Origin of the sequence: Nocardia sp. NPDC051833, assembly GCF_040681225.1 — a bacterium.
GTDB lineage: Bacteria > Actinomycetota > Actinomycetes > Mycobacteriales > Mycobacteriaceae > Nocardia.
In genome coordinates this window covers 451274-494454 of the sequence record NZ_JBFAYK010000004.1, presented here as the reverse complement: position 1 = coordinate 494454, position 43181 = coordinate 451274, and the positions used below count along the sequence as shown (strand labels likewise).

Annotated in this window: 46 protein-coding genes and 1 tRNA gene (1 of these 47 cut by a window edge); 19 read left to right on the top strand and 28 right to left on the bottom strand. The window is 70.4% G+C overall.

Features of this window, described 5'->3' with window-relative positions; all coding sequences use genetic code 11:
- The first annotated feature begins 162 nt into the window (after nt 1–162).
- The gene (locus AB0L91_RS30745; RefSeq protein ID WP_365015951.1) at nt 163–1962 is read left to right on the top strand and encodes a TerD family protein; all 1800 of its coding nucleotides are present in this window, start codon (nt 163–165) and stop codon (nt 1960–1962) included.
- On the opposite strand, the gene AB0L91_RS30740 is transcribed toward AB0L91_RS30745, so the two are convergent.
- On the bottom strand, nt 1959–2249 hold the full coding sequence (locus tag AB0L91_RS30740; RefSeq protein WP_110040221.1) for a hypothetical protein: 291 nt from the start codon (nt 2247–2249) through the stop codon (nt 1959–1961). The two genes, AB0L91_RS30745 and AB0L91_RS30740, sit on opposite strands and share 4 nt — an antisense overlap.
- A gap of 204 nt (nt 2250–2453) precedes the next feature.
- Between AB0L91_RS30740 and AB0L91_RS30735 the strand changes: the two genes are divergently transcribed.
- Nucleotides 2454–2726 carry a hypothetical protein gene (locus AB0L91_RS30735; RefSeq protein ID WP_110040220.1) on the top strand — a complete coding sequence of 91 codons (273 nt, stop codon included), beginning with the start codon at nt 2454–2456 and terminating at the stop codon, nt 2724–2726.
- Nucleotides 2727–2892: 166 nt separating this feature from the next.
- On the opposite strand, the gene AB0L91_RS30730 is transcribed toward AB0L91_RS30735, so the two are convergent.
- Entirely contained in the window at nt 2893–3381 is a 489-nt protein-coding gene (locus AB0L91_RS30730; RefSeq protein ID WP_365015948.1) for an FBP domain-containing protein, read from the bottom strand.
- Between the two features lie 278 nt (nt 3382–3659).
- On the opposite strand from AB0L91_RS30730, the gene AB0L91_RS30725 reads away from it, so the two are divergent.
- Nucleotides 3660–4226: a nucleoside deaminase gene (locus AB0L91_RS30725; protein ID WP_355278973.1), complete on the top strand. Its 567-nt coding sequence runs from the start codon at nt 3660–3662 to the stop codon at nt 4224–4226.
- Between the two features lies 1 nt (nt 4227).
- On the top strand, nt 4228–5190 hold the full coding sequence (locus AB0L91_RS30720; protein WP_365015946.1) for an antibiotic biosynthesis monooxygenase: 963 nt from the start codon (nt 4228–4230) through the stop codon (nt 5188–5190).
- A gap of 9 nt (nt 5191–5199) precedes the next feature.
- Here the strand turns inward: AB0L91_RS30720 and hpnE are convergent, their stop codons facing one another.
- The gene (hpnE, locus tag AB0L91_RS30715) at nt 5200–6558 is read right to left on the bottom strand and encodes a hydroxysqualene dehydroxylase HpnE (protein ID WP_365015944.1); all 1359 of its coding nucleotides are present in this window, start codon (nt 6556–6558) and stop codon (nt 5200–5202) included.
- Between the two features lie 151 nt (nt 6559–6709).
- Here hpnE and AB0L91_RS30710 point away from each other — a divergent pair, with 151 nt between their 5' ends.
- Nucleotides 6710–7738, top strand: a complete 1029-nt coding sequence (locus tag AB0L91_RS30710; RefSeq protein WP_365015942.1) for a TIGR03617 family F420-dependent LLM class oxidoreductase — start codon at nt 6710–6712, stop codon at nt 7736–7738.
- 29 nt (nt 7739–7767) lie between these two features.
- On the opposite strand, the gene AB0L91_RS30705 is transcribed toward AB0L91_RS30710, so the two are convergent.
- The 8 genes from AB0L91_RS30705 to AB0L91_RS30670 form a co-directional block, all read right to left on the bottom strand.
- Nucleotides 7768–8295, bottom strand: coding sequence for a cupin domain-containing protein (locus tag AB0L91_RS30705; RefSeq protein ID WP_365015941.1), 528 nt, complete (start codon nt 8293–8295; stop codon nt 7768–7770).
- 149 nt (nt 8296–8444) lie between these two features.
- The gene (locus AB0L91_RS30700) at nt 8445–9683 is read right to left on the bottom strand and encodes a VWA domain-containing protein (RefSeq protein ID WP_365015940.1); all 1239 of its coding nucleotides are present in this window, start codon (nt 9681–9683) and stop codon (nt 8445–8447) included.
- An 85-nt stretch (nt 9684–9768) separates the two neighbouring features.
- The gene (locus AB0L91_RS30695; protein ID WP_365015939.1) at nt 9769–10761 is read right to left on the bottom strand and encodes a hypothetical protein; all 993 of its coding nucleotides are present in this window, start codon (nt 10759–10761) and stop codon (nt 9769–9771) included.
- A 64-nt stretch (nt 10762–10825) separates the two neighbouring features.
- Nucleotides 10826–11446 (bottom strand): response regulator transcription factor, encoded by a 621-nt coding sequence (locus tag AB0L91_RS30690; protein ID WP_365015938.1) that lies wholly within the window; start codon nt 11444–11446, stop codon nt 10826–10828.
- Nucleotides 11443–12585 (bottom strand): histidine kinase, encoded by a 1143-nt coding sequence (locus AB0L91_RS30685; RefSeq protein ID WP_365015937.1) that lies wholly within the window; start codon nt 12583–12585, stop codon nt 11443–11445. Before AB0L91_RS30685 ends, AB0L91_RS30690 begins: the two co-directional genes overlap by 4 nt.
- Nucleotides 12582–13385: an ABC transporter permease gene (locus AB0L91_RS30680; RefSeq protein ID WP_365015936.1), complete on the bottom strand. Its 804-nt coding sequence runs from the start codon at nt 13383–13385 to the stop codon at nt 12582–12584. The genes AB0L91_RS30685 and AB0L91_RS30680 overlap by 4 nt, the downstream gene beginning before the upstream one ends.
- Nucleotides 13382–14323: an ABC transporter ATP-binding protein gene (locus tag AB0L91_RS30675; RefSeq protein ID WP_365015934.1), complete on the bottom strand. Its 942-nt coding sequence runs from the start codon at nt 14321–14323 to the stop codon at nt 13382–13384. The genes AB0L91_RS30680 and AB0L91_RS30675 overlap by 4 nt, the downstream gene beginning before the upstream one ends.
- Before the next feature lie 109 nt (nt 14324–14432).
- Nucleotides 14433–15116 (bottom strand): hypothetical protein, encoded by a 684-nt coding sequence (locus AB0L91_RS30670; protein ID WP_365015932.1) that lies wholly within the window; start codon nt 15114–15116, stop codon nt 14433–14435.
- Nucleotides 15117–15154: 38 nt separating this feature from the next.
- Here AB0L91_RS30670 and AB0L91_RS30665 point away from each other — a divergent pair, with 38 nt between their 5' ends.
- Complete coding sequence (locus AB0L91_RS30665; RefSeq protein WP_365015930.1) at nt 15155–15775, top strand: helix-turn-helix domain-containing protein; 621 nt, start codon at nt 15155–15157, stop codon at nt 15773–15775.
- 2 nt (nt 15776–15777) lie between these two features.
- Here AB0L91_RS30665 and AB0L91_RS30660 read toward each other — a convergent pair whose 3' ends face one another.
- Nucleotides 15778–16797, bottom strand: coding sequence for an aldo/keto reductase (locus AB0L91_RS30660; protein ID WP_365015928.1), 1020 nt, complete (start codon nt 16795–16797; stop codon nt 15778–15780).
- Between the two features lie 133 nt (nt 16798–16930).
- Between AB0L91_RS30660 and AB0L91_RS30655 the strand changes: the two genes are divergently transcribed.
- The 3 genes from AB0L91_RS30655 to AB0L91_RS30645 all read left to right on the top strand — a co-directional run bounded on the left by AB0L91_RS30655 (nt 16931) and on the right by AB0L91_RS30645 (nt 19807).
- On the top strand, nt 16931–17509 hold the full coding sequence (locus tag AB0L91_RS30655) for a TetR/AcrR family transcriptional regulator (protein WP_365015926.1): 579 nt from the start codon (nt 16931–16933) through the stop codon (nt 17507–17509).
- Between the two features lie 51 nt (nt 17510–17560).
- On the top strand, nt 17561–18319 hold the full coding sequence (locus AB0L91_RS30650; protein WP_365015925.1) for an ATP-grasp domain-containing protein: 759 nt from the start codon (nt 17561–17563) through the stop codon (nt 18317–18319).
- Nucleotides 18320–18601: 282 nt separating this feature from the next.
- A complete protein-coding gene (locus AB0L91_RS30645; RefSeq protein WP_365015924.1) occupies nt 18602–19807 on the top strand; it encodes an FAD-dependent oxidoreductase in 1206 nt (401 codons plus the stop codon).
- 92 nt (nt 19808–19899) lie between these two features.
- Here the strand turns inward: AB0L91_RS30645 and AB0L91_RS30640 are convergent, their stop codons facing one another.
- Together AB0L91_RS30640 and AB0L91_RS30635 are read right to left on the bottom strand one after the other, a co-directional pair.
- The gene (locus AB0L91_RS30640; protein WP_365015922.1) at nt 19900–21609 is read right to left on the bottom strand and encodes an ABC transporter ATP-binding protein; all 1710 of its coding nucleotides are present in this window, start codon (nt 21607–21609) and stop codon (nt 19900–19902) included.
- Nucleotides 21606–23393 (bottom strand): ABC transporter ATP-binding protein, encoded by a 1788-nt coding sequence (locus tag AB0L91_RS30635; protein ID WP_365015920.1) that lies wholly within the window; start codon nt 23391–23393, stop codon nt 21606–21608. The genes AB0L91_RS30640 and AB0L91_RS30635 overlap by 4 nt, the downstream gene beginning before the upstream one ends.
- A 181-nt stretch (nt 23394–23574) precedes the next feature.
- Here AB0L91_RS30635 and AB0L91_RS30630 point away from each other — a divergent pair, with 181 nt between their 5' ends.
- Nucleotides 23575–24177 carry a helix-turn-helix domain-containing protein gene (locus tag AB0L91_RS30630; RefSeq protein ID WP_365015918.1) on the top strand — a complete coding sequence of 201 codons (603 nt, stop codon included), beginning with the start codon at nt 23575–23577 and terminating at the stop codon, nt 24175–24177.
- Here the strand turns inward: AB0L91_RS30630 and AB0L91_RS30625 are convergent.
- On the bottom strand, nt 24114–24983 hold the full coding sequence (locus AB0L91_RS30625) for an alpha/beta hydrolase (RefSeq protein ID WP_365015916.1): 870 nt from the start codon (nt 24981–24983) through the stop codon (nt 24114–24116). The genes AB0L91_RS30630 and AB0L91_RS30625 overlap by 64 nt on opposite strands.
- Nucleotides 24984–25069: 86 nt before the next feature.
- Here AB0L91_RS30625 and AB0L91_RS30620 point away from each other — a divergent pair, with 86 nt between their 5' ends.
- Entirely contained in the window at nt 25070–25663 is a 594-nt protein-coding gene (locus AB0L91_RS30620; protein WP_365015914.1) for a TetR-like C-terminal domain-containing protein, read from the top strand.
- Here the strand turns inward: AB0L91_RS30620 and AB0L91_RS30615 are convergent.
- Nucleotides 25660–26520 carry an alpha/beta hydrolase gene (locus tag AB0L91_RS30615; protein ID WP_365015913.1) on the bottom strand — a complete coding sequence of 287 codons (861 nt, stop codon included), beginning with the start codon at nt 26518–26520 and terminating at the stop codon, nt 25660–25662. The two genes, AB0L91_RS30620 and AB0L91_RS30615, sit on opposite strands and share 4 nt — an antisense overlap.
- 54 nt (nt 26521–26574) lie before the next feature.
- On the bottom strand, nt 26575–26967 hold the full coding sequence (locus AB0L91_RS30610; protein ID WP_365015911.1) for a PPOX class F420-dependent oxidoreductase: 393 nt from the start codon (nt 26965–26967) through the stop codon (nt 26575–26577).
- Nucleotides 26968–27049: 82 nt separating this feature from the next.
- Here AB0L91_RS30610 and AB0L91_RS30605 point away from each other — a divergent pair, with 82 nt between their 5' ends.
- Both AB0L91_RS30605 and AB0L91_RS30600 read left to right on the top strand, forming a co-directional pair.
- Nucleotides 27050–27556 carry a hypothetical protein gene (locus AB0L91_RS30605; protein ID WP_365015910.1) on the top strand — a complete coding sequence of 169 codons (507 nt, stop codon included), beginning with the start codon at nt 27050–27052 and terminating at the stop codon, nt 27554–27556.
- Nucleotides 27557–27611: 55 nt separating this feature from the next.
- Nucleotides 27612–28163, top strand: a complete 552-nt coding sequence (locus AB0L91_RS30600; RefSeq protein ID WP_365015908.1) for a TetR family transcriptional regulator — start codon at nt 27612–27614, stop codon at nt 28161–28163.
- A gap of 252 nt (nt 28164–28415) precedes the next feature.
- On the opposite strand, the gene AB0L91_RS30595 is transcribed toward AB0L91_RS30600, so the two are convergent.
- A tRNA-Ile gene (locus AB0L91_RS30595) sits at nt 28416–28489 on the bottom strand.
- A gap of 106 nt (nt 28490–28595) precedes the next feature.
- Here AB0L91_RS30595 and AB0L91_RS30590 point away from each other — a divergent pair.
- Nucleotides 28596–29036, top strand: a complete 441-nt coding sequence (locus AB0L91_RS30590; RefSeq protein WP_365015972.1) for a nitroreductase family deazaflavin-dependent oxidoreductase — start codon at nt 28596–28598, stop codon at nt 29034–29036.
- A gap of 190 nt (nt 29037–29226) precedes the next feature.
- Here AB0L91_RS30590 and AB0L91_RS30585 read toward each other — a convergent pair whose 3' ends face one another.
- Together AB0L91_RS30585 and AB0L91_RS30580 are read right to left on the bottom strand one after the other, a co-directional pair.
- The gene (locus tag AB0L91_RS30585) at nt 29227–30231 is read right to left on the bottom strand and encodes a zinc-binding dehydrogenase (RefSeq protein ID WP_365015907.1); all 1005 of its coding nucleotides are present in this window, start codon (nt 30229–30231) and stop codon (nt 29227–29229) included.
- An 89-nt stretch (nt 30232–30320) separates the two neighbouring features.
- Nucleotides 30321–30719, bottom strand: a complete 399-nt coding sequence (locus AB0L91_RS30580) for a hypothetical protein (protein ID WP_365015905.1) — start codon at nt 30717–30719, stop codon at nt 30321–30323.
- Nucleotides 30720–30793: 74 nt separating this feature from the next.
- On the opposite strand from AB0L91_RS30580, the gene AB0L91_RS30575 reads away from it, so the two are divergent.
- Nucleotides 30794–31297: a hypothetical protein gene (locus AB0L91_RS30575; RefSeq protein WP_365015903.1), complete on the top strand. Its 504-nt coding sequence runs from the start codon at nt 30794–30796 to the stop codon at nt 31295–31297.
- A gap of 7 nt (nt 31298–31304) precedes the next feature.
- Here AB0L91_RS30575 and AB0L91_RS30570 read toward each other — a convergent pair whose 3' ends face one another.
- The 4 genes from AB0L91_RS30570 to AB0L91_RS30555 all read right to left on the bottom strand — a co-directional run bounded on the left by AB0L91_RS30570 (nt 31305) and on the right by AB0L91_RS30555 (nt 35959).
- Nucleotides 31305–33077 carry an SDR family oxidoreductase gene (locus AB0L91_RS30570; protein ID WP_365015902.1) on the bottom strand — a complete coding sequence of 591 codons (1773 nt, stop codon included), beginning with the start codon at nt 33075–33077 and terminating at the stop codon, nt 31305–31307.
- A gap of 32 nt (nt 33078–33109) precedes the next feature.
- Nucleotides 33110–34216 carry a PDR/VanB family oxidoreductase gene (locus tag AB0L91_RS30565; RefSeq protein ID WP_365015900.1) on the bottom strand — a complete coding sequence of 369 codons (1107 nt, stop codon included), beginning with the start codon at nt 34214–34216 and terminating at the stop codon, nt 33110–33112.
- Entirely contained in the window at nt 34213–35115 is a 903-nt protein-coding gene (locus tag AB0L91_RS30560; RefSeq protein WP_365015899.1) for a metal-dependent hydrolase, read from the bottom strand. The genes AB0L91_RS30565 and AB0L91_RS30560 overlap by 4 nt, the downstream gene beginning before the upstream one ends.
- Before the next feature lie 157 nt (nt 35116–35272).
- Nucleotides 35273–35959: a rhomboid-like protein gene (locus tag AB0L91_RS30555; protein WP_365015898.1), complete on the bottom strand. Its 687-nt coding sequence runs from the start codon at nt 35957–35959 to the stop codon at nt 35273–35275.
- A 91-nt stretch (nt 35960–36050) separates the two neighbouring features.
- Between AB0L91_RS30555 and AB0L91_RS30550 the strand changes: the two genes are divergently transcribed.
- Nucleotides 36051–36803, top strand: coding sequence for a DUF72 domain-containing protein (locus AB0L91_RS30550; protein ID WP_365015970.1), 753 nt, complete (start codon nt 36051–36053; stop codon nt 36801–36803).
- 54 nt (nt 36804–36857) lie between these two features.
- On the opposite strand, the gene AB0L91_RS30545 is transcribed toward AB0L91_RS30550, so the two are convergent.
- Nucleotides 36858–38891, bottom strand: a complete 2034-nt coding sequence (locus tag AB0L91_RS30545) for a CocE/NonD family hydrolase (protein ID WP_365015897.1) — start codon at nt 38889–38891, stop codon at nt 36858–36860.
- Nucleotides 38892–39053: 162 nt separating this feature from the next.
- Between AB0L91_RS30545 and AB0L91_RS30540 the strand changes: the two genes are divergently transcribed.
- A complete protein-coding gene (locus AB0L91_RS30540) occupies nt 39054–39707 on the top strand; it encodes a TetR/AcrR family transcriptional regulator (protein ID WP_355278890.1) in 654 nt (217 codons plus the stop codon).
- A gap of 7 nt (nt 39708–39714) precedes the next feature.
- Here AB0L91_RS30540 and AB0L91_RS30535 read toward each other — a convergent pair whose 3' ends face one another.
- Complete coding sequence (locus AB0L91_RS30535; RefSeq protein ID WP_365015895.1) at nt 39715–40389, bottom strand: TetR/AcrR family transcriptional regulator C-terminal domain-containing protein; 675 nt, start codon at nt 40387–40389, stop codon at nt 39715–39717.
- Nucleotides 40390–40505: 116 nt separating this feature from the next.
- On the opposite strand from AB0L91_RS30535, the gene AB0L91_RS30530 reads away from it, so the two are divergent.
- Nucleotides 40506–41024, top strand: a complete 519-nt coding sequence (locus tag AB0L91_RS30530) for a hypothetical protein (protein WP_355278885.1) — start codon at nt 40506–40508, stop codon at nt 41022–41024.
- Nucleotides 41025–41124: 100 nt separating this feature from the next.
- Here the strand turns inward: AB0L91_RS30530 and AB0L91_RS30525 are convergent, their stop codons facing one another.
- Nucleotides 41125–42045 (bottom strand): alpha/beta hydrolase, encoded by a 921-nt coding sequence (locus tag AB0L91_RS30525; RefSeq protein WP_365015893.1) that lies wholly within the window; start codon nt 42043–42045, stop codon nt 41125–41127.
- A gap of 65 nt (nt 42046–42110) precedes the next feature.
- Nucleotides 42111–42878, bottom strand: a complete 768-nt coding sequence (locus tag AB0L91_RS30520; RefSeq protein ID WP_365015891.1) for an ankyrin repeat domain-containing protein — start codon at nt 42876–42878, stop codon at nt 42111–42113.
- A 247-nt stretch (nt 42879–43125) separates the two neighbouring features.
- Between AB0L91_RS30520 and AB0L91_RS30515 the strand changes: the two genes are divergently transcribed.
- Nucleotides 43126–43181: the beginning of a hypothetical protein gene (locus tag AB0L91_RS30515; RefSeq protein WP_365015889.1), read on the top strand. It continues 823 nt past the right edge of the window; the window shows 56 of its 879 coding nt (coding positions 1–56); its start codon is at nt 43126–43128; the stop codon falls past the right edge of the window.

Below are 43181 nucleotides of genomic sequence, written 5' to 3'. Positions count from 1 at the left end.
CGCGCCGGGGGCGGCGCCGCCCCCCCCGCGTCGGGGGGGGGGTGGCGTCGCCCCCCCCCCCCCCCCCCGGGCCCCCCCCCCCCCGGGACAGGAGGGGCCGCGACTCGAGCGCGCCAGCGCTCCATAAACACTGTCGGTAGGGCGTGGCATCATGCGAGGACCATGGAACTCCGTAAGGGCGCGCACGCGCCGGTCCCGACATCGCTTCTCGCCGTGGTTCTTTCATGGCGGTCGGCGCATGCCGTCGACGCGCACGCGCTGCTGGTCACCGAGTCGGGGCTGGTGCGTGGCGATCGGGATTTCGTGTTCTTCAACGCCCCTCGGCACGCCTCGCAGGCGGTGACCCTGGATCAGGAGCCCGCGCCCGGCACGGCGCGGTTGAGTGTGTCGCTGCCGCGGACCGAGGCGGAGGTGGCGCGCATCGTCGTCAGCGCCTCGCTCGACGAAGGCACCTTCGATCAGCTCACCGAGCTGACGCTCACCGTGCACGCCGCCGACGGGCCGGTGGCCACCTTCCCGCTGGACGCCATCGAGGACGTGCAGGCGATGATGTTCGGCGAGTTCTATCGGCGCGACGGGCAGTGGCGGTTCCGGGCGATCGGGCAGGGCTGGTCCGGTGGGCTGGCCGGGCTGGCCACCGAATTCGGCGTCACCGTGGACGACCCCGGCCGTGCCGCGGATCGATCCGGCGTGCCCGCGCGGCCCGCTCCGGCGATGTCCGCTCGCGTCGCCGATCGCGCGGAGGTCGCCCTCGGTTCGAACGGCGATGCCTCGGTCGCCGCCGGGTACGCGGACACCGCGACCGACGATCCGGTCGATCCCGCGCTCTCCGGACGCGCCCTGCCGCGTCCGCCCGCGCTCACCCGCCGCGTCATCGACGTCCCGCCACCGCCACCGCCGGATCCGGAACTCGCCGACTGGCATCCCGACCCACAGGTCCCCGATCAGTTGCGCTGGTGGGACGGCGACGAGTGGACGACCAGCACCCGCACCCACGTGCGGGACAATCGCGCCCGCTGTCCCCGCTGCGACAACCCGCTGCGCCGCAAACTCTTCGGTGGGCACGGCCCGTGCCGGGCGTGCGCGGGCGAGATCGAGGAGTTCCTCACCCACTGGCGCACCCGCGCCCGCCGGGTGCTGACCGGCCCCGGCACCCTGTCCGAGGACTGGATCGAGGTGTGGGCGGCCCTGCGCTACCAGCGCATCGACGAAGAACGCGGCCGCGCGGTGCTGCGCGAGGCCGGGCTGACCCAGGTGGAGCGGATGGTCGCGTTCGCCTTCGCCGACGGCGAGGTCTTCGCCGACGAGCTCGACGCGTTCGAGCACGTGGTCAGCGAGCTGGCCCTGTCGGGCCCGATGGTCGAGGACCTGCGGCGCCGGATGCACCGCGGTCGCACCCTGTCCCGGCTCCGCGCGGGCGAGCTACCCACCATCGATACCCCGGGCCTGCACCTGGATCCCGAGGAACGCGTGCACCTGGACCTGCCCGCCGTGCACATCAGGATGCTCGCGCGCGGCCCCCGCAATACCGAGGGCCGGTTGATCGGCAGCTCCAAGAAGCTGCGTTTCGTCGGCGACGGCACCGGCATCGAACTGCCGTGGAACCGCGTCGTCTCCGTGCATCCCGAGCACGGCACCGTGGTGCTCGCCGCCACCTCGGCGCGCGGTGGCGCCACCTTCGGCGTCACCGATCCCGACTATGTGGCGGCCGCGCTGGAAGGCGCGCTGCGCGTGGCGAAACGCCTGGTCCTGACGCCGGGCCAGCGGGACAGCCGCAGCATCCCGCAGGACGTGAAGGCCCAGGTGTGGCAACGCGACGGTGGTCGCTGCGTCGAGTGCGGTGACGGCCACTACCTGGAGTTCGATCACATCATCCCGCTGAGCCGCGGTGGTGCGACGAGCGCGGCGAACCTGCAGATCCTGTGCCGAGCCTGCAACCGCGCCAAGGGCGCTCGGATCTAGCCGAGAATCGCGTTCATGATGGTGCCACCGCTGGTGGCCACCACGCCGCCGATCATGGCGCCGGCGATCATCTTGGGCGACTCCATGGCGCTGCCGTTCCACTTCTCCCAGGCGAACTTTCCGCCCGCGACGGTGATCGCCAGCACACCCGACAAGATCATGAACCAGGTCAGGTACTGGACCATCTGCATGATCTTGTCCGACAGCGGCGGCGCCTCGGGCGTAGGGTTGCCGACCTGCGCGAACGTCGTGACAGTCTCGGCCATCGACGTCAGAATGATGCTCATAGCCTGCTCCCCTTTTCGCGTGATGCGAACTGCGTTCCAGCACTGCCGTATTCGAACGAGTCCAGGATACGGGCGCGCACCCCCGGCACACCAACAAAACCGATCGGTCCGCTCCGGGTGGGCGGCTGCGGCACCCGATTCGACCGGATAACATCAGCGACAGCAGTGCATCGCCGTTCCCCCGAGTACCGAGTGAGAGCAAACATGATTCTGGCCGCCGTCACCGATACCCTGGCGCAGATCGGCAATCCGACTCCCGAAGCACCCCCGATGTCGGACAAGATCTTGCAGCTGGTGCGTTACTTCACCTGGTTCATCCTGCTGTCGGGCGTCATCGCCATCACCTACGCGGGCGGCAAGTTCGCCTGGGAGAAGTGGACCGGCGGCGGACTCGAGTCGCCGAAGATGATCGCGGGCGCAATGATCGGCGGCGCGGTCGCCACCAGCGCGGGCACGATCATGAACGCCATGCTCTGATCCCCGTCCGCTCGACGCGGTCCGGACAACTCCGGGCCACCTCGACCGGCAAGGCATCGCGACCCGAGTTCTCTTGTTCGGCAAGAGAACTCGGGTCGTCTGGCGTGCGGGGTCTCGAGTGTCGGCACATGGCAGCTACCTCCTCAGGTGCGGTGGGTCAGGTCGGCTAGGTGTACAGGCGGTCCAGGAAGGCGAACAGGTTCTCGCGGACCCGCTGCGCCTTCTCCTCCGGCGTCAGGTCCTCGCGATACCGGCTGCCCAGCGCGGGCCGCTTCTTGTTGCGGGCGTACAGCGAGCAGGCCAGGTCGGTGCAGAGATAGCTGCCGACCGTGTTGCCGCGCCGACCCGACTCACCGGCCTTGTTCGCGGTCATCAGCGAGACGCCGCCGCCGGTGTGGGTGGTCAGGCAGAACGCGCACATCTGCGTCTTGCCCGAGCCGCCGGTCTCGTGCCGCAGGGCGACGCTCACCAGTTCGCCGTCGCGCGGGACCGCGAGATAGCAGCGGCCCGGGTACGACGGATCGGTCCAGCCGAGGAAGTCGAGATCGTCCCAGGGACGGGCGTCGAGGTCGCGCGGCACGGACAGCCGTTTGGCGTCGCCCTTCGAGCAGTTGACGAACGACGACCTGATGTCGCGTTCGGTGACGGGTTCCATCGGAATGTCCTTTCGGTGTGGGGTCACAAACGGTAGACAGGCTAACGATGCCGCTCGTGGTCGACAACCGATTTTCCGCCCCCGACCTGGGCACCGGAATCGCCGCTATTCCGCGCGAACCGGCCCGGAGGTAGATTCGAGAGGCGGCGGATTCGATCGGTCACCGCCGCCATTACGGCACACAGCTGCCGTCGACAGGACACCGGCGATCTTTCCGGATGTCCAGGAAATTACGCCCACACTCAGCCGTGGCACCGACACTGCGAGGGACGATTTCGATGACACCCGATGAACTCATGGAAGAGGCATGCAGGCTGGCCAAGGAGTCGGTCGACAACAATTGGGGTGGACCGTTCGGCGCCGTCATCGCGAAGGACGGCGAGATCATCGCACGAGGTCAGAACCGGGTTCTGCTCACCGGCGACGTCACCGCGCACGCCGAGATCGAGACCATCCGGAAGGCGGCCCAGGTCCTCAACGGGGAAGCGCCGTCCATTTCCCGGGAACACCAGAACGAATCGACCCTGACATTGGTCCCGCGCCCGGAGGGATCCGCCGACAAGCTGCCCGAACGCGCGAAAATGTTGATGGGAATGGAGATCTACATCAGCGGCGCACCCTGCCCCATGTGCATGAGCGCCATTTATTGGGCGCGCCTCGACGCCGTGCATTTCGCGAGCGACCTGGCCGACACCAGCGAGATCGGATTCGACGACGCGTTCCAATACGAGGACTTCACGCGGCCGCTGTCCGAGCGCCGGGTGCGCATCGAACAGTTCCGCCGCGATCTGGGCGCCGTCGCGTACAAGGCGTGGGCCGAGAAGCCCGACAAGCACCCGTACTGACATGCCGGCCGCGAAGGCCGTGCCGCCCGCCGCGGCGACGGTGATCATCACCCAGCGGTTGCGCGCGGGCCGCGAGGCCGAGTTCCGGCGGTGGCAGGCGGAGGTCAACGACGCCGCGGCCGGTTTCCCCGGTTTCCTCGGCGCCGAGGTCACCCCGCCGGGCGACAGCGGGGCCGAGTGGTCGGTGCTGTACCGGTTCGACGGCATCGATCATCTGAAACGCTGGCTGGACAGCGAGACGCGGCGGGACCTGCTCGCGCGCGGAACCGGGTTCTTCGAGCGGCCGTCGACCCAGCACGTTCTGGTCGACGAGCCGGACGGCGACGTGGCGACCGTCGTCGTCTCGCATCCCGTGCCCGCCGACCGCGAGGCGGAATTCGTCGCCTGGCAGGCCCGCGTGACCGAAGCCGAGCGAACCTTCCGCGGCTTCCGCGGGTCCGCGCTGCACCGGCCGATTCCTGGCGTGCAGGACGAGTGGACGATCGTCTATTCCTACGCCTCGGTCGAGGATCTCAACGGCTGGCTCGAGTCCCCCGAGCGCCAGGCGCTGCTGGCCGAGGCCCCCGACTTCCGGGACTTCGAGGTCCACCGCATCGCCAACCCCTACGGGTCGTGGTTTCCGCCGACCACCGGGGCCGACGACGGTCCCGCCTCGTGGAAGACGGCCCTGTCGGTGCTGGTCGGCCTGTATCCGACGGTGGTGATCCTCACCCTGGCGATCGACGAGCTCTGGCCGAGCGCCCAGCTGTGGCTGAGTCTGCTGATCGGCAACATCCTGTCGGTCAGCCTGCTGACCTGGGTGGTGATGCCGATCGTCACCCGCGCGCTGGGTTTCTGGATGCGCCCCGGCCCCGACCGCGACCCGCGCACCGACGTGCTCGGCCTGGTCTGTTCGATCGGGTTCCTGACCCTGGCCGCGCTGTTCTTCTATCTGGTGACGAGGGTGTTCTGGACCCTGCCGTGAGCGCGATCGCTACGGGTCGAGGAGCGCCGCGACGGCGCGTTCGGCGCTCTGGACGGCGCTTTCCATCGTCGCCGACCAGTCGGTGCGGGTCCAGTCGCCGGCCAGCATGAGGTTCGGGACCGAGGTGCGCTGGTCGGGGCGCAGGTTGTCGGTGCCAAGGACCTGGGAGAAGGTCGCTTTGGGCATCTTCACCACGTGGCCGGTCACGACCTTCGCGTCGGCGGCTTCCGGGTAGTAGCGGCGGATGAGGTCGATCTGCTCGGCGACGATCTGCTCGTTGCTCCTGTGGATCTGCTCGTAGGCGCCGCTGGTGGTCAGGCAGTACAGCCAGGTGCCGTCGGGGGTGCGGCCGTGCATGCGCTGCCGGTCGAAGACCTGATCGATCACCCCGGTGCCACCGATCAGCGCCTCCATGGCCGACGCGGTCTTCAGCGGCCGGTCGAGATACAGGTTCGTGCTCACGATCGGGGTGACGTTCAGTTTGTCGGCGGCGGCGTAGATTTCGGCATGCTCGGGCAGGTCGTCGAGGAGGCCGCCGATATTGGAGTTCGGGACCGCGCAGATCACCGCGTCGGCCTCGAGCACCGTGCCATCGGCCAGCTGCACACCGGTCGCCCTGCCCTCGGTGACGACGATCTTGCGGGCCACCGCCCGGTAGCGCACGTCGACGCCGTGGCGTTCGAAGACCCGCTCGGCTCCGGCGATGTAGAGGGTGTCCAGGTCAACGGTGGGGTATCCGATCGTGACGGCCGCCCGGTCCCGCAGGCCGATCCGGACCCCGGTGGCCAGCACGTCGGCGAACACCTTCGCCGACTCCCGGTCCACCGGTTCCGCCGCGATCCCGAGCGCGAGCCAGTCCCACAGGGCTTCCCTGGCTTTCGCCGGCATGCCGACACGCTGGAACCACTGCGCGGTGGTGAGGTCGGCGAGGTCGCGCGGCTGCCACAGCGCCTGCCGGACCAGCGTCAACGCGGAGCGCAGCGCACGCAACCGTTCCAGCGGGCCGGCGTCGGGGTGCGCGCCCATCAGCGTGCGCACCGCGCCGAAACCCTTGGTGTACAACATGACCGCGCGCCCGCCCGGCCAGCGCAGGCTCCCGGCGCCGGGGAACTCCACGTACTGCCGGGTGCCGACACTGTCCAGATACCGCCACAGGCTGTGGTATCCGCTGGCCACCACATGCTGACCGTTGTCCGCGAGGTCGTCCACCTCGGCGACGCGCATCGCCTGGGTGCGACCGCCCAGCCGAGCCCGCCGCTCCAGCAACGTCACTTGTTTCCCGGCCTCCGCCAGCCACACCGCGGCGGCCAACCCGGCCAGACCACCCCCGATGACGACGAACCGGCGCGAATCGCGTGCACCCACCATTGAGACAATGTAATTCAATCGCTCTCTTTATATCGCCAGAACGGCGTCAAGGAGACGACCGCACGGATCGCCGTCGTGGTCGTCGCCCGCTGACCGAGACATCCCGCCGGTAGCGCGGACACCCAGGTCCGCGCACCACGAGAATGCGGTGATGACGCGAGGACCTCTACAGGTGGATCTCCAGCTGGACGGCCGCCCGGACAACGCCGCGGCCCGCGCGGCGGAGCTGGTCGCCTGTGGCGCCGACGGCCTGTTCACCTTCGAAGGCCCGCACGATGTCTTCCTGCCGTTGACACTGGCCGCGGGCACCGCGCCGGTCGACCTGATGACCAATGTCGCCATCGCGCTGCCGCGTAGTCCCCTGCACCTGGCGCACGCCGCCTACGATCTGCAGTTGCTCAGCCACGGCCGGTTCCGGCTCGGGCTCGGTTCGCAGATCCGTCCGCATATCGAGAAGCGCTACGGCGCGACGTGGTCGCGACCCGCCGCCCGCATGCGCGAAACCGTGCTCGCGGTCAAGGCGATCCTCACGGCGTGGCAGCACCGGACTCCGCTGCGCTTCGACGGGGAGTTCACCCGGCACACCCTGATGGCGCCCACGTTCGATCCCGGTCCCAATCCCTATGGGATGCCCGAGGTCTGCCTCGGCGCCCTCGGCCCGATCATGACCAGGGTGGCCGCCGAAGTCGCCGACGGTCTCCTGATCATGCCCTTCAACAGCGCCCGCCATCTGGCCGAACGAACCTGGCCCGCGATCGAGGACGGGCTCGACCGCGCCGGGCGGCAGCGTGCCGACCTGGCGGTGTATCCGCAGGTCATCGTCGCGATGGGCCGGACCGCCGCCGAGCTGGACGCGGCCTCGGTGGGCGCGCGGCGCCTGCTCGCCTTCTACGGATCGACGCCCGCCTATCGCCCGGTGCTCGAGGTGGAGGGCTGGTCCGACCTCCAGCCCGAGCTCAACGCGCTGTCCAAGCGCGGCGCGATCGCGGCCATGACCGATCTGGTCGACGACAAGATGCTCGGCACGCTCGCCGTCCACGGCACACCGGAGCAGTGCGCCGCCGCCATCCGGGCGCGCTTCGGCGGCTTCGCCGACCGGATCTGCTGCTATTTCCCGGGTTACGCCGTCGCCGACGCCCATATCCGCGACCTGATCGCCGCGGTGCGGAACGGCTCGTAGGCTCCGCGGCGACCAGGGCGACTATCCGCTCAGCGCTTGGCGGGCAGCATCACCGCTACCATCGTCACCGGCTTGTCGGTCCGGTTGCTCCAGGCGTGCTTGATCCCGCGATTGATCACGGTGTCGCCTGCGCGCAGCAGGGTCTCGCCGGTCTCGTAGATCGCGTAGATCTCGCCGTCGATGATGGTGGCGATGTCGACGGTCTCGGTGGCGTGCAGGCCGACGATCGCGTCGTCCTCGGCCTTGGCGTCCTCGCCGTGCAGGTTGCCGATCGACTCCGCGTACACCGCCGGATCGATCTCGGCATCCGGCGGGAAGGTCGCCAGCCGAACCACCACGCCCGCCGCGGGCGGATCCAGCTCGACGTCGGCGGCCAGGGTGTCACCATCGGCCGTGGCCGCGGGCAGCGCGTCGACCCGCCAGACGTCGTTCACCGTGAACGCGGGCAGCGCGACCCGCGTCGCGGTGTTCTCGTCGACCGCGATGGTCGACTTGCCGTCCGCGTCGAGCCCCGCGATCACGCGCCGCGCGACCTTGGCCAGATGCTCACCACTCATGACATCACCCTTCGATCCGGAGCCGAAACACTCAACCCTCATCTCATAGATAATATATTCAATATCACACTAGAGGATCGCGCAAGCACTTGCGCAGAACCGGGTCGTGGTGGTCGCGGCCGCGCCGTGCGACGTCGTGTCGTCCGGTGCTACCGGAGGATGCCCGCGGTGCGGGCGGCGCGGAGCCAGTCGGGGAATTCGCCGAGCAGGCGGCGGTAGAGTTCGGCGTCGTCGACGCGGTCGATGTCGTCGATGGCGAAGAAGCCCGCGTTGTCGACGACGCGGCCGTCGAGTTCGTCGAGGGTGCGCAGGACACCGAAGTTGGCCTTGCCGAGGCCGATGAACTGCCAGAAAGCGGGCAGGGCCGCGGCTTCGCGCATGAGAGCGGCGATTTCGCGCTTCTTGGCGAAGCCGCCGTCGGTGAAGAACAGGACCAGAGTGGGGGCGGCGCCCGCGGTGAGGGTGTCGATGACGGCGCGCATCACCGGGAGTTCGTCGTTGCGGCCGCCGATGCTGTCGTAGTCGATGCCGTCGTGGGTGCCGGTCAGGTGCAGATAGGTCTGGGCCCACTGCTCGCCGCCCGCGACGGTGATGTCGGGCAGTTTGGCGAAGGTCAGCGCGTAGAGGTAGGCCTCGAGGGTGCCGTCGTCGTCGAGCTGGGTGGCGACGGGGATCATCCGTTCCACCACGCGGTGCACGGTGCCGCCGCGATACAGCTTCTGCATGCTGCCGGTCTTGTCGATCACCAGCACGACCCGCGCCCTGGTGCCGAACGCGCTCTTGTCGAGGAGGACCTTCGCGACCTCGCGCTTGCGCAGGTCCAGCTTCTCGCGCTTCTCGAACGACAGGGCCGCTTCGCCCGGGACGGTCCGCACCTCGGGCTGGGTCGCCACCGCGGGCTCGTCGTCGACGCTCACCCCATGATCGGTGACCAGATCGGCGAACCCGCCGGCATACCCCTGGCCGACGGCCCGCACCTTCCACTGCTCACCCCGCCGGTACAGTTCGAGCGCGATCACCACCGACTCCCGGTCGAGCCCGTCGATCACGTACTCGTACAGCGGGTTCCCCGCCGCGTCGGCCACCGCGGCCACCGGTGCGACGGCACCGCCGAACGTCGTCCCTTCGGCCGCGACGGTGATCACCGCGCGAATCTGCTCGATGTCGGCGGGCACGGCCGCGAACGTCACCGCGAGCGCCGTCCCGTCGAGTCGAACACCTGGCGCCTCGGGCTGGTTGAAGAACACGAAATCGGCGTCGGAGCGCACTTTCCCGGCCCCGGTCACCAGCAGCGCCGATAGATCGGCCGGGACACCGCCCCGCACGGTCAGCACCACCCCCGGCTGTGCCAACCCCGCGTTCTGCCCCTTCACCAGCTCAGCAGCCACTGTCACTCCTCCATCGGCCGTCCTGCCCACACCCTAAGCGCCGCGACGCAGGCGGGCAGCGCGATCCCGCGACCAGATGCCGCTGTCAGCAGCGTTCGTACCGGCGCGCGAAATCCGTCGACTCGGGCGAGACCTCCCGCTCGGATCCGGGACAGCCGCCCACCAGAACACTGAGACCGAGACCGGGACCATCGCGTCGGACGATCTGGTAGTCGACCACGGCACCGAGGCGGGCGAGGTGCGGAAGATGCCGTTCGGCGAGCTGCCGCGCCTGCTCGGCGCTGAATTTCTCCGAATCGGGCGGGAACACCATGACTTTCATGGCGCGTCCCGCGGTATCGGGCGGGTCGATGACCGATATCTCGACGATCGCTCGGGTGGGTGGATCGGTCAGCAGCCGCTCCCACAGATCGAGTTCAACGTCGGAGGGGAAGCGGCGGGGGCGGCTCCCGTAGCCCAGACTGGGCTCCAGTGACGAATGCCCGCTGGTCGACCACTTCGCATGATCCGAGGACACCGCCCAAAAGTTGGCTGCCAGTTCGGGAAACCCGTCGATGATCCGGCGCATCGCCGCCGTCGCGCGGTGGGGTTCGGCCGCCGAGCCGGCGCTGACTTCGATGGTGCTGGACCAGCGGATCTTCGCACCGGTCCGGGCCGCCGACAGCCGGGACCAATCGGATACCGCGTTCGCTTCCACGTCCACATTCCGCCCGAACAGCCACCCGCCGTAGTAGGAGTCCGACCCACGGTCGATATCGAGCAGGGTCGATTCGCCGTGATACTGCGGCGGGAGCTGCTGGGCGGCCATGGTCCGGACGACGGCCGCCGCCTCGGCCGGGGCGGCCTCGTCGTCGAGCCGCACATCGAGCTTGGAGGTGTAGTACGAGTTGGGGCCGTACGGGTGATAGTCGAACGAGTGCGTCGCCTCGGCCACTCCGGGAAGGTCCTCGACCGCCGACTCGATCACCCGCGACCAGCGGTCGCGCTCGGCTTGATCGGGACCCTGCGGAAACAGGGAGCATCCGGTCAGCAGGATCGCCGCCAGCGACGACACGAGGGCGAGCACAGTGAAACGCACGACATTCATCCTGCCAGCGGCAGGCACGGGTGTCGGGTCGAGCGCCAATGGCCGTGGGCGCGTATCAGATCCAGCCCTTCTCCCTCGCTTTCAGGGCGGCCTCGTAGCGGTTGGAGACGCCGAGTTTGCTCATCGCCGAGGACAGGTAGTTGCGGGTGGTGCCCGGGGACAGGTGGGCGCGGCGGGCGATGTCGTCGACGGAGGCGCCGTCGGCGGCGAATTCGAGGACATCGGCCTCGCGCGCGGTGAGGACGGTGTCGCCCGCGCTGATCGCCTCGGCCGCCAGCTCCGGGTCGACATAGCGGCCACCCCGGTGGACGGTGCGGATCACCTCGGCCAGGGTCGCCGCCGAGGTCGTCTTGGGCAGGAAGCCGCGCACCCCGGCGGCGAGGGCGCGTTTGAGATAGCCGGGCCTGCCGTGACTGGTGACGATCAGCGTGCCCGCGCCCGGGGTGATCCGCTGCAACTCGACGGCGGTATCGATACCGTCGATCCCCGGCATCTGCAGGTCGATGACGGCCACCGCCATCGGCTCGCCCGCGTCGGCGCGACGCCGCCACAGGTCGACGAGTTCGGTGCCCGATCCCACGTGCGCGACGACCGTCAGATCGGCCTCGAGCCCGAGCATCGTCGCGAGCGCGGCTCGGATGAGCGTCTCGTCGTCGGCGAGGTAGATCGGAATCACATCGTCTCCCAGTGGATTTCGAGGGTGAATTCCTCGGCGATCGCAGTGACGTCGAGGGTCGCGCCGACGGCGGTGAGCCGCTCGGCCAGGCCGCGCAGCCCTGAGCGCGCGCCGATCGCGGCATGCGGGCGGTCGTTGCGCAGCGACATCCCGGCGCCGCCGAGTGCCAGCGTCGCGGTGGTCGCGGCGGAGTGCTCGACGATATTGGTCGTCCCCTCGCGCACCACCCAGGCCGCCACCTCGTGGAATCGCGGCGGCACGGCGGCCGCGTCGCCTTCGACGACGAGCTCGCAGCCGACCGCCGAGAGCAACGACCTGGCCCCGGCGACCTCGCCCCGCAGGTCGATATCGCGGTACCCACGGACCAGCGCGCGCATGGCACCCATCGACTCGACGGCGAGCATCCGCACCGCCTCCATCTCCGACTCCGCGTCCGCGTGCTGACCCGATCGGGAAAGCGCGACGGCCAGTTCACTTTTCACCGCGATCGCGGAGAATCCCCGCCCGACGACATCGTGCAGATCGCGCGCGAAGCGCAAGCGTTCCTCGGCGACCTGCAACTCGGCTTCGACGAGTTTCGCGCGGTCGAGTTCGTCGATGATGCCCAAGCCCCACACGGTGAGCAGCGTGACCCCGACGGCGAAGAAGCCGGTGCCGAGGAACACCGCCGCGGCCTGCGGCGCGGCTCCCTGTGGGAGCCCGAAGACCAGCGCCGTGGCCAGGGCGAGTCCGATCAGCAGCCACCACCTGTGCCGGACGAACGGCACGATGGCGAACATCGCGAACATCGTCGCGAATCCGCCGGCCGCCCGCGCGGTGTCGACGATCCGCTCGTCGGTGGCCAGCAGGGACACCACCGCGCCGATCCCCCACAGCCCGGCCAGCGTGGCCGCGGCCACCGGCAGCAACCACGGCCGCGCCACCATTCCGCGCCTGGTGGCGAGATCGGGCTGCGCTTCCATCGCCGCGACGGCCGCGATCCCGCCGATGACGATCATCGGGATCGACGGACCGGAGGAGGCGGACAGGGCCATCGCGGCCACCACCGTGACGATGGCCGCCTGGAGGGTGAGCCGCGAGTACAACCGGAACTTGGCCGCGCTCGACAGCTCGTGCCACCCGGCGGTCCAGCGCCTCATCCCCGATCGTCCCAGCGGAAGCTCCTGCGGGTCAGCGCGAGTGCCAGGACCGTCCATATCGCCAGTGTCGCAAACGCGGGGCCCGCTGCGGTGACGGTCCCGGCCGCGCTCAGCACCGGATCGGTTGCCGTTGCCGTCGCGGTCTTGCCGGCCGCGCCGAGGAACACCAGGTCGGAGACGGCGGCGAACGGCGTCCAGTCGGCGAGCACGGCCAGCCGGTCGGGCAGGACGGTGCGGATCGAGGCGAGCCCGAGCATGGCCAGCAGCATCACCGGCAGCGAAGTGATCTGGGCGGCCTCGGCGTTCTTGGTGACCGCGCTGGTCGCCAGCGCGAGCAGCGCGAACACCCCGATCCCGCCGACCAGTGCCGCGATCATCAATACCGGATTGATCGGTGCGGGCGCTCCGCTGCCGTAGACGACGGCGGTGACGACGACCGTGCACGCCAAGGTCACCAGGACACCCGGAACCGCGGGCGCGGCCTGGATCTGCCAGTCGGCGGCCTCGCCGGTGCGCAACCGTTTGAGCACACCCTCGCTGCGGCGAGTCGTCACCATCGACAGCACCGAGTAGTACTGCACGAACACCAATGCCATGAGCGCGAGCATCTCCACGGCCGCCGCGGCCATGGCGGCCGTCGGCGCGGTGTCCTTGCGGGCGATGAAATAGGTGGCCAGCGGAATCCCGACCGGGAACAGCGTCGCCAGGTAGACGAGGGTCTTGTTGCGCCGGAACTGCAGCCACTCGGCCGCGGCGAGGGCGGCGAGCGGACGGCGGCGGGGCGCGGTGGCGGTGGTCATCGTCGGGCTCCGATCAGTTCGGTGGCGGGCGCGGGGGCGTCGTGGTCGCCCGCGATGTCGAGGAAGACCGATTCGAGGGAGGCGGCGCGGGCATCGAGCCCGGCCAGCCGGACGCCGGCCTCGCGCGCCCAGTCGAGCAGGGCGAACAGGTGTCCCTGCAGGTCGTCGGTGCTGATGGTGACGCGCTCCCGCGCCTCGATCCGCGCGCCACGCAGCGGCGGCACCGGCAGTCCGGGATGGTCGAACACGATCCGCGACGGATGACCGTCGACGATCTCGCGCAGGGTCCCGCGCCGCGCCACCGCGCCCTTGTCCATGATCACGATGCGGTCGGCCAGCGACTCGGCCTCGTCGAGGTAGTGCGTGGTGAGCACCATCGTCACCCCGGCCGCCTTCAGGTCGGCGAGCAATCGCCAAGTCGCGCGGCGGCTCTCGGGGTCCAGGCCGGTGGTCGGCTCGTCCAGGAACAGCAGGCGCGGCTGCCCGAGCAGCGCGCAGGCCAGGTCGACACGGCGTCGCTCACCGCCCGAGAGCGAGCCGACCCGCACCGTCGCGCGGTCGGCCAGGCCGACCTGGGCGAGCACGGTGTCGACGGTGGTCGGCGTGCTGCACGTCCCGCGCCACATCGCCAGCGTCTCGGCGACGGTGAGCTCGGCGGGCAGTCCCCCGGACTGCAGCATGATCCCGACCCGCGGACGCACCTGATCGCGATGCCGGATCGGGTCGAGGCCGAAAACCTCGACCCGGCCCGCCGACGGCGCGGCCAGCCCCTCCAGCATGTCCAGCGTCGAGGTCTTGCCCGCGCCGTTGGTCCCCAGCAGCGCGAACACCTCCCCCTCGACGATGTCCAGATCCACCCCTGCGACGGCTTCGAAGGCCCCCGCACCGCGACCATAGGTGCGGCGCAGCCCACGCGCGGCGATGACGATGTCGTTCATCGTGTGCCCCTTTCTCACACTCTCCACGGTCGTCGACGCGGGCTCTCCCCAGTAGTAAGCGCGATCACCGATCAGCGATGAATCCCGCACGGGCAGCCGATGACAAAAGTCATGCGCGCTCGGCGCCCGACGAATTCCGCAGCAGCGCAATCCCGTACACCGCGAACCAGATCGTCCACAGCAGCCAGCCGGACAGGCCGACCAGTCCGAGCGGCCCCTTCTCGTCGATGACCACCGGCGCGAGGGCCGCCGCGGTGAATTGCATTGCGGCAGCGAAGAATCCGATCACCGCGTGCCAGCGCGGAACGAGCCCGGCGAGGCGTCCGGCCAGCGTCAGGCCGACGAGCGCCAGCGCCAGGAAGGTGCCGTTGAGCGCGAGCAGCGCATCGTGGAGCACCCACAGCGCCCCCGTCTCGGGTGCGAGACCGAGGGCGTAGCGGATCGCGACAATCACCGTGAAAGCGGCGTTCTGCAACAGCAATCCGGCGAAGCCCACAAGCGACCACCCGGTGCCCGCCGCACGTTCGGCCCGCCGCACCGCCGTCAGCACACCGGCGCCGAACACCACCGCGCAGAACCACGCCAGCGGTGTCGGCGCCATGGCCGCGGCGACCAGACCGCGATGGTCGGCGAAGAACGCGCCCGCCGCGCCGGAATCGGTGCCGGGCGTCGGCAGTCCCGCGGGCACGAGAACCAGGTTCGCACCCAGGATGACCAGGACGAACACGATTCCCGCCACCCCGGCGATCCGCTGGAACCGCACCTCGGCCGAGATATTGGCTTTATCACTCATGTTTTGAATATAGTGACCGTAAAACGAAAGGGGAACCGTTGCCGAGCGACCCACCGCGCCGCCGCTACGACTCACTGCGCCGCACCCTGCAGGCCCAGGCCACCAGCGCCGAGATCGCCCACGCCGCGCGCCGTCTGTTCGTCGCCCAGGGCTGGGCCGCGACCACCGTCCGCGAGGTCGCCCGCGAGGCGGGCGTCTCGGCGCCCACCGTGTACTCCGCGTACGGCAGCAAAACCGGCCTGGTCCAGGCGATCGTCGATGCCGCCGACCTGTCCGCGGACGGGCCGCGCATGCTCGCCGAACTCGACGCCGCCGCAGGCGATCCACCGCGCCAGCTGGCCGCCATGGCCGGCTACGACCGCCGCCTCTTCGAACGCGCCGCCGACGTGATCGCCCTGGTCCGGGAAGCCGGTCGCACCGAACCCGAGCTGGCGACCACCTACCGCGACGCCCGCCGCCGCGCCGACGACGTCCGCGTCCAGGTCTTCACCTCCTGGCCCGACGGCACCCTCCGCGACGACCTGGACACCGCCGTCGACGTCTACGCCGCCCTGTGCACCATCGACGTCTTCACCACCTTCACCACCGAACGCGGCTGGTCCCCGGACCGCGTCGAGAAATGGTGGGCCACCACCCTGTCCCGCGAACTCCTGGCCTGAGGTCAGCGGCGGCGCAGGGCGGGATCAAGGAGGGACGGTGGGGCGTCGTTCTTCTCACCGGGGGCGAGGTCGGTGCCGGGAGCGACGATGGCATCGATGGCGTCGAGGACGTCAGCGGACAGGCGGGTGTCGGCGGCCGCGAGTTGCGCGTGCAGGTGTGCCGGGGTGCGCGGGCCGATGATGGCGCTGGTGACGCCGGGGTGGGCGGTGACGAACCCGAGGGCGAGCTGGATCATGGTCAGCCCGGCCTGGTCGGCGACCTCGGCCAGCTGTTCGACGGCGGCCAGCTTGGCTCGATTGGCCGGGACCGCGGTGTCGAAGCGGTGGGGCATGAGCGCCGAACGGCTGGTGGCGATCTCGCGATCGGCGCGAATGGCGCCCGAGAGCCAGCCCGAGGCGAGCGGGCTCCAGGCCAGTACGCCGAGCCCGTACTCCTGGGTGACCGGCAGGACGTGGGTTTCGATGCCGCGCTGCAGGATCGAATAGCTCGGCTGCTCGGTGACGTAGCGGCCCAGGTGGTGTTCCCGCGCCGCCCACTGCGCCTGCACCACGCGGTAGGCGGGATACGTCGACGAGCCGAAGTAGCGGATCTTGCCCGCCTGCCGCAGGTCGGTCAGCGCCGACAGCGTCTCCTCGTCGCTCACGCTCGGGTCCCACCGGTGGACCTGATAGAGGTCGACGTGATCGACCCCGAGGCGGCGCAGACTGTCGTCGAGCGCGGTGACCAACCAGCGACGCGAACCGCCGCGACGGTTGCGCTCCTCCCCCATCGGCAGGCTCGCCTTGGTGGCCAGCAGGAGATCGTCGCGACGCCCCGCGACGGCCTTGCCGACCAGTTCCTCCGACTCGCCACGGCCGTAGACATCGGCGGTGTCGACGAGGTTGACACCACCCTCGACGGCGACGTCGATCATGGCGGTGACCTCGTCCTGGGTGGACCTGCCCAGCGCGCCGAAGTTCATCGCGCCGAGCACGAGACTGCTGACCTGAACACCGGTACGGCCGAGACTGCGGTACTGCATGGGTTGCTCCTCCGTGAGCTGTGCGACTTGGTCCAGGCCGCCGGATCTGACATCCTGAACAAACGGAACAACGTTCCGCTAATCAACATACGGAACATGGTTCCGTTTGCCAACCCTCGGAGGTGACAGCACGGTGGCCGACCACGACAGTGCACCCGCGGCGCCGCGTCAGCGCGCCGATGCCCGGCGCAATCAGCAGACCCTGCTCGACGCGGCGGCGGCGGCTTTCGTCGCCGCGGGCGTCGACGTCCCGGTCCGCGAGATCGCCGCCGCGGCGGGCGTCGGCGTCGGCACGATCTATCGCCACTTCCCCACCCGCGCCGACCTGATCGTCGCCGTCTACCGGCACCAGGTCGACGCCTGCGCCGCGGCGGGCCCCGCCCTGCTCGCGACCGACGACTCACCGCACGCCGCGCTCGCCGCGTGGATCGAGCTGTTCGTCGACTTCCTCGCCACCAAACACGGTCTCGCCGAAGCACTCCAGTCCGACGACGCCGCCTTCGACACCCTGCACACCTACTTCCTCGACCGGCTGCTCCCCGTCTGCGCCGAGCTGCTCGACGCCGCCGCGGCGGCGGGCGAGATCGGTCCCGGCACCGACCCCTACGAATTCCTGCGCGCCGTCGGCAATCTCTGTATCGGCGCGGGGAACAACCCCCGCTACCAGCCGCGCCGCGTGGTCGCCCTGCTCGTCCGAGGGTTGCGAACCTAGGAATCCGTGATCACCGAGCGAATCATCCTGCGGTGGAGGATGATCGGAAGGATGAGGTTCGATGTCGCGTTTCTGCAATACGCCGGCTCGGGTCCGATGCGGCACGAGGAGCGGCTACTCTCCGAAGGCCTGGCACGGCGCGGCATCCCCGTCCGCTACTACAGCTGGAAGCGGATCCACCACCGGCAGCTGCCACTGGGGCCGACCACCTTCATCGCCGGCGACACCGACGCCATGCACGGCGCCATGCGCCAGCTGCGCATTCCGGTGCCCGAACCCGACGACTACCCCGAGGCGCTGCGCGACTATCTCGGGCGCAGGGTGTGGACATCGACCCTGGGTGAGGTCGAGAGCGCGCTCGACACCGGCTCGGCGACACCGGTCTTCGTGAAACCGGCCGACCGCCGCAAGCGCTTCACCGGCACCGTCTGCTACTCCGAACGCGACGCCACCGCCTGGCACAGCACCAGCAGGCGCCGCCGGGTGCGATGTTCGGAGGTGGTGGACTGGCGCACCGAATACCGCGTCTACGTGATCGACGGCCGCATCGTGACCGTCGACCACTACGACGGCGACCGCGCCGTCACCCTGGACATGTCCATGGTCGAGTCCGCCGTCGCCGCCTACCACCGGACCGACACCGCGCCGATCGCCTACGGCATCGACTTCGGCGTCCTGGCCGACGGCCGCACCGCCCTGGTCGAAGCGAACGACGGCTACGCCCTCGGCGCCTACGACATCACCGCCGACGACTACACCGAACTCGTCCTCCGCCGCTGGACCGAACTCCTCACCACCTCCGGCGCCTGAGTCCGCCTTCCGCGCGCCGGAGCTCCTGACCGGAATCGTCTACCTCTCGGCCTGGTGCCGTGTCGAGTTGCCCAGCGTCGCCGACTATCTGCGACGCGCCTACATTCGCCTGTCCCAGGATCGACAGTCGCGGCCAGTCATCTGGGCGCATGCCTGCACGCGGCGCGGATCGCTGCGATCCTCGACGCTCACACCTCGGCTCGGTGACCTGTGTCACGTCCTGTCACAGCGCATGGCCCGGCGGCGTCTCATGCCCGAAGCCCTCGAGTGAAGGAGAGACCGATGAGCGAGAAGATCCAGGTGGTCGTGGTCGGTGGCGGGTACGCGGGTGTGATGGCGGCCAATCGGCTGACCCAGCGCGGCGATGTGGCGGTGACGGTGGTCAATCCGCGGGCGCGATTCGTCGAGCGGATTCGGCTGCATCAGCTGGTGGGCGGGACCGACGACGCGGTGGCCGAGTACGGCGATGTGCTGGCGACCGGGGTGCGGCTGGTGGTCGACACGGTGACCGGGATCGACGCGGCCGGGCGCACCGTCGCGCTGGGCAGCGGCGACACGATCGGCTACGACTATCTGGTCTACGCGGTGGGCAGCGGCAGTGCGGCGCCGCAGGTGCCGGGTGCGGCCGAATTCGCCTATCCCATCGCGAGTCTGGAGGAGGCGCAGCGGCTGGGCCCGGTGCTCGACGCTGCGGCGGCGACGGCCGCGGTGACGGTGGTCGGCGCGGGGCCGACCGGGATCGAGACCGCCGCCGAACTGGCGGAACAGGGTCGCGCCGTGACGCTCGTCTGCGGCGACGTGCTCGGCCCGTACCTGCACGCCCGCGGCAGGCGCGCGGTCACCAAACGGCTGACCGCCCTCGGCGTGACGATCCTGGACGGCCCCGACGCGAAGGTCGTCGAGGTGACCGCGGAGTCCGTGCGGCTCAGCGGCGGTCATGTCCTGCGCAGCGCCGTCACCATCTGGACCGCCGGTTTCGGCGTCCCCGACCTGGCCACCCGCAGCGGCCTGCGCACCGACGCCGTCGGCCGCCTGCTCACCGACGAGACCCTGACCAGCATCGACGACGACCGGATCGTCGCTGCGGGCGATTCGGCGGCACCGTCGAACCTGCCGTTCCGGATGAGCTGCCAGGCCGCGGGCCCACTGGGCGCGCACGCCGCCGACACGATCCTGCGCCGGATCGCCGACGAGCGCCCCGACCCGATCGATCTGGGCTTCGCCGGTCAGTGCATCAGCCTCGGCCGCCACGCGGGCGTCTTCCAGTTCGCCGACAAGGACGACGCCGCCAAGTGGTTCCACCTCGGCGGCCGCCCCGGCGCGAAGGTGAAGGAGTTCGTGTGCGGCCACACCATCAAGCAGCTGGCGACCGAGGCGCGCAAGCCGGGCACGCACACCTGGGCCAAGGGCGACCAGCGCGCGCAACTGTTGCGGGACCGGGCCGACACCGACCCGGCGGGCGCGGCCGCGACCGCCGGGCACCGGTGACCGATCGGCCCCGACGACCGCGGCAGGTCATCGGGGCCACCGGCTCAGGTGCACGCGGCTGCCGGGAACAGCGGTGAAAAGGGCAGCGCTACTCAGGCATTCGGCGTCGCGGTGATGCTCCAGAAGTCGGCGTAGCGACCACCCAGCTCCAAGAGCTCACGATGGGTGCCCTCCTCGACGATGCGCCCCCGGTCGACGAAGACGACGCGGTCGGCCGTCGCCACGGTCCGCATCCGGTGCGCCACCAGCACGACGGTGCGCCCCGCCATCAACCGCTCGATGCCCTGATGCACGGCGGCCTCGTTCACGGGGTCGAGGGCGGAGGTGACTTCGTCCAGCAGGACGATGGGCGCGTCCTTCAGCAGCGCGCGGGCGATCGAAACCCGTTGGCGCTCACCGCCGGAGAGCAGCGCGCCGCCCTCGCCCACGTCGGCGGACCAGCCGCCGGGCAGTCGCTCGATCACCTCGTCCAGGCCGGCGGCCGTCGCCGCGGCGCGGACCTCGGCGTCGGTGGCGTCGGGGCGGCCGAGCCGGATGTTGTCCTCGATGGTGCCGTCGAAGAGATAGACGTGCTGGAAGACGATGGCGATGCGCGACATCAGGGTCGTGGTGTCGATCTCGCGCACGTCGACACCGCCGATCCGGACGGCGCCCGCGCCCACGTCGTGGAAACGCGCGAGCAGCTGGAGCAGGGTGCTCTTGCCCGCGCCCGAGGGACCGACGATCGCGAACCGCTGTCCCGAGGGCACGGTCAGTGACAGGTCGTCGACGACGGTTCGGTCGCCGTGCGCGAAGCCGACGGCGTCGAATTCGAGGTCGTGCCGGTCCGGTGCGATCGGGTGGTCGGGTTCGGGCAGCGGTGCCAGCTGGAGCAGGTCGTCCAGGCGGGTCAGTTGTGCTCGCGCACTGCGCAATCGGCCGCCGATCTCGGCCAGCGACAGCAGCGGTTCGGCGCAGCGGGCCGCCAGGACGAGGATCGCCAGCAGTTCGGCCGCGCCGACCCGCCCACCCAGCGCGAGGTAGGCGCCGAGGGCGAGCAGCACGGTGAACCCGACCTGCACGGCCAGCGTCAGGCCGACGATGCCGGGCAGGGCCGACAGCGCCGATCGGCGGGCGGCGCGCTGGAGTCCGCGCAGGGCGTCGTCGAGCAGGCCGAAACGCTCGGTGGTGCGGCCACCGGCGCGCAGCACCGGCTGGGCCTGCAGATACTCGATGACCCGGCCGGCGGCCTGGTGATCGCGGTCGTGGCGTTCGGCGTCGGCGGCGGCCATCGCCCGGCCCGTCCAGCCCTGGATCGCGGCCACCAGCGGAACGGCGACCAGCGCCGCCAGCCCCAGCTGCCAGTTGAAGGCGAGCAGCACGACCACGATCGTCAGCGGCGTCACCACCGCGCCGACGAACGGCGCGAGCAGGTGCGCGATCACGCTCATCGCCTCCAGCACACCGCGACTCGCGAGCACCGACACCTCGCCGACCCGGTCGGGTCCGTACCAGCCGAGCGGCAGCCTGGCGAGGTGATCACCGAGCCGGTGATAGGTCCCGCGCAGCAAGGTGGTGCCCGCGCGGAAACCGGCCAGGTCGCTGAGATAGCGCAGGGCACCGTAGAGGGCGACCGCGATCCCGAACGCGAGCAGCCACGGCTCGGCGCCGTTCGGGTCGGCCCCGAACAATTCTCGGAGCACCGGCACGAGCAGGGCGTAGGACAGGCCTTCGAGGACCGCCGTGGCCGTCATCAGCGCGACGGTCCGGCGCACCGGTCCGGCGTACTGATGTCCGAGCACGCGCAACAGGGTCCGGATCATGATTCGTCTCCTCCGTGGGATCGCCGGAACGCGGCGACGGTGCTGTGGCCCGCCAGGAGCCGCGCGGGCGCGCCGCGCTCGACGATCACGCCGTCTTCCAGCACGACGACGGTGTCGGCGTCGGCGATGGTCTCCGGCCGGTGCGCGATGACCAGGATCGTGCGGTTCTTCCGCAGGCTCGACAGCGCTTGCCGCACAGCCTGTTCGGTCCGCGGGTCCGCGAAGGCGGTGGCTTCGTCGAGCACCAGGATCGGGGTGTCGGCCAGCAGGGCGCGGGCCAGGGCGAGGCGTTGCGCCTCACCACCGGACAGCCCGGCCTCCACGCCGAGCACGGTGTCGTATCCGCGCGGGAGTTCGGTGATGCGGTCGTGGATACCGGCCAGCCGGGCCGCGCGGACCACCCGCGCGTGGTCGGCCTCCGGCACGGCCAGCGCGATATTGTCGGCCACCGACGCGCGCAGCAGGCGCACGTCCTGGAAGACGAACGACACCTCGCGATAGAGCCGGTCGCTGCCGATCTCGCGCAGGTCGACGCCGCCGAGCGTGATCGCGCCGTGGGTGGGGTCGAAGAACCTCGGAAGCAACTGCACGAGAGTGGATTTGCCGCTGCCCGACGGGCCGACGAGGGCGGTGACCGTCCCCGGTTCGAGGACCAGATCGATCCCGCGCAGCACCTCGCGCCCGGCGTCGTAGCCGAACCGGACGCCGCGCAGTTCCACGCGATGCCCGCGCGGCGCGATCGGTTCGACCGGCTCGGGCAGCGGTGCGACGTCGAGGACGTCTCTGATCCGGCCCACCGCGCGGCCCGCCGCTTGCAGATCGTCGAAGCCGTGGCCCAGGGCCGCGACCGGGGCGGTCAGCCCGAGGCCGAGCAGCAGGAACGGCAGGAGATCGACGGGAGCCAGCCCGCCCCTCGTGATCAGCCAGGCGCCGCCCACCAGGACGACCAGCAGTACAAACGGCGGCGACAGCGCCAGTTGCATCCCGGCGGCGATCGGCGAGAGCCCGCGCGCCCAGCGCAGGAAGGTGTCGGCGAAATCGTCCACCGCCGAACGGAATCGGCGGTGCGCGCGGTCGCCGCCACCGAACGCCTTGACCTCGGCGATGCCCTGCACGAACTCCACGACCGCATCTGCGATCCGGCTCATCGCCGCGTCGAACTCGGTCTGCTCGCGCTGTCTGGCCGGGGTCATCATGAGCGGGACCAGCGCGATCGCCAGCAGCACCGGGATCAGCGTGATCAGGGTCAGCCGCCAGTCGACGGTCACCAGATAGACCAGCGACACCAGCGGCACCACGAACGCCGACACCAATTCGCCGGGCGCGTGGGCGAGGAACGGATGCACCGCGCTCACATCCTCGCCGACCACCTTGGCCAGTTCGCCGGTGCCGCGCCGGGAGAACCACCCGATCGGCACCCGTCCCAGATGGGCGGCCAGCTGCCGCCGCAACGACAGCTGCACCGCGCCGTCGACGAGGTGCCCGAGCCCGGCGGACGCGGCGGTGAACACCAGCCGGACGAACAGTCCCGCCGCCCCGAGGACGACCACGAGCCACACGTGACCGCGATCGATCGGCCCCGACGACAGCAGGGTGCGCCCCAGCTCGACCACGGCCAGCAGCGGGGCCAGGCCCGCGACGGCGCCGATGATCTGCAGGACGATCACGGCCGCGAATCCCCCGAGATGCGGGCGCAGCAGCGCGGTGAGGCTCGGCCCCGCGGGTCCGGCGTCCGGTAGCGCGGCGGAAGTCTCCGCTACCTCGACGAGGTCGGTGGTGGTCATCGGTTTCCCCTTCTCCTCGCGTGACCGCGGCATCGGCACTGGTCGGCGACCTGACGCCGAGCCTCGCGTCGTTCGAGAAAGTCACTGTCTCTAGCAAGTGACTGTAGGTAAGCCAATTCAGACAGTCAATGTCTGTAGCGAGTTACTTTCTGTAACGAGTGGCTCTTGCTAATCTGCTCGCATGACCGGACTTCGCGAGCGGTGGCGGCTCAAGGCCATGCACACCATCCAGGAACGCGCCCTGGATCTCTTCGACGAGAAGGGGTTCGGCGCGGTCACGATCGAGGAGATCGCGGCCGCCGCCGAGGTGTCACCGTCGACGGTCTATCGCCTGTTCGGCACGAAGGAAGGCATCATCGTCGCCGACGAGTTCGACACCATGAGCGAGGCGGAGATCGCCGCCATGGTCGACCCCCACGATCCCGTCGAGAGCCTGCTGCGCTCGGTCCGCGCCGACGAATCCGCCCCCGCCGGTGCCGAATCCGCCCCGGCCGACCAGGGCCCGTGGCGCCGGGTCCGCTACCACTTCACCGAGCCCTCGGTCCGGATGGCCGCCTGCGCGTCGGCCGACCGCACCAGCCGGCGACTGCTGCCCCTGATCGCGTCGACCGGCAAGTTCACCGAAACCCAGGCCCGAGTCGCCACCAATGCCCTGACCTTCGGCTATTTCGCCGCCCTCGAACAGTGGTACCTCGACGGCGGCGAACGACCCATCGCCGACTACGTCGAGGAGGGCCTGCGCCCCTTGCGCGCGCTCTGGCCGTCCGACGACCGACTCGCCTGAATCCAGAACTCCCCCACCGCTCGGACGAACTCGTCCGGGCGCTCGAGCGGGAGGAGGTAGGCGGCGCCGTCGATGACGGCCGCCGACCCCGACGCCAGGGTCGCCGCGGCGGCCCGCGCCTGCTCGCCCGTCCAGTCGGAATGCTCGCTGCCGGTGAGGAACAGCGTCGGCGTGTGAATCGCGGGCAGGTCCGGGGTGAGGTCGCGGCGCCGCAGCGAGATCGAGACGATCGCGTTCGCCATCGCCCGCCGGTCCGCCGCCCGGAATTCCTCGCCCACCATCGCGACGGCAGCCGGATCGCTCACCGCCGTGCGCGGCGAGAGCAGGACCTGGCTCAGGATGTCGACCAGGAACCGGGCCGGGCCGAGGACGCGGTAGAGCGCGAGCAGCAGTCGCGTCCGCTGCCGCCCCTTCCACGTGTACGCGCGGACCGGCGTGCCCGCGGTAACGAGCGTGCGCACGAGGTCGGGGTGCTGGGCGGCCAGCAGGATGCCCACGTGACCACCCCAGGCGTTCCCGATCCAGTCGACGGGCTCCTCGATGCCGAGCCGCCCGAGCACCTGGCTCGCGGCCTCGGCGCACTCCGCCATCGTGTAGCGGCGGCCGGGATCGCCGCTGGCCCCGTGCCCGGGACCGGTCACGAGAACGAGCCGCCGCTCGCGCGCCAGCGCGGGTTCGACCCGCGCCCAGCTGCGGCTGTCGACGAAGAGGCTGTGCCAGAGGACGGCGGTCGGGAGCGTGCCGTCCCGGCCCGTGTCGCGTACGACCAGCGGGCCGACGATTGTCTCGATGATCTGCTCGGACATCGCTGCCATCCCTTCGATTGACAGTGTCAACCTGGGATCAGTATCGTCCCCTGGATTGACACTGTCAACCATGGCGGGAGGTGCTCGTGCCTGCGAAGACGACGCTGCGCGACCGGCTCATCGCGGCCGCGCTCGAGCTGCTCCGTGACGAACCCGCGGAGACCTTGAGCATCCGCAAGGTGGCACACGCGCTGGGCACCAGTCACCAGGCCCCGTACGTGCATTTCGGCGATCGTCGCCGTTTTCTCGCGGCCGTCGCGGGTGCGGGACTCGCGGACGCCGCGGCCGACGCGGAAGTCGCCGTGACCGCCGCGGGCGCCGATCCCGAGGACCGGTTACGCGCGCTGATGCGCTCCTACGTCCACTTCGTCGATACGCGACCCCACGTGCACGCGCTCGCGTTCGGCCCCCTCGTCGCCATGAACGACGACCCCGTCCTGCAAGCCGCCGCGACCCGCTACTGGACCGTGCTGTCCTCCACCGTCGCCGCCAACCAGCCGGCCGGAGTGGACGACGCCGACGTCGCTCGGCGCACCGCGATGATCTGGGGAACCGTGCACGGCATCGCCGGGCTGGCCGCGGCGGGCAAGATCCCGAGCGGTGTGCCTGCCGATCGAATCACCCTGTTGGACAATGCTGTTCACGCGATGCTGGCGGGCTGGCGCGCCGAAGCACGCTAGTCGAGAACACCCCGGAGGACGAGGGCGAAAGCCTCCGGCTGTCCCGGGTAGCCGGACTCTTCCCCGGCGAAGCCGCCGTGATGACTGGGGAACACGACCGGCTTGTCACCGAGCTGCTCCGCGATCGCCGACGAGGTGCGCTCGGTGACCGTGCCCGTCGACTCCTCGCCGTAGCCGAGGACGATCCGGGTGGGTGCCGCGGTGAGAGCGGCGATGTCGGCGCGGTAGTCGAGGACCGGCTTGGACCGCTCCGCCAGCAGCGGGTGGTCACGCGCGCCGTCGTCCTCGACCGGCAGGCCGAACATCGCGGGATCCACGGCGGGCGCGGCGAAATAGCCGTCGGTGAATTCGCCCTGCCAGGACGTCATCGCAATGAACGTGGCCATGCCCGCGCCGAAGCCCTTCGCCGCGTAGGCGTCGCGATACCCGGCCGCCGCGAGCTGGGCTGCCGCCGCGTCGGGGAGCGCGGACAGCAGCGGCGGTTCGTGCGCGACCAGGGTGGTCACGTCCTCGGGATGGGCGGCCACGAGCGCGAACGCGACGATGGCTCCACCACTGCTGGCGAACAGCTCGACCGGGCCCGCACCGAGGGCCTCGATGACGGCGTGCACGTCCGCGGCATGCACCGCGGGGACGTTGTCGACCTCACCGTCGGTGCGGACGCTACGACCGAGTCCGCGCGGGTCGTAGGTGACGACCGTGCGATCAGGGAAATGCGCGGCGAGCGCGGTGAACCCGCCCGCGTCCATCGGGAGACCGATCATGACCAGCGGCGGCCGCCCGTCGGCGGCCGGGAGCGGCCCGTGGACGTCGTAGGTGAGAGTCGCGCCGGAGGTTTCGAGCTCGTGTGTCGTCATGCTGGTACTGACGTGTCGGTAGGCGAGAACTCATCGGCGGGTGCCGAACCGTTCCTACTCGTCCAGCCGGATCCGAATGCCCGCCATGCGCTCGGGCCCTCCGCGCAGCGCACTGCCCAGCAGGCCGACCCGCGCGACAAGGCCGTACTTGCGCTTCATCAGGCCGGGGAAGTGCGCGCTCGTGTCCGGCGCCAGTACCTCGGCGAATCCGGGCACCGAGGGGCCGAGCGGCCTGCCGCGCCAGTCGCAGGCGGCGACCGTCACCCGGCCTCCGTTGCGGATCCGCTTCACCTTTCCGGTGTCCGCCGCGCTCCACACCGCCAGCGACCGCCCGTCGCGCATCACCCAGACCGGGGTGGGGACCGCCCGCCCGTCCCGGCGGAAGGTGGTGAGGAGCAGATACTTGCCGGCCGCCAACTCGCTCAGCACCGTGTCGATGGGTTCCATGGAGAAATACTAACCAGTTAGTTATATTCGTGGTCGTTGGAGCCGCTCGACGGTGCGCACGAGGCAGTCGGAAGGAACCCGGATGGGGCGATTCGTTTGGACCCTGCTCGCGGGCTTCGCGCTCGGCACCCCCGCGGTCCCGCTCGGCCTCTCGCTCTCCCTGCCCGGCCCGATCACGCTGGTCGCGGTGTTGCTGGGGGCGGCGTGCGGTGTCGTCTTCGCGGTGTTCGTCATGGAACGCGTTCGGCTGCGCTGGCAGTCCTGGCGGGTGCGGCGGAATCCGGCTGCGGTATCAGCAGGTTCGGCGAACGGCGAAAGCGGTGTCGGCGGCGCGGCACCCGCCGACACCGCTCGCCTCTCCGGCAGCGCGGGGCGACGAGCACGGCGCGTCCTCGACCGATACGGCGTCGCGGGCTTCGGTATCGCGGGACCCGCCCTCTTCGGTACCTGGGGCTCAGCCCTGCTCGGTGCCGCGCTGGGCATCCCCCGCTGGCGGCTGATCCGGTGGCTGACGACCGGGATCGCCCTGTGGTGCACCGTGCTGCTGTTCGCCTCGGACGCGGCGTTCGCCGTCTTCGGGATCGGCTGACGCAACGGGGTGCACAGAGGCAACTAACCAGTTAGTCCGAATTACGATGGCCGATATGTCCCGCGCCGACGCCACCAAGGCCCGCATCCTCCAGGCCGCCACCGACGAGTTCGCCACCTATGGCATCGCCGGAGCCCGGGTGGACCGGATCGCCAAGGCGGCGGCAGCCAACAAGAACCTCATCTACGTCTACTTCTGCAACAAGGAGCAACTCTTCGACGCGGTCCTCGACGCCAACGTCACCCACGGCCTCGACTCGGTCCCCTTCACCCCCGACGACCTCCCCGAATACGCGGGACAGATCTTCGACTACTGCCAGCAGCATCCCGAGGTCATCCGCCTGGCCACCTGGCACCGCATGGAGCGCGGCGACCAGGACCCGGCAGGCATGTCACCGGCGCGCGAGGCCAAGCTGGCGGCACTCGCCGCAGCACAAAAGAACAGCGGCGCAGGCTCCGACTTCTCCCCCACCGCGCTACTGACCTTCGTCCTGAGCCTCGCGCTGACATGGACCCCGAGCAACGTCGCGAACATGCCCGCCTCCCCGACCGAGAGCGCCGCCGACCGCCGCCGCGCGATCGTCGACGCCGTGCGCCACCTCCTGTAAGCACGCGCAGGGCAACCGAGGCAGCGTGCCGGGCCGAGGTCGAGAGCAAGGCCCAGAAATCGACCACGTCGTCGAGCTTCGGGCGTCGCAGCGGAAGATATTGGCCGATAAGGAAATTCAGCGGTGCCGACGGAGTGCTCGATGTCGCCCCGCGGCACCACGGGCAGGTCGACAATCCCTTGGTCCAGATGCGCTGCACCGGTCGACCCGGCGGCAGTTCTGCTGAGATATCCGCTGGTCAGAGGGAAAAAGTGGGGCGGGTGGGGCTCGAACCCACGACCAGCGGATTATGAGTCCGCGGCTCTAACCGACTGAGCTACCGCCCCTGGCCGCGGGTGTCCGCGGGCGAGTCGCATGGTACCCGGTGGGTGCGACGTTGACCACTCGGCGAGCCGGGTGGCGGGGGTCGGCGGGGCGGGCGAGGATGGGGGTATGGCCGATCTTTTCGTGCGGGTACTGCGGGGGCATCAGTGGGTGTACGAGCACAGCGGTGGGCTGGTGGGGCACCGGTTGCTGTTCGGGAATCCGACGCTGTTGCTGCGGACGGTCGGGCGCAAGAGCGGGCAGGCGCGCACGTCGGCGTTGACCTACGCGAAGGACGGGGCGGATTTTCTGGTGACCGCGTCGAACGGTGGGTCGCCGCGGCCGCCTGGTTGGCTGGCGAATGTGAAAGCGCGACCGGACTGCGAGATCCAGGTGGGGACGCGCAGGATCGCGGTGACCGCGCGGGCGACCTACCCGGACGATCCCGACTACGCCCGGCGCTGGGAACTGGTGAACGCAGTCAACGGCGACCGGTACCGCGGCTATCAGACGAAGACGCGGCGACCGATCGCCGTGGTGGTATTGAACCCGAGAACCGAACCCAGCTAAGCCCTTTCGGCCTTCTGCCGCTGCACGCGTGCCCGCTCCTCGCGGTCGCGACGTTCGATCTTGCCCCCGGGGTTGCTCGCTAGCTTGATCACGCCGACAACCAACAGAAGCACCGCAACTATCACTGCTATAACAATTATTCCCTGCACAGTATGAACTTATAGCGTATTCCGTTGCGGCGCAGACTAAGTTACAATGACGCGCCGATCGTCAAGAGGGTCCGGCCGAGCGCCGATCGGCTCTCGATGACCGCGTGCGCGCGCTCGACTTCCTCGATCGGAAACGTCTGACCGATCACCACCTCCAGCCTGCCTGCGGCGACCTCGGCTTGTGCGCGCCGGGCGATCGAATTCCAGTCGATCTCGCCGGCGACGACATCGAACAAACCGACGACGGTGACTCCGCGGGCGGCGGCCGCATCGGCGTCGACGTGAGCGAAATCACCTGCGGCAGATCCGTATCCGAGGAACGATCCGCTGTCCGCCGCGGCGGTCAGTGCCTGGCCGCCGATCGCGCCACCCGCGCCGTCGAAGACGACATCGGCGCCCCCGCCGGTGATCTCCCGCACCCGCGCCTCCCAGCCGTCGACCGTGTAGTCGACGACCGCGTGCGCGCCGAGCCGCTGGGCGAGGGCGAGTTTGTCGGCACCGCGCGCGGCGGCCACCACCTTGGCGCCCGCCGCCACCGACAGCTGGATGAGCAGGGTGCCGAGTCCGCCGGCGGCCGCGGTGATCAGCACCCACGAATCCGGTGCGACGGCGGCGCTGTCGAAGACGGCGAGCGCGGTGCGGCCGTCGTGGGCGAGGGCGACGGCCTGCTGGGTGCTCAGCCCGTCGGCGATCTCCACCAGTGTCTCGGCCTTGGCCAGGGCGTGTTCGGCGTAGCCGCCGGTGGGGACGCCCCCGCCGACCCCGCTCGCGGCGGTCTGGGTGACGACGCGCTTGCCCAGCCAGCCGGGGTCGACCTCGGCGCCCACCGCGGAGACGACGCCGCCGACCGCGCCGCCGGGCACGTACGGCAGGCTCAGAGCGAAGAAGTCGCCGCCCCAGCCGCTGCGCAGCCTGGTGTCGAGGAACATCACGTCGGCGACCTCGACGTCGACGACCACCTCGGCCGGACCGGGCTGCGGCACAGGGACTTCCCGTACCTCGAGCACTTCCGGACCGCCGAATTCCTTGACCTGCACCGCACGCATCGCGCCTCCTTCGTGGTATTCACGGACGCGTCCAGCTTGGAACCTGAAGTCGAGTTCAGGTCAAGCGGTGTGCGAGGTGGATCACACGATCACGAACCGCCGCCGCAACTCGAACCACCACCGCAGCTGCTGCTCGACCCGCCGCCACAGCTGCTGCTCGACCCGCCGCCACAGCTGCTGCTCGAGCCGCCGCCACAGCTACTGCTGCTCGAGCCGCCACCGCACCCACTGTTGCTGCCGCCGGAGCACCCGGTCCCAGCACAGCCGCCGCTGGAACCACCGCCACAGCTCGATCCCGAACCGTGCGGCCCCGGCGACCCGTCGAAGAATCCGTAGCTCCCCGCCGACCCGGCCAGCCAGCTCTGGTCGACGAACCCCTGGGGCCCGCGCGGCGGGCTCAGCTTGCGCACCAGCACCACGACCGCCGTGACCAGCACCGCGATACCGACCACCACGAACGCGAGCACGATCAACAGCATGACAACCATGTCTGCAGGCTAACCCCCGGATCCGTCGCGGGCAGCGCCAACGGACGACCACCCAGGGGGCTTACAGTGAATTCGTGGCGCTCTCGTTCCTTCGACGCGGACCGCGACCGATCGACCTCACCGCGGTCGATCGCACGGTCGCCGACCTGCGGTTCCCCGACGCGATCTTCAAGACCTGCCCCTGGCAGCCGCGAGAACTGGTGGAAACCGGTCTGCGCCAATGGTTGCGCTGTTGCGGCGCGGCGATGCGCGACGACCAGGTGATCGGCATGCCCTCGCACGCGGTCGACGAGGCCTGGCACGGCTTCATCCTGTGCACCCAGCAGTACGCGCGATTCTGCGCCGAGGCCTACGGCCGCTTCCTGCACCACTTCCCCGACGGCGCGGGCGACAGCGCGCCCGACCACGGGTCGATGCTCGACCAGCTCGGCCGCACCGTGGTGGCCTGGTCGCTGGTGGCCGGCCCGGACGAGCGGTGTGTGCTGTGGGATCTCGACCGGCAGGTCGGCGTGGCGCAGCCGTGGGGCGTGGACGCCCGGCACGTCGCCGCCGTACAGGAGCGACTGCGCCGGGCGTGACCGCGCGTCAGACCAGCTTCATCCGGCGGGCCGCGAAACGCACCGCGCCGGGCGCGAGGCGGTTGATCCGGTACTGCACCCACGATTCCGGCGTCACCGGCACGATGTCGCGACCGCCGCGCACCGCCTTCACGATCTGCGCCGCGACCTTGTCGGGGGTGTAGCCGCGCCGCTCGTAGAGCTTGTCGAACTTGCGCTGGGTGGCCGCCTCGTCCTCGGCGGAGACACCCGAAATGCGGGTGGTGGCCACGATATTGGTGTGCACGATGCCAGGGCACACGGTCGAGACCGAGATCCCGCGTTCGGCCAGCTCGGCGCGCAGGCAGTCGGAGAACATGAACACCGCCGACTTGCTGGTGGCGTAGGCGGCCATGTCACGCTGCGGACTGTAGGCGGCCATGCTGGACAGGTTCACGATGTGCCCGCCCAGGCCGCGCTCGGCCATCGCCGCGCCGAAGGCCCGGCAGCCGTTGACCACGCCGCCCAGATTGATCCGCAGGACCCGGTCGAATTCCTCGGACGGGGTGTCGAGGAAGCCGCCCGCCTGGCCGACGCCGGCGTTGTTGATCAGGATGTCGGGCACGCCGTGCGCGGCGATCACGTCGGCGGCGTGTTCGCGCACCGCGGCCTCGTCGGAGACGTCCAGCGGATAGGCGTGCGCGACACCGCCTTCGGTGCCGACGAGCTCGGCGGTCTCCTTGGCGGCGTTCTCGTTCACGTCCGAGACCACCACCTCGGCGCCGAGCCGGGCGAAGGCCAGCGCGGTCTCACGGCCGATACCACTGCCGCCACCGGTGATCACCACCAGCTTGTGGTCGAATTCCTTCCGGGTGCGGCCCACTTCGGCGCGCGCGAGGCCGCGCGGCACGTCGCCGCCGGCGAGCGCGTCGATCAGTTCCGTGGTGGCCGTGGCCAGCAGTTCGGGGTGCGAGAACGGCATCCAGTGCCCGGCGGGCACGTCGCGGCGCCACAGGCGCGCGGTCCACTTGCGGGAATCGTCGTAGCCCGCGGGGCGCACGGCCACATCGCGACCGGCCACGATGAGCTGCACGGGCACCTCGGTGCGGCGCTCGCGCGGGGACAGCATGCGCTGCACGATGTTCGCGCGGTAGATGAGCAGGCCGTCGACCATGTCGCGGCGGAACGTCGGGCCGAGCACGACATTGCCGGGGGCGGTGTCGTTCATCAGCGCGACGGCGCGCTGCCACACCTTCTCGGTGCCGATCGCGGTGAAGGTGGCGCGCGGCAGCACGGGGGTCATGAAGAACGCGGTGTAGGCCGAGGACAGCGCCTGGGTCACCGGCTGCCAGATGTTGCGCGGGGTCGGCCGGGAGAGGCGGTCGCGCACCCAGGCGGCCAGGTGGTCGAGGTTCGGGCCCGACACCGAGGTGAACGAGGCGATCCGCTCGGTCGCCTGCGGCTCGCACACGGCCTCCCAGACCTGCACCGAACCCCAGTCGTGGGCGAGCACGTGCACCGGACGGTCGGGGCTGACCGCGTCGATGACGGCGAAGAAGTCGCGGGAGAGTTCGTCGAGGCGGAAGTCGGCGGTGCGCTGGGTGCGGGTGGACTCGCCGTGGCCGCGGGTGTCGTAGGCGACGACGTGGAAGCGCTGCGCCAGCCGCGGAATCACCTTGTCCCACAGGTGGTGGGTGTCGGGCCAGCCGTGCACGAGCACGACGGTGTCGGCCGCGGGGTCGCCGTATTCGAACACGGCCAGGTCGAACTCGCCGTTGCGGACGGTGCGCCGGTTGGCGGCCTGCGTGGTGTCGACAGACATATCTCTTCGGACTCCTTGTCCTGGAATCGAACTCACAGGTCGAGCACCAATCGCTCACCGTGCGAACGGGATACGCAGGCGAGCATGTCGCCTGCGGCGTGGTCGGCATCGGAGAGGGTGTTCTCCCGATGATCGGGCTCGCCTGAGAGCACCTTGACCACGCAGGTGCGGCAGAAGCCCTGCCTGCACGAGTAGGGCTGGTCGGGGCGCGTCGCGAGAATGGCGTCGAGGGCGCTGCGGTCGGCGGGGACCTCGATCACCGCGCCGGTGGAGGCGAGTTCGATCTCGAAGGCGGTGCCGTCGACGATCGGCGGCGGCGAGAACCGCTCGAAGTGCAGTTCCACCTCGGGCATGGTGCGCACGGCGGCGACGATCGCCGAGGTCATCGGGGTCGGGCCGCAGGCGTAGACCGCCGTGCCCGCACCGACCTCGGGCAGCAGGGCGGCCGCGTCGGGCAGGCCGTGCTCGTCGTCGGTGCGCACGATCACGTGCTCGCCGAAACTCTCCAGTTCGGCCAGGAACGGGATGGTGTCGCGGGAACGCCCGGTGTAGACCATCGTCCACGGCACGCCGAGCCGGTGCGCGAGCCGCGCCATCGGCAGGATCGGGGTGATGCCGATGCCGCCGGCGACGAAGTGCAGGCGCTGGGCGGGCGAGCCGTGGCCGGGGACCGCGAACGGGAAGGCGTTGCGCGGGCCGCGCACCACGAAGCGGCTGCCCACCGGCAGCTCGTCGTGCACCTCGCGCGAACCACCGCCGCCGTCGGGGATGCGGCGCACCGCGATCCGGTAGGCGCGTTCGTCGGCGGGGTCACCGCACAGCGAGTACTGGCGCAGCAGGCCGGAGGGCAGTTCGAGATCCAGGTGCGCGCCCGGGCGCCACGCGGGCAGCACCCGGCCGTCGGGCGCTTCCAGCCGCAGGCTCACCACGTCCTGGTCGTGCGCGACGATCCGGCGCTCGGTGACCACCACCGGGAACCGGCGATCGTCGACGCGCGGACGCGGATCACGGCGATTGACCAGGGCGCTCCAGCGCAGCCGGGCGGTCGCGATCGCGTCGAGCACCCGGGTGCCGGGATCGTGGCGATGCTTGCCGTAGAGGTCGCCGGGCAGCGCCTGCGGCACGTCGCGCACGGTCACGAGGCCGCCGCCCGCGCCGCGGGCGACTGCGCCAGGTAGGCGACGGCCTGCGCGGTCGAGCCGACGGTCTCCGGGCTGTAGCCGGGCTGGAAGGTCGACAGCGCGCTGATCAGCAGCGACGGGATGCCCGGCAACGCGCCGCGCCACATCGCGCCCAGGATCGAGGTGATCACCCGCGGATACCCGTGGTCGGGCAGCTGGGGATCCTGCTGCACCAGGAATTTCGCGCCACGCACCACCAGCGCGATGAAGATCGGGAACACCAGCATCATCGAGGCGCAGCGACGCACGTAGCCGACGCCGAAGTACTCGGCGACGTCGTGGGCGACGTTGCGGTGCTCGACCTCCTCGGCGCCGTGCCAGCGGAACAGGTCGGCCATGCGCGGGTCGGCGCCGAACTTCTCCAGGTCGGCGTTGATCACCCAGTCGCCGAGCCAGGCGAAGAAGTGCTCGAGGCAGGCGATGAACGCGAGGCGTTCGATCAGCATCTGCCGTCCGGCGCGGTCGTCACCGCCGCGCGGGCCCAGCGTCTTGCGGAACAGGTATTCCATCTGCCGCACGTAGGGGCCCGCGTCGATGCCGTTGGCGGTGAGCACATCGTGCAGGACCTTCTCGTGGGTCTCCGCATGCATCGATTCCTGTCCGATGAAGCCGAGCATGTCCTCGCGCAGCTTCTCGTCCTTCACCAGGGCCAGTGCCTCGCGGTAGGTCACGATGAACATGCGCTCACCCTCGGGCAGCAGCATGTTCAGCGCGCTGATCAGGTGTGATGCGTACGGCTCTGCCGACATCCACTGCAGGTCGACATCCGACCAGTCGAAGGTCACGTTGCGAGCGTGCAGGGCGACCTTGCCGGGATCTACCTCCGGTCGCCGTGCGGCCCGGCGAAGTAGCTTCATCGGTACTCCTCGTCCTACCGCGCGTTGCTCGGTCGAGCGCCGGGCGCCACGGTGCGCCGGTCGTGCGGTAAGGAAATGATACATGTACGTAGTATTTGAGGTAACACCTATTTTGCAGCGATTTCCCCGAAATCCGGCCGCGAGCGGGTGACGGCGGTCACCCGGCCGAGGTGCGACGCCGGAACCGGCGCACGAGGACGCCCGGGTTCCAGGTGCCGCCGCGTCCCCGCGTGAGCGGGTAGCAGGCGAAGCCGATGGCAGCCGCGCTCGCGTGCCCGACATCGGTGAACGTGCGATTCACGAAGACCGGCGGCAGCACGACCGCGAGCACGCCAACGACGTAGAGCCATCGCCACGGCCTCACCAGCCGATAGGCCAGCACCGCCGCCACCCCGGCCAGCGCGTAGCTGACGCCCACGTCGAGGGTGTACATCGCCCGCGCCGGCGCGTCGTCGTTGCGGATCGCCCACAGCAGCACGCCTTCGCTGAGATAGGTGGCGCCCACATGGGCGACCACGGCCACCGCGAGCCAGCGCAGCGTGCCGAGCCAGCGTTCGGTGTTGGCGTGGAAGAGGGTGAACAGCACCGCGTAGGCGAACCAGCTGCCCCCGTCGATCCAGAACGCGCTGCCGATCAGCACCCGGACGGGGTCCTCGGCCAGATGGTGCAGATTGGTCGACCGGTGGCCCAGCCACTGGCGCGCCTCGTCGTCCGGCAGTCGCCGGATGATCACCGTGGTCACCGCCAGCGCGGCCAGCCACAGATAGGTGCCCGGCGCGCTGCGCACCCACCGCCACACCGCTACCGCGCCTCGTCGAGCCCGCCCGCTGCCAGCTGCGCTCACCACCCCAGTCTGCCGGATCCGCCCGGGACCACAATGGAAGGCACGACGACCCTTCCCGATCGACCGCGCGAGCGAGAGGCAGGTGGGTGCGGTGATCCGCGTCGGCACCTCCGGCTGGCAGTACCGCGACTGGCGCGGCGTGCTGTACCCGGACGACCTGCCGACGCGGCGGTGGCTCGAGCGCTACGCCGAGGCGTTCGCCACGGTCGAATCGAACAGCGCGTTCTACCGATTGCCGAGCCGGGAGACCTTCGCCGCCTGGCGGGACCGCACACCCGCCGACTTCCTGGTCGCGGTGAAGGCCAGCCGCTATCTCACCCACCTCCGGCGGCTGCGCGACCCGGCGGAACCGGTCGCGCGGCTGCTCGACCACGCGGCGGGACTCGGCGATCGGCTCGGCCCGATCCTGCTGCAACTACCGCCGACCCTGCGCGCGGACGCCGCCCTGCTCGACGAATGCCTACGCCGCTTCCCCACCACCGTGCGGGTCGCGGTGGAACCACGCCACGACTCCTGGTGGACCGACGAGATCCGGACCGTGCTCGAATCCCGCGACGCGGCCCTGGCCTGGGCCGATCGCGACTCCCGGCCGGTCACCCCGCGATGGCGGACCACCGACTGGGCCTACCTGCGCCTGCACGCCGGACGTGCCTCTCCCCCACCGCATTACGGTCGCCGCGCGCTGGCGAGCTGGGTCGATCGTCTGACCGGCACCTGGCCGGACGACGCCGAGATGTTCGTCTACTTCGACAACGACCACGACGGTGCCGCGGTCGAGGACGCCGTCACCTTCGCCCGCCTCGCCGACGCGGCGGGCGCGCGGGTCACCAGGGTGCCCTGGTAGCGACAGCACAGCACCCCCGCCTCGGCATCGAGACGGGGGTGCGCGCGGCGGACATCACCAGCCGGGATCGGTGTCCAGCGGGACGTTGATCCAGCTCGGGCGGGCCGGGTCGAGTTCGAGGTGCTGGGTGCGCAGGCCGCTCTCGTTCAGCAACGGCCGCAGCGGGATTCCGCTGGGGAAGTTGCTCGCGAACACGTCGATCCGCAGGCGGTGGCCCGGCAGCAGGACGCCGTCGGTGGCGCGGATGCCGATCTCGATCGTGGTCGGCTCGCCAGGGACGACCGGCTGCCGGGTGTCCAGGGTGAGGATCGGGTACGGGTCGGTGTAGTCGCCGTTGGGCGAGCGGGTCGACTCGGCGTCGTCGATCGCGCGCAGCGAGGCCACCAGCTGACCCTGCGACCAAACCGTCGACCGGCCGTCGGGCGCGACATCGTTCACCGTCACCGTCCAGTACCCGTCGGTCGCGTCGAGCACCGTGTTCAGGTGCGCGGCGATCGCGCCGGAGATCCGGGTCGGCTGGGTGACCGGCGCGGTGGTGAAGGTCAGCGCCGCGCCCTCACTGATCCGCGCGTCCTTGGCGCACACGTCCGGCAGCGGGATCAGGCCCGCCGTGCCCTGCGCGGCGTCCCGCGAGCAGATGGTGGTCAGGCTCGGATCGACCGAGACCCGCTGTGCCGCACCGGGCGCGGCGACGAGGCTGCCGTCGAAGCGGGCGCCCGGCGCCGAGCCGGAGGACGCGGGATCGAGATACATCCGCCGGTACTGCATGCCGGGGCGCGGGAAGGCGACGTCGGTGGTCCACTGCTCGCTGCCCTGCTGCCACAGGGTGACCGGCTCGTAGCGGTCGACGCCGTTGTCGATGCCCTTGAGCCACTTGTCGAACCAGGCGCGCTGCAACGATTCCAGCGGCGCGGGCGCACCGGCCTGGCCGAGGCCCGAGCTCACGGTCACGTGGTAGACGTTGCCCATGACGAGCTTCTTCTGCTCGGCGGGCACATCGACGGCGTTGTAGATGCGCGGGGTCGAGTAGGTGAAGATGTCGTGCCAGCCGCCGTAGAGGAAGGTCGGCACCTGCACCTGGTCCGGCTGCCCGACCCAGGCGGTGCGCAGCGGGCTCTCGTCGTCGAGGATGCTGGCCATCTCCGGCGGGATCTGGTCCACGCTCGGCGTGGTCAGGGCCGCGATGAGCACGTTGAAGAAGGTGAACGGATCGCGCACCCGGTCGCCCAGCCAGGTCCAGTCGAACTTGCCGTTCAGGATCGACACCAGGTCCGGCAGCAGTTTCGCGCCGTCGACGGCGAGCAGCCACGGCGGGATGAAGCCGACGCCGAGCGCGCCACCGGGCGCGGCGACGTCGCGGATCAGGTCGCTGCCGGGCACGATCGGGAAGATCGCCTTCAGCGCGGCGGGGTGCCGCTGCGCGGTCTGGAGCTGGTTGATCCCTGAGTAGGAGATGCCGCTCATCCCGATCTTGCCGTTGGACCAGCCCTGCGCCGCGGCCCAGTCGACGACCTCGACGCCGTCGAGCTGCTCGCGTTCGCCGAACACCTGCCAGGTGCCCTGCGAGAAGCCGGTGCCGCGCACGTCGACGACCACCTGGGTGTAGCCGCCGCGGATCAGGTTCCGGTCGACGCCGAAGGTGCGGGCCGCGCCGCCGGGCAGCGCCTTCATCATGTCGCTGAGGCTGCTGAAGCCGAAGGCCGAGAAGTCCAGGTTCTGCAGCACCGGCATGAGCACGTCCGACAGGCCGGGCACCGCGAGCGCCGAGTCGGCGACGTTGGACACCAGCTTCGTGTACGGCGTCATGTTGACGATCGTCGGCGTCGGCTCGGTGATCGGCTGACCGTCGGCGCCTGCCGGGTGATAGACGTTGGCTTTCAATACCGTTCCGTCACTCATCGTGATCGGCACGTCCCATTCGATGAAGACGTTCGGGTATTGCTGCGGGCCGTTGTGGGTGGCGACGAACTGCGCGTCCAGCCCCCCGTTCGCCGGCAACGCCTGGCCGACCGGGGCCGATGCGACGGCGCCCGTGAACACGACGACGGATGCGACCAGCGCGGCCAGTCGCCCTCGATATTTGATCATGCTTCGGTCTCAGCCCTCCACCATCGGGAACCACGACGTTCCCGTACCGGGAAGTAACGTAGCCTGCGTCACGTTCGATCGCAAGAACATGTTCTCGGCCGATTCCCCGCAACCACCAACCGCCGCACCGACCCCCGCGGGCCACCTGACAGAATCGATGGCGTGAACGCGCCCGAACTCGATGCCGACGGACGCAGGTACCGCGGCGCCGCACCGGGGCAGCGCCAGCAGGACCGCCGCGCCCGGCTGATCGAGGCGGCCACCGAAGCCTTCGGCACCGACGGCTACCGCAACACCACAGTCACCACCCTGTGCGCCGCGGCCGGTGTCGGGAAGCGCTACTTCTACGAGTCCTTCACCGACAGCGAGGATCTGCTGCTCGAGGTGTATCGCGAGGTCACCGCGCGGATGCTGGAGGCGATCCACGTCGGCATCGGCGACGTCGACGCCGATATCGACACCAGGGTGCGCGGGGCGCTCACGGCGTATTTCCAGCTCATCCTCGACGACCCGCGCGTGCCGCGGATCGCCTTCTTCGAGATCCTCGGCGTGAGCCCGACGGTGGACCGCGCCTACCACGATGTGCTCGACGCGCTCGTCGACATCTGTCTGGCGCTGTTGACACCGTATGTGGACCTGGACTCCCATCCCGCGCCGAGCGCGCGGATGGTGGTCCTCGGCCTGGTGGGCGCGATCCTGATCATCGCCCAGAAATGGGTACTCGACGACTACCGGCAGCCGCTGGCCGATGTCGTCGACAGCGGATTCCTGGTGGTCGGCGCAGTACTGGCCCGGATCCGCGCCGACGCCGAATAGCGCTGCGCTAGCGCGCCTTCCGCGCGCCGATGCCGTCGAGCAGGGCGCTCAGCCCGTACCGGAAGGTGCTGTCCGGGGCGGCGTTGTAGCCGGTGCCCGCCGCGCGGTCGATCCGGGCGCGGAGCCGGGGGAAGGCGGCGGCGATCTCGGTCGCCTCCGCCATCGCCTGCGCCAGTTGCGTTTCCGGGTCCGCGCCGCCCTTGCCCAGCCGCCTGCGCAACGAGACGTTGGCGGCCGGACCGGTGGCGTTGCCGAGAACGAACAGGAAGATCGCGGCGACCGCGCGATCGGCCTCCTCGTCGTCGAAGCCGGCCGTCTCGAAGACCGCGAGCGCATTCTCGTCGTGCCGGGACTTGTTGGGGCCGTAGAGCAGATGGCTCGCCTGCGCCTGCACCAGCCAGGGATGCCTGGCCAGCGTCGCGTTCATGCCGGTGGCCATCGCCTCGGCCGCCGCGCGCCAGTCGGCGGCATCGGGGTCGGGGAGCTCGATCTCACCCCAGACCTCGTCGACGGCCAGGCGCACCAGGTTGTCCTTGTTCTTCACGTGCCAGTACATGGCGGTGGCGGCGGAATCGAGGCGCTGCCCGAGGCTGCGCATGTTCAACCCGTCCAAGCCTTCCTCGTCGAGCAGCTCGATCGCCGCGCCGACGATCTGTTCCCTGGTCAAGGTGTCGCGTGCCATGCGGCCACGATAGGCGGGCCACCACCACTTTTACAAAGTTCAAGAAATCTCTTGCACTTAGTTCAAGTCGCGAGCTATGGTTCTTTTACTTAGTTCAAGCCGGATCGGAGCACACCATGAACACCCTCGTCGCCGCCATCGAGATCGCCATCGCCGCCGCCTTCGTGAGCATGCCGATCGTGCGCAACCGCTACGGCAAGGCCGCCATGGCGACCGCGCAGGCCGAGCTGTCCCGCCAGGGCGTGCGCACCACGGCGCTGCACGAACACGGGATGCGCTTCGACGCCAGCGGCCACGAGAGCGCCGCCCCGCTGAGCGTCGCCGCGATCATGCTCACCGCCGCCGCGCTGAACCTGGCCGGCCTCGACATCGCCCGCCCGGTGAACTGGGTGGTGCTGGGGCTGGTGTTCCTGGGCAACTGCGTGATCGTCTACAGCAACCACACCGCGGTCAGCTCGGTGACCGCCGCCTTCGCCCGCACCGGCGACCCCGAACTGGCGCGCATCGACGTGCCCGCGCTGCTCGACCGCGCCGAAGCCGGGTTCCCGGCCTGGACCTGGACGCTCCAGAAGGTCCGCAACACCGTGGTTTTCGGCGGCGCGCTGCTCGGGCTGGCGATCTCGATCCTCGGCTGAACCCACGAAAGCCCCGGCTCCGGCCGGGGCTTCGTCGTGCGTGGGCCAGGCACTGCGACCTGCCGCAGAACTCCGCCTTCGTGCCGTCTTCCGAAGCAGGTCAAGCGATCCCGGCGGCGAAGGCGGTGAACCGCTCGGCGATGCGGTCGGGATACTCGCCGTTGATGGCGTGCGACGCGTCGGGCCAGACCTCGACCTGGGCGCCGGGGATCAGGCGCGCGGTGGCGGCGGCCGCGGCGGAGTCGTGCACGATCGAGCGACCGGCGAACAGCGCGAGGACCGGGACCGTGAGCGCGCGCAGCTGGTCCTCGGTGGGGCGTGGGAGCAGGGGCTGGGCGCCGCGGTAGTCCCTCATCCCGGCGGCGATCAGCCTGGCCTCGGGCAGCGAGTCGTCGACCGGAACGCCACCGGAGATCCAGCCGAGCAATCGGTGTCGCACCCCGGCGTGCAGGGCGGGGATGGCGCTGCCCAGCGAGACGACGATCATCTTCCAGCTCAGCGGGGCGAAGGTGTTGGCCGGATCGAGCAGGGCGATCGAGGCGACGCGCTCCGGGCGATGCAGCGCGGTCTGCACGGCCAGGTTCGCGCCGATGCTGACCCCGAGCAGGTGGGCCCGCCGAACACCCAGTCCCACCAGTGTTTCGGCGACCCAGGTCGCCTGATCGGCGCCGTCGGTCAGCGCGCGGGTCTGCCCGCTCGCGCCCGGTTCGCCCACGCTGTCCACCGACCAGACCGTGCGCCGCGCCATCAGGCCGGGCAGGTTGGCGGCCCACATCGGGGTCGAGGCCTGGCGGCCGGCGAGCAGGACCACCGGGATATCGCCGCCGGGGCCGAACCGATAGGCGCGCACCGGGCCGAACGAGGTCGGCACCGCGGCGATGGCGTCCGGCGGCGGGAGTTCCGCCATGCCCACGCGGTAGGCGGCGGCGAAGTGCTCGAAGCCCGCCCGGTCGGTGAAGTGCCCGACCTTGTCCGTGGGTCGGCCGATCGTGGGATCGAGGAACAATCCGTCGGCGGCCATATCGCCGAGCGTAGCCCGCTGACCTGAACGAATCCCACAGTCGCGGTCGGCACGCCAGCGGCTGGTCAGCGCCCCCGGAGCAGGGCGACGATCGCGTCCTGACCCTTCCGCTCGGCGTTCTGCAGCGCGGTGCGGCCCTCGGCGTCGCGAATCCCCGGGTCGGCACCCGCGTCGAGCAGCGCGGTGACGGTCTCCTGGTAGCGCTGCGAGCCGTCGCCGTAGACGATCGCCTCCTGCAGTGCCGTCCATCGCGGGGTGTTGACATGGTTCACCTCGACCCCCGCCGCGATCAGGATCCGCACGGTGCTCACGTGCCCGTGCTCGCTCGCCGGGATGAGCGCCGTCCCGCCGTAGCGGTTGACGCTGCGCAGGTCGGCGCCGTGCCGCAGGGCCGGCTCGAGGATCTCGTCGAAGCCCTCGGCGCCGGCGTAGAGGTAGGCGGAGTCCTGCAGGTCGTCCTTGGCGTTCACGTCGGCGCCCGCCTCGATCAGCGCCACCGCGGCCGCGCTCGCCCGGTTCTTGGTGGCGGCCACCAGCGGGGTCCGGCCCTGGTCGCCGCGGGTCTCCGGATCGGCGCCGCGGGCGAGCAGGTCACGCACCCGCGCCACGTCGTCGGTCGCCGCGGCGGCGAACAGTTCGTCGTCGAGGCTGTGGTCGAACTGCCGGGTGGTCGGCGGCACCTCGGCCTGCGCGGGCGCGGCGGCGGTCACCGGGACCGGGGCTGACTGCGGCACGTCCGGGTCGGCGGAGCAGGCGCCGATACCCACCGCGAGCACGGCGAGCGCGAGCACACTCGCGCGGGTGCCACGGACTGTCGGGCGAGCCGGATTCATGGGTTTCTCCTCTGGTCAGGTCCCTTCCACCGTGCCCATCGAGCCACCGCGCGTCCAGGACGCAGTACCGATCATCACCATCGACACCGTCTATGGCGGATCGCGGTAGCCGCCGGATGAACAGCACAGAACCATCGCCCCCGCCGTATTGCCCTGCGCGGCAGCCGATGTCCAGACTGGGAGCCGGTCGACCACCCGCCCCGTGCACGACGACGGGCGGCGATCGTCACGAGCCGAAGGACGCGCGATGCCGTTTCTGCTGATCTCCGGAGTCTTCGTCGCCGAAGGCGCACAGCCCGACGG

Excerpts from the sequence above, each read along its gene's own strand:
- AB0L91_RS30525 (WP_365015893.1), bottom strand. The coding sequence starts at position 42,045 with ATGGCCGCCGACGGATTGTTCCTCGATCCCACGATCGGCCGACCCACG.
- AB0L91_RS30705 (WP_365015941.1), bottom strand. The coding sequence starts at position 8,295 with ATGAGTGGTGAGCATCTGGCCAAGGTCGCGCGGCGCGTGATCGCGGGG.
- AB0L91_RS30730 (WP_365015948.1), bottom strand. The coding sequence starts at position 3,381 with ATGGAACCCGTCACCGAACGCGACATCAGGTCGTCGTTCGTCAACTGC.
- AB0L91_RS30735 (WP_110040220.1), top strand. The coding sequence starts at position 2,454 with ATGATTCTGGCCGCCGTCACCGATACCCTGGCGCAGATCGGCAATCCG.
- AB0L91_RS30615 (WP_365015913.1), bottom strand. The coding sequence starts at position 26,520 with ATGACGACACACGAGCTCGAAACCTCCGGCGCGACTCTCACCTACGAC.
- AB0L91_RS30610 (WP_365015911.1), bottom strand. The coding sequence starts at position 26,967 with ATGGAACCCATCGACACGGTGCTGAGCGAGTTGGCGGCCGGCAAGTAT.
- AB0L91_RS30680 (WP_365015936.1), bottom strand. The coding sequence starts at position 13,385 with ATGACCACCGCCACCGCGCCCCGCCGCCGTCCGCTCGCCGCCCTCGCC.
- hpnE (WP_365015944.1), bottom strand. The coding sequence starts at position 6,558 with ATGGTGGGTGCACGCGATTCGCGCCGGTTCGTCGTCATCGGGGGTGGT.
- AB0L91_RS30710 (WP_365015942.1), top strand. The coding sequence starts at position 6,710 with ATGACGCGAGGACCTCTACAGGTGGATCTCCAGCTGGACGGCCGCCCG.
- AB0L91_RS30625 (WP_365015916.1), bottom strand. The coding sequence starts at position 24,983 with ATGTCCGAGCAGATCATCGAGACAATCGTCGGCCCGCTGGTCGTACGC.
- AB0L91_RS30585 (WP_365015907.1), bottom strand. The coding sequence starts at position 30,231 with ATGCGTGCGGTGCAGGTCAAGGAATTCGGCGGTCCGGAAGTGCTCGAG.
- AB0L91_RS30630 (WP_365015918.1), top strand. The coding sequence starts at position 23,575 with ATGACCGGACTTCGCGAGCGGTGGCGGCTCAAGGCCATGCACACCATC.
- AB0L91_RS30640 (WP_365015922.1), bottom strand. The coding sequence starts at position 21,609 with ATGATCCGGACCCTGTTGCGCGTGCTCGGACATCAGTACGCCGGACCG.
- AB0L91_RS30675 (WP_365015934.1), bottom strand. The coding sequence starts at position 14,323 with ATGAACGACATCGTCATCGCCGCGCGTGGGCTGCGCCGCACCTATGGT.
- AB0L91_RS30660 (WP_365015928.1), bottom strand. The coding sequence starts at position 16,797 with ATGCAGTACCGCAGTCTCGGCCGTACCGGTGTTCAGGTCAGCAGTCTC.
- AB0L91_RS30580 (WP_365015905.1), bottom strand. The coding sequence starts at position 30,719 with ATGGTTGTCATGCTGTTGATCGTGCTCGCGTTCGTGGTGGTCGGTATC.
- AB0L91_RS30635 (WP_365015920.1), bottom strand. The coding sequence starts at position 23,393 with ATGACCACCACCGACCTCGTCGAGGTAGCGGAGACTTCCGCCGCGCTA.
- AB0L91_RS30740 (WP_110040221.1), bottom strand. The coding sequence starts at position 2,249 with ATGAGCATCATTCTGACGTCGATGGCCGAGACTGTCACGACGTTCGCG.
- AB0L91_RS30535 (WP_365015895.1), bottom strand. The coding sequence starts at position 40,389 with ATGGCACGCGACACCTTGACCAGGGAACAGATCGTCGGCGCGGCGATC.
- AB0L91_RS30670 (WP_365015932.1), bottom strand. The coding sequence starts at position 15,116 with ATGAGTGATAAAGCCAATATCTCGGCCGAGGTGCGGTTCCAGCGGATC.
- AB0L91_RS30745 (WP_365015951.1), top strand. The coding sequence starts at position 163 with ATGGAACTCCGTAAGGGCGCGCACGCGCCGGTCCCGACATCGCTTCTC.
- AB0L91_RS30650 (WP_365015925.1), top strand. The coding sequence starts at position 17,561 with ATGAGGTTCGATGTCGCGTTTCTGCAATACGCCGGCTCGGGTCCGATG.
- AB0L91_RS30720 (WP_365015946.1), top strand. The coding sequence starts at position 4,228 with ATGCCGGCCGCGAAGGCCGTGCCGCCCGCCGCGGCGACGGTGATCATC.
- AB0L91_RS30545 (WP_365015897.1), bottom strand. The coding sequence starts at position 38,891 with ATGATCAAATATCGAGGGCGACTGGCCGCGCTGGTCGCATCCGTCGTC.
- AB0L91_RS30590 (WP_365015972.1), top strand. The coding sequence starts at position 28,596 with ATGGCCGATCTTTTCGTGCGGGTACTGCGGGGGCATCAGTGGGTGTAC.
- AB0L91_RS30570 (WP_365015902.1), bottom strand. The coding sequence starts at position 33,077 with ATGTCTGTCGACACCACGCAGGCCGCCAACCGGCGCACCGTCCGCAAC.
- AB0L91_RS30725 (WP_355278973.1), top strand. The coding sequence starts at position 3,660 with ATGACACCCGATGAACTCATGGAAGAGGCATGCAGGCTGGCCAAGGAG.
- AB0L91_RS30520 (WP_365015891.1), bottom strand. The coding sequence starts at position 42,878 with ATGAATCCGGCTCGCCCGACAGTCCGTGGCACCCGCGCGAGTGTGCTC.
- AB0L91_RS30560 (WP_365015899.1), bottom strand. The coding sequence starts at position 35,115 with ATGAAGCTACTTCGCCGGGCCGCACGGCGACCGGAGGTAGATCCCGGC.
- AB0L91_RS30605 (WP_365015910.1), top strand. The coding sequence starts at position 27,050 with ATGGGGCGATTCGTTTGGACCCTGCTCGCGGGCTTCGCGCTCGGCACC.
- AB0L91_RS30600 (WP_365015908.1), top strand. The coding sequence starts at position 27,612 with ATGTCCCGCGCCGACGCCACCAAGGCCCGCATCCTCCAGGCCGCCACC.
- AB0L91_RS30530 (WP_355278885.1), top strand. The coding sequence starts at position 40,506 with ATGAACACCCTCGTCGCCGCCATCGAGATCGCCATCGCCGCCGCCTTC.
- AB0L91_RS30645 (WP_365015924.1), top strand. The coding sequence starts at position 18,602 with ATGAGCGAGAAGATCCAGGTGGTCGTGGTCGGTGGCGGGTACGCGGGT.
- AB0L91_RS30685 (WP_365015937.1), bottom strand. The coding sequence starts at position 12,585 with ATGAGGCGCTGGACCGCCGGGTGGCACGAGCTGTCGAGCGCGGCCAAG.